At 67.8% G+C, this 56,008-nt stretch carries 53 protein-coding genes (2 of these 53 only partly in view); 31 read left to right on the forward strand and 22 right to left on the reverse strand.

What is annotated here, in order from left to right; translation table 11 throughout:
• The 5 genes in view from DZG09_RS06730 to DZG09_RS06750 are tightly spaced (at most 37 nt apart) and all read right to left on the reverse strand, a layout consistent with a single transcriptional unit that may run on beyond the window.
• On the reverse strand, positions 1-3 hold the start of the coding sequence (locus DZG09_RS06730; protein WP_119696845.1) for an ABC transporter substrate-binding protein. The gene continues 1,263 nt to the left of window position 1, outside the view; 3 of the gene's 1,266 nt are visible here — the first part of the coding sequence; the start codon lies at positions 1-3; the stop codon falls past the left edge of the window.
• A gap of 37 nt (positions 4-40) precedes the next feature.
• Complete coding sequence (locus DZG09_RS06735; RefSeq protein ID WP_119696846.1) at positions 41-1,078, reverse strand: branched-chain amino acid ABC transporter permease; 1,038 nt, start codon at positions 1,076-1,078, stop codon at positions 41-43.
• A gap of 8 nt (positions 1,079-1,086) precedes the next feature.
• Positions 1,087-1,968 (reverse strand): branched-chain amino acid ABC transporter permease, encoded by an 882-nt coding sequence (locus tag DZG09_RS06740; protein WP_119696847.1) that lies wholly within the window; start codon positions 1,966-1,968, stop codon positions 1,087-1,089.
• Between the two features lies 1 nt (position 1,969).
• Positions 1,970-2,680 (reverse strand): ABC transporter ATP-binding protein, encoded by a 711-nt coding sequence (locus DZG09_RS06745; RefSeq protein WP_119696848.1) that lies wholly within the window; start codon positions 2,678-2,680, stop codon positions 1,970-1,972.
• Positions 2,667-3,449 (reverse strand): ABC transporter ATP-binding protein, encoded by a 783-nt coding sequence (locus DZG09_RS06750; RefSeq protein WP_119696849.1) that lies wholly within the window; start codon positions 3,447-3,449, stop codon positions 2,667-2,669. The genes DZG09_RS06745 and DZG09_RS06750 overlap by 14 nt, the downstream gene beginning before the upstream one ends.
• A 282-nt stretch (positions 3,450-3,731) precedes the next feature.
• On the opposite strand from DZG09_RS06750, the gene DZG09_RS06755 reads away from it, so the two are divergent.
• From DZG09_RS06755 to DZG09_RS06765, 3 genes are all read left to right on the forward strand, one after another.
• Positions 3,732-4,586: an IclR family transcriptional regulator gene (locus DZG09_RS06755; protein WP_119696850.1), complete on the forward strand. Its 855-nt coding sequence runs from the start codon at positions 3,732-3,734 to the stop codon at positions 4,584-4,586.
• Positions 4,587-4,590: 4 nt separating this feature from the next.
• The gene (locus tag DZG09_RS06760) at positions 4,591-5,550 is read left to right on the forward strand and encodes a LysR family transcriptional regulator (protein ID WP_162893198.1); all 960 of its coding nucleotides are present in this window, start codon (positions 4,591-4,593) and stop codon (positions 5,548-5,550) included.
• 169 nt (positions 5,551-5,719) lie between these two features.
• Positions 5,720-6,766, forward strand: a complete 1,047-nt coding sequence (locus tag DZG09_RS06765) for a homocysteine S-methyltransferase family protein (protein ID WP_119696852.1) — start codon at positions 5,720-5,722, stop codon at positions 6,764-6,766.
• Positions 6,767-6,776: 10 nt separating this feature from the next.
• On the opposite strand, the gene DZG09_RS06770 is transcribed toward DZG09_RS06765, so the two are convergent.
• From DZG09_RS06770 to DZG09_RS06790, 5 genes are all read right to left on the reverse strand, one after another.
• Positions 6,777-8,126, reverse strand: coding sequence for an aminomethyltransferase family protein (locus tag DZG09_RS06770; protein ID WP_119696853.1), 1,350 nt, complete (start codon positions 8,124-8,126; stop codon positions 6,777-6,779).
• A 353-nt stretch (positions 8,127-8,479) separates the two neighbouring features.
• The gene (locus DZG09_RS06775; protein WP_119696854.1) at positions 8,480-9,814 is read right to left on the reverse strand and encodes a phenylacetate--CoA ligase family protein; all 1,335 of its coding nucleotides are present in this window, start codon (positions 9,812-9,814) and stop codon (positions 8,480-8,482) included.
• A 132-nt stretch (positions 9,815-9,946) separates the two neighbouring features.
• Positions 9,947-11,533 carry an AMP-binding protein gene (locus tag DZG09_RS06780; protein WP_119696855.1) on the reverse strand — a complete coding sequence of 529 codons (1,587 nt, stop codon included), beginning with the start codon at positions 11,531-11,533 and terminating at the stop codon, positions 9,947-9,949.
• An 11-nt stretch (positions 11,534-11,544) separates the two neighbouring features.
• Positions 11,545-12,441, reverse strand: a complete 897-nt coding sequence (locus tag DZG09_RS06785) for an SDR family NAD(P)-dependent oxidoreductase (RefSeq protein ID WP_119696856.1) — start codon at positions 12,439-12,441, stop codon at positions 11,545-11,547.
• Positions 12,438-12,914 carry a MaoC family dehydratase gene (locus DZG09_RS06790; RefSeq protein WP_119696857.1) on the reverse strand — a complete coding sequence of 159 codons (477 nt, stop codon included), beginning with the start codon at positions 12,912-12,914 and terminating at the stop codon, positions 12,438-12,440. Before DZG09_RS06790 ends, DZG09_RS06785 begins: the two co-directional genes overlap by 4 nt.
• 197 nt (positions 12,915-13,111) lie before the next feature.
• Between DZG09_RS06790 and DZG09_RS06795 the strand changes: the two genes are divergently transcribed.
• From DZG09_RS06795 to DZG09_RS06825, 7 genes are all read left to right on the forward strand, one after another.
• Positions 13,112-13,576, forward strand: a complete 465-nt coding sequence (locus tag DZG09_RS06795; protein ID WP_205529081.1) for a MarR family winged helix-turn-helix transcriptional regulator — start codon at positions 13,112-13,114, stop codon at positions 13,574-13,576.
• A 138-nt stretch (positions 13,577-13,714) separates the two neighbouring features.
• A complete protein-coding gene (locus tag DZG09_RS06800) occupies positions 13,715-14,500 on the forward strand; it encodes an ABC transporter ATP-binding protein (protein ID WP_119696858.1) in 786 nt (261 codons plus the stop codon).
• Positions 14,497-15,216 carry an ABC transporter ATP-binding protein gene (locus tag DZG09_RS06805; protein ID WP_119696859.1) on the forward strand — a complete coding sequence of 240 codons (720 nt, stop codon included), beginning with the start codon at positions 14,497-14,499 and terminating at the stop codon, positions 15,214-15,216. Before DZG09_RS06800 ends, DZG09_RS06805 begins: the two co-directional genes overlap by 4 nt.
• Entirely contained in the window at positions 15,213-16,094 is an 882-nt protein-coding gene (locus tag DZG09_RS06810; protein WP_119696860.1) for a branched-chain amino acid ABC transporter permease, read from the forward strand. The genes DZG09_RS06805 and DZG09_RS06810 overlap by 4 nt, the downstream gene beginning before the upstream one ends.
• Complete coding sequence (locus tag DZG09_RS06815; RefSeq protein WP_119696861.1) at positions 16,091-17,143, forward strand: branched-chain amino acid ABC transporter permease; 1,053 nt, start codon at positions 16,091-16,093, stop codon at positions 17,141-17,143. Before DZG09_RS06810 ends, DZG09_RS06815 begins: the two co-directional genes overlap by 4 nt.
• The gene (locus DZG09_RS06820) at positions 17,140-18,405 is read left to right on the forward strand and encodes an ABC transporter substrate-binding protein (RefSeq protein ID WP_119696862.1); all 1,266 of its coding nucleotides are present in this window, start codon (positions 17,140-17,142) and stop codon (positions 18,403-18,405) included. The genes DZG09_RS06815 and DZG09_RS06820 overlap by 4 nt, the downstream gene beginning before the upstream one ends.
• 105 nt (positions 18,406-18,510) lie before the next feature.
• Positions 18,511-19,974, forward strand: a complete 1,464-nt coding sequence (locus DZG09_RS06825) for an aldehyde dehydrogenase family protein (protein WP_119696863.1) — start codon at positions 18,511-18,513, stop codon at positions 19,972-19,974.
• Positions 19,975-20,076: 102 nt separating this feature from the next.
• Here DZG09_RS06825 and mmsB read toward each other — a convergent pair whose 3' ends face one another.
• The 3 genes from mmsB to chvE all read right to left on the reverse strand — a co-directional run bounded on the left by mmsB (position 20,077) and on the right by chvE (position 24,076).
• The gene (gene mmsB, locus DZG09_RS06830) at positions 20,077-21,300 is read right to left on the reverse strand and encodes a multiple monosaccharide ABC transporter permease (RefSeq protein WP_119696864.1); all 1,224 of its coding nucleotides are present in this window, start codon (positions 21,298-21,300) and stop codon (positions 20,077-20,079) included.
• A complete protein-coding gene (mmsA, locus tag DZG09_RS06835; RefSeq protein ID WP_119696865.1) occupies positions 21,297-22,850 on the reverse strand; it encodes a multiple monosaccharide ABC transporter ATP-binding protein in 1,554 nt (517 codons plus the stop codon). Before mmsA (DZG09_RS06835) ends, mmsB begins: the two co-directional genes overlap by 4 nt.
• A gap of 92 nt (positions 22,851-22,942) precedes the next feature.
• The gene (chvE, locus tag DZG09_RS06840; protein WP_205529082.1) at positions 22,943-24,076 is read right to left on the reverse strand and encodes a multiple monosaccharide ABC transporter substrate-binding protein; all 1,134 of its coding nucleotides are present in this window, start codon (positions 24,074-24,076) and stop codon (positions 22,943-22,945) included.
• Between the two features lie 208 nt (positions 24,077-24,284).
• Between chvE and mmsA (DZG09_RS06845) the strand changes: the two genes are divergently transcribed.
• Positions 24,285-25,811, forward strand: coding sequence for a multiple monosaccharide ABC transporter ATP-binding protein (mmsA, locus tag DZG09_RS06845; protein WP_119696867.1), 1,527 nt, complete (start codon positions 24,285-24,287; stop codon positions 25,809-25,811).
• Between the two features lie 18 nt (positions 25,812-25,829).
• Complete coding sequence (locus DZG09_RS06850) at positions 25,830-27,071, forward strand: ROK family protein (RefSeq protein WP_119696868.1); 1,242 nt, start codon at positions 25,830-25,832, stop codon at positions 27,069-27,071.
• A 35-nt stretch (positions 27,072-27,106) separates the two neighbouring features.
• On the opposite strand, the gene DZG09_RS06855 is transcribed toward DZG09_RS06850, so the two are convergent.
• A complete protein-coding gene (locus DZG09_RS06855) occupies positions 27,107-27,493 on the reverse strand; it encodes a winged helix-turn-helix transcriptional regulator (protein WP_119696869.1) in 387 nt (128 codons plus the stop codon).
• Positions 27,494-27,555: 62 nt separating this feature from the next.
• Between DZG09_RS06855 and DZG09_RS06860 the strand changes: the two genes are divergently transcribed.
• The 4 genes from DZG09_RS06860 (at position 27,556) to DZG09_RS17070 (ending at position 29,348) form a co-directional block, all read left to right on the forward strand.
• Positions 27,556-28,188, forward strand: coding sequence for an NAD(P)-dependent oxidoreductase (locus tag DZG09_RS06860; RefSeq protein ID WP_338039992.1), 633 nt, complete (start codon positions 27,556-27,558; stop codon positions 28,186-28,188).
• A 92-nt stretch (positions 28,189-28,280) separates the two neighbouring features.
• Positions 28,281-28,961 carry a DsbA family protein gene (locus tag DZG09_RS06865; protein ID WP_119696871.1) on the forward strand — a complete coding sequence of 227 codons (681 nt, stop codon included), beginning with the start codon at positions 28,281-28,283 and terminating at the stop codon, positions 28,959-28,961.
• Positions 28,870-29,133, forward strand: a complete 264-nt coding sequence (locus tag DZG09_RS17065) for a thymidylate synthase (RefSeq protein WP_119696872.1) — start codon at positions 28,870-28,872, stop codon at positions 29,131-29,133. The genes DZG09_RS06865 and DZG09_RS17065 overlap by 92 nt, the downstream gene beginning before the upstream one ends.
• Positions 29,070-29,348, forward strand: coding sequence for a thymidylate synthase (locus DZG09_RS17070; RefSeq protein WP_119696873.1), 279 nt, complete (start codon positions 29,070-29,072; stop codon positions 29,346-29,348). The genes DZG09_RS17065 and DZG09_RS17070 overlap by 64 nt, the downstream gene beginning before the upstream one ends.
• On the opposite strand, the gene ligM is transcribed toward DZG09_RS17070, so the two are convergent.
• A complete protein-coding gene (gene ligM, locus DZG09_RS06880) occupies positions 29,312-30,715 on the reverse strand; it encodes a vanillate/3-O-methylgallate O-demethylase (RefSeq protein ID WP_119696874.1) in 1,404 nt (467 codons plus the stop codon). The genes DZG09_RS17070 and ligM overlap by 37 nt on opposite strands.
• Positions 30,716-30,940: 225 nt before the next feature.
• On the opposite strand from ligM, the gene DZG09_RS06885 reads away from it, so the two are divergent.
• From DZG09_RS06885 to DZG09_RS06900, 4 genes are all read left to right on the forward strand, one after another.
• Positions 30,941-31,696: a PIG-L deacetylase family protein gene (locus tag DZG09_RS06885; RefSeq protein ID WP_119696875.1), complete on the forward strand. Its 756-nt coding sequence runs from the start codon at positions 30,941-30,943 to the stop codon at positions 31,694-31,696.
• Positions 31,693-32,400, forward strand: coding sequence for a 4-carboxy-4-hydroxy-2-oxoadipate aldolase/oxaloacetate decarboxylase (locus DZG09_RS06890; protein ID WP_119696876.1), 708 nt, complete (start codon positions 31,693-31,695; stop codon positions 32,398-32,400). Before DZG09_RS06885 ends, DZG09_RS06890 begins: the two co-directional genes overlap by 4 nt.
• Positions 32,397-33,497, forward strand: a complete 1,101-nt coding sequence (locus tag DZG09_RS06895; protein WP_119696877.1) for a 4-oxalomesaconate tautomerase — start codon at positions 32,397-32,399, stop codon at positions 33,495-33,497. Before DZG09_RS06890 ends, DZG09_RS06895 begins: the two co-directional genes overlap by 4 nt.
• A gap of 61 nt (positions 33,498-33,558) precedes the next feature.
• Entirely contained in the window at positions 33,559-34,509 is a 951-nt protein-coding gene (locus DZG09_RS06900) for a VOC family protein (RefSeq protein WP_119696878.1), read from the forward strand.
• 86 nt (positions 34,510-34,595) lie between these two features.
• Here DZG09_RS06900 and DZG09_RS06905 read toward each other — a convergent pair whose 3' ends face one another.
• From DZG09_RS06905 to xylA, 6 genes are all read right to left on the reverse strand, one after another.
• Complete coding sequence (locus DZG09_RS06905) at positions 34,596-34,952, reverse strand: Fe-S protein (protein WP_119696879.1); 357 nt, start codon at positions 34,950-34,952, stop codon at positions 34,596-34,598.
• A 64-nt stretch (positions 34,953-35,016) separates the two neighbouring features.
• A complete protein-coding gene (gene ribH, locus DZG09_RS06910) occupies positions 35,017-35,487 on the reverse strand; it encodes a 6,7-dimethyl-8-ribityllumazine synthase (protein ID WP_119696880.1) in 471 nt (156 codons plus the stop codon).
• Positions 35,484-36,800, reverse strand: coding sequence for a GTP cyclohydrolase II (ribA, locus tag DZG09_RS06915; protein ID WP_119696881.1), 1,317 nt, complete (start codon positions 36,798-36,800; stop codon positions 35,484-35,486). Before ribA ends, ribH begins: the two co-directional genes overlap by 4 nt.
• The gene (locus DZG09_RS06920; RefSeq protein ID WP_119696882.1) at positions 36,797-37,546 is read right to left on the reverse strand and encodes a riboflavin synthase; all 750 of its coding nucleotides are present in this window, start codon (positions 37,544-37,546) and stop codon (positions 36,797-36,799) included. Before DZG09_RS06920 ends, ribA begins: the two co-directional genes overlap by 4 nt.
• Positions 37,546-38,625, reverse strand: coding sequence for a bifunctional diaminohydroxyphosphoribosylaminopyrimidine deaminase/5-amino-6-(5-phosphoribosylamino)uracil reductase RibD (gene ribD / locus DZG09_RS06925; RefSeq protein WP_119696883.1), 1,080 nt, complete (start codon positions 38,623-38,625; stop codon positions 37,546-37,548). The genes DZG09_RS06920 and ribD overlap by 1 nt, the downstream gene beginning before the upstream one ends.
• Positions 38,626-38,986: 361 nt before the next feature.
• Positions 38,987-40,180, reverse strand: coding sequence for a xylose isomerase (xylA, locus tag DZG09_RS06930; RefSeq protein WP_119696884.1), 1,194 nt, complete (start codon positions 40,178-40,180; stop codon positions 38,987-38,989).
• 208 nt (positions 40,181-40,388) lie between these two features.
• Between xylA and DZG09_RS06935 the strand changes: the two genes are divergently transcribed.
• From DZG09_RS06935 to DZG09_RS06960, 6 genes are all read left to right on the forward strand, one after another.
• A complete protein-coding gene (locus DZG09_RS06935; RefSeq protein ID WP_119696885.1) occupies positions 40,389-41,399 on the forward strand; it encodes a LacI family DNA-binding transcriptional regulator in 1,011 nt (336 codons plus the stop codon).
• A gap of 133 nt (positions 41,400-41,532) precedes the next feature.
• The gene (locus DZG09_RS06940) at positions 41,533-42,819 is read left to right on the forward strand and encodes an ABC transporter substrate-binding protein (protein WP_162893200.1); all 1,287 of its coding nucleotides are present in this window, start codon (positions 41,533-41,535) and stop codon (positions 42,817-42,819) included.
• Positions 42,820-42,832: 13 nt separating this feature from the next.
• Complete coding sequence (locus DZG09_RS06945) at positions 42,833-43,762, forward strand: carbohydrate ABC transporter permease (RefSeq protein WP_119696886.1); 930 nt, start codon at positions 42,833-42,835, stop codon at positions 43,760-43,762.
• Positions 43,759-44,634: a carbohydrate ABC transporter permease gene (locus DZG09_RS06950; RefSeq protein WP_119696887.1), complete on the forward strand. Its 876-nt coding sequence runs from the start codon at positions 43,759-43,761 to the stop codon at positions 44,632-44,634. Before DZG09_RS06945 ends, DZG09_RS06950 begins: the two co-directional genes overlap by 4 nt.
• Positions 44,634-46,991: an alpha-xylosidase gene (gene yicI, locus DZG09_RS06955; protein WP_119696888.1), complete on the forward strand. Its 2,358-nt coding sequence runs from the start codon at positions 44,634-44,636 to the stop codon at positions 46,989-46,991. Before DZG09_RS06950 ends, yicI begins: the two co-directional genes overlap by 1 nt.
• Positions 46,991-48,430, forward strand: a complete 1,440-nt coding sequence (locus DZG09_RS06960; protein ID WP_205529133.1) for a GH1 family beta-glucosidase — start codon at positions 46,991-46,993, stop codon at positions 48,428-48,430. The genes yicI and DZG09_RS06960 overlap by 1 nt, the downstream gene beginning before the upstream one ends.
• Here the strand turns inward: DZG09_RS06960 and DZG09_RS06965 are convergent.
• Positions 48,405-49,436: a LacI family DNA-binding transcriptional regulator gene (locus DZG09_RS06965; RefSeq protein WP_119696890.1), complete on the reverse strand. Its 1,032-nt coding sequence runs from the start codon at positions 49,434-49,436 to the stop codon at positions 48,405-48,407. The genes DZG09_RS06960 and DZG09_RS06965 overlap by 26 nt on opposite strands.
• A 191-nt stretch (positions 49,437-49,627) precedes the next feature.
• Here DZG09_RS06965 and DZG09_RS06970 point away from each other — a divergent pair, with 191 nt between their 5' ends.
• From DZG09_RS06970 to DZG09_RS06990, 5 genes are all read left to right on the forward strand, one after another.
• Positions 49,628-50,908 carry an extracellular solute-binding protein gene (locus tag DZG09_RS06970; RefSeq protein WP_119696891.1) on the forward strand — a complete coding sequence of 427 codons (1,281 nt, stop codon included), beginning with the start codon at positions 49,628-49,630 and terminating at the stop codon, positions 50,906-50,908.
• A 7-nt stretch (positions 50,909-50,915) separates the two neighbouring features.
• Positions 50,916-51,926: a carbohydrate ABC transporter permease gene (locus DZG09_RS06975; protein WP_119696892.1), complete on the forward strand. Its 1,011-nt coding sequence runs from the start codon at positions 50,916-50,918 to the stop codon at positions 51,924-51,926.
• Positions 51,923-52,801: a carbohydrate ABC transporter permease gene (locus DZG09_RS06980; RefSeq protein ID WP_119696893.1), complete on the forward strand. Its 879-nt coding sequence runs from the start codon at positions 51,923-51,925 to the stop codon at positions 52,799-52,801. Before DZG09_RS06975 ends, DZG09_RS06980 begins: the two co-directional genes overlap by 4 nt.
• A gap of 77 nt (positions 52,802-52,878) precedes the next feature.
• The gene (locus tag DZG09_RS06985; RefSeq protein ID WP_240423860.1) at positions 52,879-55,251 is read left to right on the forward strand and encodes a beta-xylosidase/alpha-l-arabinosidase; all 2,373 of its coding nucleotides are present in this window, start codon (positions 52,879-52,881) and stop codon (positions 55,249-55,251) included.
• 74 nt (positions 55,252-55,325) lie between these two features.
• Positions 55,326-56,008, forward strand: partial view of an ROK family transcriptional regulator gene (locus DZG09_RS06990; protein WP_119696895.1) — the 5' portion only. It continues 478 nt past the right edge of the window; only the first 683 of its 1,161 coding nucleotides appear in the window; the start codon lies at positions 55,326-55,328; its stop codon lies off the right edge, out of view.

Below are 56,008 nucleotides of genomic sequence, written 5' to 3' on the forward strand. Positions count from 1 at the left end.
CATGACGGAACCTCTTTCGTTGGTGGTGTCTGAAGGGACGTTACGAACCGGTCCGATCATCCGGACGGTCGGCCGAGCGGCGCCCACGGAACAGGCGCCTGATGCGGTGAGGCACGCTGGCGAGGCCGCCCGGCAGGATGATCAGCACGGTAAGCAGGATGATGCCCTGGATGAGCGCGGTCAGCGTCGGTGCGATCTCGTTGGTGATGCTCGGAACGAACACGTAGTAGATGCCGCCGAGCAGCGATCCGAAGATGCTCGCGGCACCGCCGACGACCATCGAAGCGAGCAGGTTGATCGAGTGGTGGAATGCGAGCGTTTCGGGGCTCGTGTATTGGATGACGACCATGTAGAGGAAGCCGGCCACACCGCCGATCATCGCGGCGATCGTGAACGACATCACCTTGTAGCGGTAAGGGGAGATGCCCATCGACTTCGCGACGTTCTCGTTCTCCTTCACGATGGCCAGTGCGCGACCGAACTTTCCGCGCGTGAGGTTCGCCACCAGGATGAAGCAGATGCCGGCGATGAGCAGCACGGTGTAGTACTGCCACTGGTCGTCGGCGAGACCCGTCCAGTCCGGCGCATCGGAGAAGCGCGCCGATGTGCCCTGCGACCCTCCGGTGAGATCGGACAGCCGCTTGGCGAGCGGCACGCCGATGACGGGCAGCGCGATCGTGACCATGGCGATGGCGAGTCCGCCGAGGCGCGCCGCGGCGAAGGCCACGATGAGCCCTGCGACGCCGGGCAGCACGATCGCGGCGATGAAGGTGACGACGATCGGCCAGTCGTTGTTCACGCCGTATGCCGTGACGTAGGCGCCGAAGCCGACGAAGAAGATCTGGCCGAGCGAGACCTGGCCGGTGTAGCCCATGATCACGTTCAGGCCGAGCACGGCGACGGCGAAGACGCCGACGCGGGCCAGCTGCTGATTCGCCTCCACCTGCAGCACGAGCGGGGCGAGCAGCAGCGCGATCACGATGGCCGCGGCCACGGCGTACTTCCACCACGCGCGTCGGCCGGACGCCGGCGTGGTCAGGGGAGCGGTGAGGTCGGGGACAGAAGGTGAAGCGGACATCTCGTTCCTCACACTCGCACGACGGTCTTGCGGCCGAACAGGCCCTGCGGCCTGATCAGCAGCACGATGAACAGGAGCACGAACGGCACGGCGATCTTGAGGTCGTGCCCGATCAGTGGCACGTAGACCGCGGCCAGGTTCTCGAGCACGCCGATGATCCATGCGGCGACGACGACGCCGATCGGGCTGGACAGTCCGCCGAGGATGACGGCGGCCAGCGCGTACACGAGCACGGTGTCGAACATGCCGGGCGTCAGCGACAGGCGCGGTGCGATGAGCGCGCCCGCGATCGCGCCGAGGGCGGCGGCCAGACCCCAGCCGATCATCAGGTGGCGCCCGACCGGGATGCCGGCGAGGGCTGCGGACGACGGATTGTCGGCCACGGCGCGCAGCGCGAGGCCGAGCTTCGTGCCGCGGAAGAGCAGCTGGATCAGGCCCATCGCGGCGAGGATCACCAGGAAGGTGCCGAGCGACTTCCAGCTGATCGTCGCACCCAGGAACGAGAGGGTCGCTTCGGGGAACAGCCACGGCAGTCGCAGGTTGTTGTACGACCAGATCCAGCCCGCGAGCCCGGTGAGCAGTGTGAGCAGGCCGACCGTGACGACGATCGCAGTGTCGGGGTCGCCCTTCTCGAACCTCCGGATGAGCAGGCGCTCGATGAGCGCACCCAGGATGAATGCGGCGATGACCGCGAGCAGGATACCGACGATGAGCGGCATCCCCCAGCCTACGAAGGCGTAGACGAAGTACGCGGACAGCACGGCCATGCCGCCCTGAGCGAAGTTGATCATTCCCGTCGACTGGTTCACGAGCACGATGGCCAGGCCGAGGGCCGCGTAGATCGATCCGGTGCCGAGTCCGTCGACGACGAGTTGGATGAAGGTTCCCATGTCAGCCCCCGAGGTACGCCTTTCTGATCTCGTCGCGGCCCTTCAGCTCCGCTGCCGTGCCGCTGAGCACGCTGCGGCCGGTCTCGAGCACGGTCGCGGCCTCGACGATGCGGAAGGCGAGGGCGGCGTTCTGCTCCACCACGAGCATGGCGATGCCGGACTCGTCGCGCAGCCGCTGGATCGAGTCGTAGACGTCCTTCGACGTCGAGGGCGCCAGACCCAGCGACGGCTCGTCGAGGAGGAGCAGGCGGGGCTTCGCCATGAATGCGCGGGCGATCGCGAGCATCTGCTGCTCGCCGCCCGACAGCGTCGAGGCGTTCTGGGCGATGCGGCGGCTCAGGTTCGGGAACAGCTCGAGGATGAAATCGATGTCGCCGGATATGCCGCTTCGGTCCTTGCGCAGATAGGCACCGACCATCAGGTTCTCGCGCACCGAGAGGTTGGGCAGGGTGCCTCGTCCCTCCGGCACGTGCGCGATGCCGAGTGAGGCGACCTTCTCGGGGCCTGCATGCGTGATGTCGGTGCCGTCGAAGGTGATCAGTCCTCCGACGTTCACGGTGCCGGAGATGGCGCGCAGCGTGGTCGTCTTGCCTGCGCCGTTGGCGCCGAGGATGCCGACGGCGCCGCCATCCGGCACCCGGAGCGAGACGCCATCGAGCACCTGCACCTTTCCGTACGACGCCGTGACGTCGGTGAGCTCAAGCAGCGTCATCCGCGGCCTCCGTTCCGATGTACGCCTCGATCACGCGAGGGTCGGCCTGTGCCTCGGCCGCCGTGCCCTGCATGAGCTTCCTGCCGTAGTTGAGAATGACGACACGGTCCGTGAGCGCCGAGATGAGCCCCATATTGTGCTCGACGATGACGACCGTCAGCTCGCCGTTCTGCGTCAGGTGGCGCACCGTGGTCATCAGCTGCTCCACCTCGCCATGGGACAGGCCTGCTGCCGGCTCGTCGAGCAGCAGCAGCGACGGGTGCGACATGCGCGCACGGCAGAGCTCGACCGACTTGTGCAGCCCGTGAGACAGCTCGTCTGCACGGGAGTGCGCGGCCCACGCGAGCCCCTGATCCTCGAGCATGGTCATCGCCTCGTCGCGCACCTCCCGCTCCCGGCGGCCCGTGGGCGGAATGCGCAGCGACCACCTGAGCGGGCCGCCTGGCAGACGAGTGTGGCCGCCGAGCATCACGTTCTCGAGCACGGTGTGGTTCAGCTGCAGCGCCGGGTGCTGGAAGGTGCGTGCGAGTCCGCGCCTGTTCATCGTCGAAGGTGCGGAGCCCGCGACCTCCTCGCCGTCGATCAGGATCGATCCGGATGTCGGCTTGTAGTGCCCGCTGATGCAGTTGAACAGCGAGGTCTTGCCCGCACCGTTCGGGCCGACGAGGCCGAAGACCTCTCCAGGCTCGACCTCGAAGCCGACGTCGGTGAGCACCGTCACCCCTCCGAATCGGAGGTTGACGTCTGCAAGGGTCAATCGAGCGGCCATCGCTGATCTCTCTCTGTCGCGGCGGTGCGATCTGTGGGCGTGTCGGCGCGGGCGTCGGGTCGTCTGCGCCGCCTATCGTTGCACGTTACTACGGTTGTGTGCCAAAAGTGTTAACAATCTTGGTTCAGATTTCGTTACACTTTCAGTGTCGATCGGCTTCTTCGCCCTCACGTCATTGTGCGGCATCCGGGCTCTTCATATGATGCGCCGCGTGCGTCTGCGGCCGGTCGGTTATCCCATTGATGTGAAACTCGGCGTAGGATCGGCGCCACGGGAGGTGCGATGGCGCACAAGTCAGCGGGGCGCTCGGCGCTCGCCAGGCATCTGGCGGTGCTCGATGCGTTCGACCCCCTGCATCCGTTCCTGACGCTGACCGAGATCGCCGCCGCTTCGAGGCTGGCACCGTCGACCGCGCATCGCCTCGTCGGCGAACTCACCAGAGAAGGGCTGCTCGAGCGGCAGCCGGATCGCTCGTACCGCCTCGGCGTGCGGCTGTGGGAGTACGCCTCGCGCACGCCGGGCGCCGTCGGCCTGCGCGAGATCGCCCGGCCGTGGTGCGAGGCCGTGCACCGCAGAGTCAGGCAGCACACGCAGCTCGGCATCCTGCAGGGCACAGAGGCGCTGTACATCGAGCGGCTGTCGATGCCGGACGCCGTGATCAACGCGACGCTGGTCGGCGGCAGGATTCCCGCACACGCTTCGTCGGCCGGGCTCGTGCTGCTCGCGCATGCGGACGCGGGGACAGTCGATGCCGTATGCCGCGCGCCGATGCGCAGATACACCAGCGAGACGATCAGCGGCCCCGAGCAGCTGCGCCGCATGCTCACCAGGATCCGCGGCGACGGCTTCGTCGTCACCGACGGGCACATCCATCTCGAGGCGCGGGCGATCGGAGTGCCGGTGCGGGGAGCGGGAGGACGCGTGATCGCCGCACTGACGGTGGTCGTGCCGAACGATGACACACCGGCGCAGCCGATCGCCGACCTGCTCACAGCGGCGGCAGCCGGGGCCTCGCGCGACCTGGTCCGCGCATCCGGCGAGACGGGCGAGATCGCGCCGGAGACGATCGGACTGTCGAAGCGGTCGATCGAATTCATCGCCGAGCTCGAGGAGGACGGCGCGTCGGCGACGCGGTGATGGCATGGCATGGTCGTCGATGGATCTGAACCTGGTGCGCGTGTTCGTCGCCGTCTACGAGGCGCGCAGCCTCACCGTCGCCGCGTCGCGCCTGTACGTCACTCAGTCGGCCGTGAGCCAGTCGCTGGCGAGGCTGAGGGGCGAGGTCGACGACCGGCTGTTCGAGCGCCGCGGACGCACGATGGAGCCGACGGCGCTGGCGCAGTCGCTGTACCCGGGCTTCCGTGAGGCGCTCGCCGCCGTCGACCGCACGATCGAGCAGGTGCACGGCTTCGACCCGAGCACGAGCGATCGCACCTTCCGGATCGCGCTGAGCGAGCTGGGGGAGATCGGCTGGGCGTCGGCGCTGCTGAGCGCCGTGACGGCGCAGGCGCCGCAGATGCCGATCGAGATCGTGCCGATCGAACCGGACGCGCTGCCGGACTGGCTCGCGCGGGGCACGGTCGACCTGGCCGTGACGCCGCGCCACATCACGGGCGAGTTTCCCAGCACCGTGCTGAAGACGCAGAGCTACGGCCTCGCGATGGGCAGATCCCATCCGCTCGCCGAAGGCAGCCTCAGTCTCGACGACTACCTCGGGGCCACGCACATCTCCGTGGCGGAGGACTCGGGCGGCGACGAGGTCGCCGCAGCGCTGCAGCGGGCCGGTGGACGGGTGCGGCCCTTCATCCGGCTGAACCACTATGCGTCGCTTCCCCCGCTTCTGGCGCGCAGCGACCGGTTCGTGGCGACGGTTCCCGACACGATCGCGCTGGGTTGGGCCAGGCACTGGTCGCTGAGGGTGAGGCCGCTGCCGTTCGAGATGGCGCCGCTCGAACTGCGGCTGTACCGGCGCGTGACGACTCAGCATGCTGCGGCGCTCGACTGGCTCTACGACACCGTCGCCCATGCCATCCGAGGCTCGAAGGGGCAGTTCTCGGTCATCCACGGCGATGCAGTGCCGGGCGAGCGGGCCGCCGACTGAGGCAGTCGCTGCGTCTCGCGCTCGGTCATCCGGCGTCATCGTTCGTCTCCGGCGCGTAACGATGCGTCACGTGAAGTCACGGTGCGTCACGTGCGCACACGGCCGGTGCGCTGGCGCCTACGTTTGTTCCCGCGCGGCATGCCAGCCGCGAACGAGAAGGGTGCGAAACATGAGCAGTGATGTCCTGACCAGTCGGCTCGACGCCGGACCCGTCGTGTGCGCCGAGGGGTTCCTGTTCGAACTCGAGCGGCGCGGGTACCTGACCGCGGGCGAGTTCGTCCCGGAGGTGGCGCTCGAGGAGCCGGATGCCCTGCGCAGCCTGCACATCGATTTCCAGCGTGCGGGCAGTGACATCGTCGAGGCGTTCACCTACAACGGGCACCGCGAGAAGATGCGGGTGATCGGCAAGGAGGAACTGCTGGAGCCGCTGAATCGTCAGGCGCTGCGGATCGCCCGCGAGGTCGCCGACCGGGTGCCGGGCAACCTCGTCGCGGGCAACATCTCGAACACGAACATCTGGGACCCGAACGACAGCGGTGCGCAGCGCGATGTGCGCGGCATGTTCGAGGAGATGGTGGGCTGGGCCGTCGAGGAGGGCGCGGACATCATCATCGCCGAGACCTTCTACTACGCGGGCGAGGCGGAGCTCGCGCTCGAGGTGGCGAAGGCGAGCGGTCTGCCCGTCGTGTCGATGCTCGCGCCGATGGCGGCGAACGAGCTGATGGACGGCATCGGCATCGTCGAGACGGCCCAGCGGCTCGAGCAGGGCGGGGCCGACGTGGTCGGGCTGAACTGCTTCCGCGGGCCGGAGACGCTGCTGCCGTGGATCCGCCGCATCCGTGAGGCCGTGTCGGTGCACGTCGGCGCGCTGCCGGTGCCGTACCGCACGACCGAGGCGGAGCCGACGTTCTTCAACCTCTCGGACGTGGCGGCGTCGGTGCCGTCGCCGCACGGGCGCACCTTCCCCACGGCGCTGGACCCCCTGTACGCGAACCGCTACGAGATCCGCGACTTCGCCGAGAAGGCGCTGGCCGACGACATCCGGTTCATCGGTGTGTGCTGCGGTGCGTCGCCCGTGCACATCCGCGAGGTCGCCGAAGCCGCCGGCCGCACGCCCGCCGCGAGCAGGTACAGCGAGAACATGAGCAACCACTTCATGTACGGCAGCAACGAGCGTCTGCCTGAGCACATCAAGGGCCTCGGCGCGAGCGCCTGAGCCGGTCGAATCAGCGGCGGTAGTTCTCGCGGGCGAAGCGAGAGTAAGGAGCGGGTTCGACGGTGGCGCGGATCTGCACCTGGCGGTGGGGTTCGACGGCTGGCTTGCTCGAGACGGGGTCTTCGCCCCAGACGATGGTGACCTCGGTGCCCGGTTCCGCGTGCGCCGTCTCGAGGCTCGCGAGCGAGACGAAGGCCTGTTCGTTGGTGATGTAGCCGGCATCGTGCGAGATGCCGATGTCGGCGCCGTCGCGCAGCACGCGATCGACCTGGTACAGGCCGTAGCGGGCCTTGGGGAGATCGATGTACTTGGCCGGCGTTCCCTCCTCGAGCATCGACCGCTGAGCGGCGACCACGTCATCCGCATTCCACACCAGCGTCACCTTGCGGCGGGCGGGGTTCTCGGCGATCTTCTCGAGTGCTTCGCGGCCGATGAAGTCGTGGTCGAATGCGACGCTGCGGCCGTAATCGAGGTCGTACGGGGTGACGTAGTAGTCCTCGACGTTCTCCGATGACAGGCTGCCGGCGAGCGAGCCGGCCGATCGTGCCGGCAGCCACGCCCGGTACTCGTCGGTCTGCGCACCGGTGAAGATCGCGGGCAGGGGAGAGGGCACCCATGCCGACTCGAGGTTCGCCGACGAATAGGCTTTCGAGCCGACCAGCACGAGGCCGAACTCCTCACCAGCGTCGACGATCGCCTCGCGCACGGCATCGCCCTCACTCCATGGCCCGAACAGCTCGAAGCCCGGCTGACCAGCCATGCCGTGACGCAGTGAGCGCACGTGGTGACCGGCGATGGTGAAGTCGGCCATGCGGAAGAACCGCGTCTCGGGAACAGGAGCGCCGGTGACCTTCTCCATCAGCGCGAGGGCGTTCGGGCCCTGCAGCTCGTAGCGATACAGCTTCGGATCACCCTCGCGCACGATCGAATTGCCGTCGCGTTCGAAGCTGACGTCATATCCGCCCTTCTCGCCGTGGAACTGCACCCAGTCGATCACCATCGGGTGCCCGACCAAGTCGAACTCGCCATCGTCGAGGTGGAACAGGATGGCGTCGCCGATGAGGAAGCCCTCGTGGTTGACGGCGATGAACTGCTTGGCGCGGCCGGCGGAGAACCTCGCGAAGCTGTTCACACCGACACGGGTGAGCAGGCGCAGTGCGTCGGGGCCCGAGATGAAGAGGTCCGTCATATGGTGCGACTGGTCGAGCAGCGCGACGGACTCGCGCCACGCGCGCTGCTCCGAGCGCCAGTTGCTGAACTCCGATCGGACGGGGAACACGGTGGGCGCGGCCTGCGCGTTGCGCAGCAGTGCGACGGGCCCGCCTGCGGCGGCGATGGCGTCTGCGAGCGACTCGGTCATGGGAACTCCTTCGTTCAACGGATGAGATCCACGCTAGCCAGCAACGGACATCCGGTGGGGCGATCCGGATCAGCAGTGCTAATGGAGGCGTCTGCATTCCTCATTCGGTCCGGGCGCCCCGCACTCCGCTTCCCGAGGCGGGTTCCGAGCCGCGGCAAGATCTCCGAGATGCGGCAGAATCAGGCCGGTTCGCCCGCGTCTCAGGGCAGGGCTTCGTGGTTGCTGACGGGCAGCGGACAGCGGCGTCCGGACGACATTCCCCCGCGCGCTTCGCGCGCTCCCGCCGAACCCGATGCCAGCGTCCGGACGCCGCTGCCCTCCGCCTCCTCCGAGATGCGGCCCTGGCTCCTGGCTCAGCCTGCGACGTAGGTGAGAGCGTTCTTGTAGTCGCTGACGGGGATGACGCCGGGCGATCGCGGTTCGATGCTGATCCGCACGCGCAGCTGCTGGCGCACCTGCTCTGCGGCCTCGTCGAGGGCGCGCTGCGCCACGTCGTGCGCTGTGCCGGGGCGCAGCTCCACCTCCAGCGGAATCGGGTCGTCGAAGCGCACCTGGTCCGCCGTGTCCTTGCGGATGCGCATGGTGCCCGTCAGATGGGCGCTGGCGGTGGCGAGCACCACCTCGCGGATCGCTGAGGGGTACACATTCATCGCCTTGAAGATCAGCATGTCATCGGTGCGTCCGACGCAGCGCACGGTCGGTGAGGTGCGTCCGCATGCGCAGTCGACGGTCTGCACCTGCATCTGGTCGCGCGAGCGGAACCGCAGTACGGGGCTGGCCTCACGCGTCAGCGTCGTGTAGACGGCCTCGCCGGTCGCCCCGGGTTCCCACGGCACGTGCGCGCCGGTGGTCGGGTCGATCAGCTCGACGAGCACGTCAGGGGACGCGGTGAAGTGCATGCCGTCGCCCTGCTCGCACTCCGCCCACATCGCGGGCAGCACATCGCCGAGGCCCATGAACTCGCTCACGCGGGTCGCGCCCCACGCATCGAGAATGCCCTGCCGGATGTGCGGCACGCCGACGCCGGGCTCGCCGCCGGCGATCACCGTGTGCACCCCGAGCGCGGTCGCGGGCATGTTCAGCTCGTCCTCGCAGCGCTTCGCGAAGTGCGCGGAGAACGATGCCGTCGCCACCAGCACGTCGGCGTGGGTGCGCTGCATCGCGACCGCCATGCGCGGCACGGTCTGACCGCCGATCCACGCCAGCGCTCCTCCTGCTTCCCTGATGCCGTCCGCATAGGGGAGGCCGCCGGCGACGATCGCCATACCCGTCGTATGCGCCACCCGTGTGCCCGGCCGCACACCGGCGGTGCGATACGCGTTGCCGATCAGCCGACGCCAGCGCTCGAGGTCGTATTCGGTGAGGCCGAAGAACACGGGGGTTCCCGTCGTGCCGGACGAGCTCGTGATCTGGCGCAGGTCGACGGTGTCGGCGACCTGCAGCGTGCCCAGAGGCTGCTGCGCCGTGGTCTCCGCCTGGGCCCCGCGCAGGTCCGCCTTGGTGGTGAACGGAATCTCGAGCAGGTCGTTCTCGTGTGCCGCACGCTCCGGAGCCCCGGCGAGCTTCTCGCGCCACGCGTCCGCACCGCGCAGCCTGGCCAGCAGAGGCGCGATGTCGGCGAGCTGCTGCTCGCGGAGCCGACCCCACGGACGGGTGTCGACGTCGGGGTGGAACAGCGCGGTTGTCATCTCTTCTCGCTTCTCTTCAACACGGTGTGTGCGTTCACTATCCCCGCGACGGCAGCCGCCGCTCACGTCCGATTCCGTGTGACAGAAGGAACGCCGCCGGTGCGACGGTGCACCGGCGGCGTTCGGGAGCGATCAGGCTTCAGCCAGCTCCGCTTTCATGCGGCGCATGTCGACCTTGCCGCTCGGGCTGCGCTCGAGGGAGATGCGAATCGAGATCAGGCGCGGCTTCTTGTAGCCGGCGATCAGGGCGGCGCAGTGCTCCTGCAGCGCCTCCGACGTGAGATCGCTCGCACCCGTGGCGACGACGGCAGCCACCACCTCGCCGAACCGCTCGTCCGGCATACCGAACACCACGGCGTCGTCGACGTCCGGATGCGTCAGCAGTGCCTCTTCGACCTCGGCGGGGAACACCTTCTCGCCGCCGGTGTTGACCACAGCGCTGCCTCGGCCGAGCAGATCGATCGTGCCGTCGGCGTTGACCTCGACGAGGTCGCCGGCGACCACGTGGCGTCGGCCGCCGATGACCTTGAACGTCTCGGCGGTCTTGGCCTCGTCGCCGTGGTACCGCTTCGGAAGCGTGCCGCGGAAGGCCAGCACTCCGCGCGCGCCGGGCACGTCCTGCACCTCTCGGTCGTCGTCGTCGAGCACGACCGCACCGGGGAACAGATGCAGCCTCGCAGGCAGGTCGTCGGCGCTGCGCGAGACGGCGACGGCATACGGGCCGCCCTCGGTGGAGGCGAGCAGGTCGGTGATGGTCATGTTCGTCAGCGCGTGCAGACGGGACTTGACCTCGTCGGTGAACCGCATGCCGGAGCTGATCGCGGATTCGAGCGAATCGAGCCCGCCGCCCGCACGTTCAGCGGCATCGGCGATCGGCGCCGCGATCGCGTCGCCCGCCACGATCAGCCTGGTCACGCCGTGCTGCCGGATGAGCGCGACCGCCGCATCGACGTCGAGGCTCGCCTTCGGCAGCAGCACGATGGTGCCGCCGAGCACGAGGGCGTTCATCGACGTGAACAGCGCGGTGCCGTGCATCATCGGCGCCAGCGGCATCGTCACCGGAATCGGCGTGGCCGGGTCTGAGACGATCCGGATGATCTCATCGAGCGAGCTTGGATCGTCGACCCCGATCGTGCCGAAGATGGAGTACATCTGCACGTCGAATAGCTCGGCGACGCTCCACACGACAGCCTTCGGGCGCCCCGTCGTGCCTCCCGTGTACAGGAACAGCTCACCGGATTCGGGAGCGTGCTCAGGCAGATCCGGTTCGAAGTCCTCGAGCGCGTCGAACGGCAGCTCCCCCTCGAAGAGCTCGCCCGGCCTGTCCTCGTCGTCCACACGCAGCCGGAGCCGGATGCCCGGGGCATCGAGCCGGTCGACGACGGGAGCGAGCGAGGCGACGAACACCAGTGCGACCGCGTCGCAGTCGTCGATCAGTTCGCCCAGCTCCCGCTCGCGGTAGCGGAAGTTCACCGGCACGGGTGTGATGCCCGTCATATACGAGGCGAACAGTGCGACCAGGTGCTCGGCACGGTTGTGCATGAACAGCATCACGCGCTCGCCTGGCCGGATGTCGTGGGCACGGAACAGAGCTGCGAGCCGGCCGGCCCGGTCGAGCAGCTCGGCGTACGTCAGCGAGCCGTCGCTCGTGACGACGGCGGTGCGCTCGCCGAAGCGCTCGGCGACAGCCCGCCAGATCTCTGCGTAGTTGAGCTTCATCCGGCACCGCCCTACTGCGGTCCCGAAACCTGCGCCTGCGAGGCGAACTGCGCGCGCCACGCGTCGTCGATGCCGTCGGCCGTCCAGCCTCCGTCACTGTACGCGGCATCGAGCGCGGTCGGGTGCGCGTACAGGGTGAGGCGGTCGCCGCCGATCCCGATGGCCTGACCCGTGACGTCCTGCGACGCCTCCGACGCGAGCCACACGATCAGCGGGGCCACGTCATCCGGGGAGCCGAGGGCGTGGTCGTGGCGGAACTCCGACGGGATCTCCTCGCCGGCGACGAAGCGCTCGTACAGCTCGGCGTACGCGGGGATCGTCGCCGTCATCGGGCTCAGCGCCGTCGGCACCACCGCATTGGCGGTGATCCCCGCGCGCGCCAACTCGAGCGACCAGGTGCGCGCCATCGCCACCAAGCCGGCCTTGACGCTGGCGTAGTTGGTCTGCCCGAAGCTGCCGAACTGACCGGCGGGCGAGCCGATCAGGATGATCCGGCCTCCCTCGCCCTGCTCCTTCATCGCCGTCGCCGCGGCGCGGCCGCAGGTGAAGCTCCCGCGCAGGTGCGTGTTCACGACCAGGTCGAATTCGTCGTCCGACATCTTCCACAGCACACGATCGCGCAGCACACCGGCGTTGGCGACGAGTGCGTCGAGACGGCCGTAGGTCTCCATCGCGGCGGAGACCAGCTGATCGGCGGTCTCGGCAGGGCCGACCGGCGCGATCACGGCCGTCGCGCGACCGCCGGCCCGCTCGATCTCGGCGACGACGGCGCCCGCGGAGTCGGCGTCGACGTCGTTGACGACGACCGCGGCGCCTGCCTCGGCGAGAGCGAGTGCGTAGGAGCGGCCCAAGCTGCGGCCGGCTCCCGTGACGATGGCGACTCTGTCCTTCATCGTGACGGCGCTCATCGGTAGTACCTCAGCACGAGCTCGGCGACGCAGACCGGTTTGGAGCCGCCCTCGATCTCCCACGTGATCGGCGTGACGATCTGATAGCCGCCGGCGACCTCGTCGACGCTTGCGACCTCACCGGTCACGCGCAGGCGCGAACCCGTGGGAACGGGCGAGGGGAAGCGCAATCGGTTCAAGCCGTAGTTGACCCCCATCGATGCGCCGGTGACCTCGAACACCTCGGCCATCATCGGCACGACGAGCGACAGCGTCAGCAGTCCGTGCGCGATCGTGGTGCCGTACGGCGTCTTCGCGGCGGCAGCCGGGTCCACGTGAATCGGATTGTGGTCGCCCGTGACCTTCGCGAACAGGTCGACCTCCTCCTGCGTCACCTCCCGCCATCCGGATGGGCCGAACACCTTCCCGACGATGTCCGGCAGGTTCTCGACGGCGGTGGTCAGCGTGGGCGGGGCGTCTGAGGGCTCGGCCATTGGTGCCTCCGTGATCGGCCGCGCACCGATGCGCGGCGTGGTATCGACAGTGATCCGTGATTTCAGCGAAACTGAAATCGAAAGCCACGGTAGCGAAGATGCTGCCGGATGTCACGGGTCGGCATCCGGATGATCGGCTGTCGGATGCGAAGATGCGCAAGCGGGGCGAGCCGCGTCCTGGCGGATGAGGAGGCGTGATGGACGAGACGATGGGTGCACACGGGGCGATCACTGTGGAGAGGCCGGGGGAGTTCCGCGGCTTCTCCTACGTGATCAAGCAGCTGGAGCTCGCGCTGCGCCGCAGGCTCGTCGACGCCTGCAGGGCGAGCGGCCTCACATCGGCGCAGTACACGGCGCTCTCGGTGCTCGTGCGCCGCCCTGGGCTGACGAGCTCTGAGCTCGCCAGAAGGTCCTTCGTCCGCGCGCAGACGATGGCCGTGACGCTCGATCCGATGCTGGAGGCGGGGTTCGTGCGTCGCGAGACAGACCCGGCGCACGCCCGCCGCCGTCTGCTCTTCCTGACGGAAGCCGGGGCGCGCAAGCTCGAGGAGGTCGATCCGCACATCGCGGCGCTCGAAGAGCACATGGTCGCCGACCTCGACGATGCGGAGCGGGACCAGCTCGTGGAACTGCTGCGGCGATGCCGCCGCACGTTCGAGTAACGAACACGGGCGCATTCTGCTGCGGCGATTGACACGTCTCGGCGGAGGTGTCACAGTACCCAGTATCAGTTTAGCTGAAAGACATCCGGATCCAGCGTCGGACACCGGATGAGACGCACGTGAGCGAGGGAGCTCCAGATGTCGACTGAAGCCGGAACGGAGCCGTTGTTGCGCGTTCGCGACGTCGAACTGTCCTTCGGAGGGCTGCGAGTGCTCTCCGACGTCGCGCTCGACGTGCACGCCGGTACGATCCACGGGCTGCTCGGTCCCAACGGCGCGGGCAAGACGTCGCTGTTCAACTGCATCAGCGGGCTGTACCGCCCGCAGCGGGGGAGCATCGCGCTGTCCGGCGATGAGCTTCTCGCCCATCCGGCGCATCAGCTCTCGGGCCTCGGTCTCTCGCGCACGTTCCAGCACCCGACGCTCGACCAGCACCTGACCGTGCTGGAGAACGTGATGGTCGGGGCGCAGAGCCACATGGCGGGGGGATTCTTCAGCGGCGCGCTCCGCCTGCCGGGGGTGAGACGGGATGAGAAGCGCGTGCGCACCCAGGCGATGGACCTGCTGGCGTGGACCGGCCTCGCCGACCAGGCGGACGAGACGCCCGGATCGCTGCCCTACGGCAACCAGAAGCTCGTCGAGCTCGCGCGCGCCGTCGTGTCGCGACCGAAGCTGCTGCTCCTCGACGAACCGGCCGGCGGGCTCTCACATCAGGAGATCGACGAGCTGGCGCAGTGCATCCGGTCGCTCAGGGACGAATGGGGGATGACGATCCTGCTCGTCGAGCACCACCTCGGCTTCGTCGGCGACATCACCGACATGGTCGACATCCTCGTCGAGGGGAACAACATCATCACCGCGCCGGCCGCGGAGGCGCAGAGGGACCCCGCGGTGATCAAGGCGTACTTGGGGCAGGCCGTATGACGCTCCTGGAACTGGCCGACGTGCACGCCTCGTACGCGGGAGGGAACCGGGTGCTGCACGGCGTCTCCCTGCGGGTGGACGAGGGTGGCGTCACAACGCTGCTCGGCGCCAACGGTGCGGGGAAGACCACGACCCTGCGGGCCATCTGCGGCATGGTCGGGCGTCGAGGCACGATCCAGTTCGACGGCCGCGATCTCACTCACATGCGCGCCGACAGGGTCGCCCGCCTCGGCATCGCGCACGTGCCGCAGGGGCGAGGCACGCTGACCGGGCTCACCGTGCGCGAGAACCTCGACGCAGGCGCCGCTCTGCGCAGGGACCGCACCCAGGTCAGGAAGGACCTGGACTTCTACCTCGAGCTGTTTCCCCGCCTCGCCGAGCGGGGCAAGCAGAAGGGCGGCAGCCTCTCCGGCGGCGAGCAGCAGATGCTCGCCATCGCCAGGGCGCTGATGGGGGCGCCGCGGCTCGTGCTGCTCGACGAGCCGTCACTCGGCCTGGCGCCGAAGGTCACCGGCGAGGTGTTCGAGACGATCTCGACGCTGCGGCGCGAGACGGGCGTGGCGATGCTGATCGTCGAGCAGAACCCCGCGCTGGTCCTCGACATGGCCGACGACGTGATCGTTCTCGAGAACGGACGCGTCGCGGCGGCCGGAACTCCTGCAGAGCTCTCGGCGCAGGACGCCATCCGACGCGCATATCTGGGAGGCGGGGAATGACCGCGGCACTGCAGCAGGTGATGGACGGTCTCGCGACAGGGTCCATCTACGCGGCACTGGCGCTCGCGCTCGTGCTCGTTCACCAGTCGACGGGCGTTGTGAACTTCTCCCAGGGGACCATGGGCGCCTTCGGCGCGTACCTCGCATGGACGATGTGGAGCATCGGGGTGCCGGTGGGGGCTGCGGTCCTCATCGCGGTCGTCGTCTCCGTGCCGTTCGGCGCCGCCACAGAGAGGTTCGTGGTCCGTCGGCTGTACGGCAAGCATCCCCTCACGCTGATCGTCATCACTGTCGGCATGCTCATTGCGCTGACCGGCATCATCAGCCTCATCTGGGGCCACGGTGCGAAGCAGTTCCCCTCGATGTTCCCTGAGGGAGTCGTACGGATCGCCGGGGTGGCCGTCACGTTCGAGAGCATCGGGAACCTGGCGATCCTGGCCGTCGTCGTGCTGCTGATGCAGTACGTCTTCATGCGGACCCGGTTCGGCCTGGTGATGCGGTGCGTCGCCGACAACCGCGAGTCGAGCTCGCTTCTGGGCATCCCCACCGGTCAGCTTCTGATGGTCGGGTGGGGAATGGCCGCGGCGTTCGGGACCCTGGCCGCCTGCCTGATCGCGCCGCGCGTGTTCCTGAGCCCCACCATGATGGACACCGTCCTGATCTACGCACTCTCGGCCGCCATCCTCGGCGGACTGAACAGTCCGCTCGGCGCCGTGGTGGCGGCTCTGGCGATCGGCGTCGTGGAGAATCTCGCGGCGACGTACGTCCCGGTCGTCGGAACGGACCTGAAGATCGTCGTTCCGCTCGTGCTGATGGCGATCATCCTGGTCTTCCGGCCCCAGGGCCTGTTCGGAACGAAGGAACTGGTGCGCGTATGAATCGGTCAGTCGTGATCACCAAGTGGGCCGTCGGTGCCGTCGTCGCGGTTGGCCTGCTGCTCTTCCCGCTGAACGCCTCGCCGTATGCCACGCTGCAGCTCTCGCTCGCCGCCGCCTACGCCGTCGCCCTCCTCGGGCTGAGCATCGTGACAGGGCACGCGGGCCAGATCTCCCTCGCGCAGGCGGCCTTCTTCGGGCTCGGCGCCTACTCCGCCGCCATTTTCGCGAACCTCGGAGTGCCCGCGGCGGTCGCCTTCGTGGCGGCCTGCCTGATCCCCGGGCTCCTCGGCCTCATCGTCGCCTTCCCCGTTGTGAAGCTGCACGGTCACTCCCTGGCACTGATCACACTCGCCCTCTCTCTCATCGCCGTGCCGATCGCCATCCGGCTCAAGTCGCTCACCGGTGCTACGCGCGGCCTGCGCGCCGACATCGGCGAGGCGCCGGCGTGGTCGGGGCTTGCGCGCGACCAGTGGGGCTTCTACGTGACCGTCATCGTTGCGGCGCTGCTGTTCCTCGTGGCGCGCAACATGGTCAAGGGCAAGATGGGCAGGGCGCTCGCGCTGGTGCGCACGAATGAAGTGGTCGGTGCGTCCATGGGCGTGCCGATCCGCCGATACAAGATCCTCGCCTTCGCGATCTCCGCCTCGTTCGGCGGCGCAGGCGGGTTCCTGTTCGTGTACAACAGCCAGTACGTCTCGCCCGACACCTTGGGCTTCCTGCTGGGGATCACCCTGCTGGCATCGCTGGTCATCGGGGGGATGCGCAGCCTGGTGGGGCCCGTGATCGGCGCCCTGTTCTACGTGTACGTTCCGACGATCGCCGGTTCGGTCAGCCCCGAGCAGTCGGCGCTGATCTACGGCATCGTGCTCGTCCTGGTCGTGCTCTTCGTACCCGGCGGAATCGCCGGAGGGCTGGCACTGCTGCCGCGCCTCATCGCGCGACGACGACGCACCGGGGAGGCGACCGCAGCCGCCGAGCGCGTGCGGGCGCCGCTCCCGCCGAAGGAGTCACCCGAACCCGTCCATATGCACCATGGAGGACAACAATGAACACCGCGACCAGTCGCCTCATCACCGGGATCGCCGCAGTCGGCATCGCCGGTCTGGTCCTGTCGGCCTGCTCCCGGCCGCCGTCGACAGGAGAGGGCGAGGGCCAGGGAACGGTCACCGCCTCGCCCGGAATCACCGACGACACCATCAGGATCGGCTCCAGCCTTCCCCTTTCCGGACCGCTCTCGCGCAACGGCGAGACGCAGCTGGCGTCGATGCAGGCCTACGTCGACGCGCTCAACACCGACGGCGGCGTGACGATGGGTGACGGCAAGACGCGCGAGGTGGAGTTCGTCTACTACGACGACGCATACGACCCCTCCAGGCTCGTTCAGAACTTCCAGCGTCTGGTCGATCAGGACCAGGTGTTCGCCACCTACGGAATGTTCGGCACCGCGTCGAACCTCGCTGTGATGCCGACCGCCAATGATCTCGAGGTGCCGCAGGTCTTCCTCGGCACCGGCGCCGCCGCCTTCAGCGAGGACCGCGAGGCGAACCCGTACACCCTGGGATGGTGGCCCACCTATCAGAACGAGGCGGCCACCTTCGGCGAGTACCTCGTCTCGTTGGACGAGCCGATGACGGTCGCCTTCCTCGCGCAGAACGACGACCAGGGCGAGGCCTACCTGGAGGGGCTGACCTCGGCCATCGAGGGCTCGCAGGTCGAGCTCGTCGATCAGGCGTCATTCAGCTCGACGGACACGGTCTACGACAGCCAGGTATCGGCGCTGGCCGCCAGCGAGGCCGACGCCTTCTTCTCCGGCGTGAACGTGCCGTCGGCACAGACGGCCGTGCTCGAGAAGCTCGGCGACCTGCAGTGGTCGCCGGTCACCTACCTCCCGATCGTCTCCGCGGCGCCGGATGTCGTACGCGAGGCGAGCGCGGGCGACTACCTGCCCGACCTCTACTCCGGCGCCTTCACCAAGTGGCCGTGCTCGCCCGCCGATGAGGGCGACGAAGACGTGCAGAACTACCTGGACGCCATGGCGGAGTACTCACCGGACGTGGAGGCGTGCTACATCAACACGATCTTCGGATGGGCGATGGCCGACACTCTGACGAAGGCGCTGGAGGCCACCCAGGAGCCGACGCGTGAGTCGTTCATGGAGGCGATCGCGGGCCTGCAGACGGATGAGATCTCGCTGATGCACGACGACCTCACCTTCGACGGCGGCGACTTCGGCAGCCCGCCGATCGCCGACCTCGCCGTGCGCAAGTGGGAACCCGCCGACGACGACTGGACGACGGCCGACCTCGGCTGAGTCCGTGCCCCGCCGCTCACGTGCGGCGAACTGCCGCTTCGACGCAGCAATAGGGGCGATTCGTCGCACCTGAGCGGCGATGCACTGAGATGAACAAGGAGAATCATGGCAGGGATCGAGTTGCCCGAGATCACACCTCGACTGTGGATCGGAGGGCGATGGTGCGACGCGGTGAACGGCGGCCGGATGGACGTGATCGATCCGTCGACCGGAGAGGTCGTCATTCGGGTCGCCGACGGCGCAGCGGCGGATGTCGAGGCGGCAGTGGCCGCGGCGCGGAAGGCGTTCGACGATGGCGCGTGGTCGCGTATCCCCGCGCGTGAGCGCTCGCGGGTGCTGCTGCGGATCGCGGCAGGCATGCGCGAGCGCAGCGAGGAGCTCGCCGCAGCCGAGAGCATCGACGTCGGCAAGCCGATCTCCCTCGCCCGCGCTGTCGATGTGAACAATACGGCCGACTCGTTCGAGTACTACGCGGCACTCGCACAGCAGCTCGACGGCGCCACCCGCGACGTGCCGGCCCCCGCCTTCGCATACACGCGCACCGAACCGCGCGGTGTCGTCGGGGCGATCACGCCGTTCAACTTCCCGATCATCCTGTCGAGCTCGAAGATCGCGCCGGCGCTCGCCGCGGGGAACACGATCGTGCACAAACCAGCACCGCAGACCCCGCTGAGCGCCCTGCTGATGGCGGAGATCCTCCGCGATGCGGGAGTTCCCGACGGGGTGTACAACGTGGTCACCGGTGCGGGCCCCGAACTGGGCGACGCGCTGGTGACGCACTCGGATGTCGACATGGTCGTGTTCACGGGGTCGACGAAGGTGGGCCGGATCGTCGCCAGGAACGCGGGGGAGCACCTGAAGCCGGTTGTGGCGGAGCTCGGCGGCAACGCGGCGAACATCGTGTTCGCCGACGCGGATCTCGACAAGGCCATCGGCGCGGTGATCAACGCGTTCGTGTTCAACACCGGGCAGTTCTGCATGGCAGGGCCCCGCCTGCTCGTGGAGCGTTCGATCCATGACACGGTCGTGGGGATCCTTCGCGACGCGGTCGGGAACGTGCCGCTCGGCAGACCGAGCGACCCCGAGACGGTGATCGGACCGCTGGCGAGTGCCGACCAGCTCAGACGCGTCGAAGAGATGGTGCGGGATGCCGTCGCATCCGGCGGCGAGATCGTCACCGGTGGGGAGCGCATCGAGCTCGACGGCGGCTACTACTATCCTCCGACCGTGATCTCGGGCCTCGATCAGAACGCCCTCGCGGTGCGCGAGGAGGTGTTCGGTCCGGTGCTGACCGTGCAGCCCTTCGACACCGAGGAAGAGGCGATCGCACTCGCGAACGGAACGGCATACGGGCTCGCCTCCGGCGTGCAGACCACCGACATCAGCCGCGCCCACCGTGTCTCAGCGCGGCTCGAGGCCGGCATCGTATGGGTGAACGGCTGGGCGATGCTCGACGCATCGATGCCGTTCGGCGGAGTGAAGGACTCCGGATGGGGCCGCGAGAACGGCCCGGAGGCCCTCGCCTCCTACACCCGCACGAAGTCGGTCCTGATCGGGCTGGAGGAGTAGCTCCACCCAGCCCGCCTCGACGCTGCTCAGGTGCGGGAACGTGCCGCTGAAACGGCGTTCAAGCGGCAATTCACCGTACCTGAGCAGCGAGGCGGGCACACGTCAGCGCGTGGCGCCGGCGCGACGCTTGTTGTAGATGTCGAAGGCCACCGCGAGCAGCAGCACGAGGCCCTTGATGATCTGCTGGGCCGACTGGGGCACGCCCATCAGCTGCATACCGTTGGTCATGACAGCCATGACCAGACCGCCGACGAGAGCACCGCCGACACGGCCCACGCCGCCCATGGTGGACGCACCGCCGATGAAGCAGGCCGCGATCACATCGAGCTCGAACATGTTGCCCATACCGGGCTGCGCACCGTTGGATCGCGACGAGAACACCGCCGCGGCGATGCCGGTGAGCATCCCCATGTTCACGAAGATCCAGAAGTTGACGCTCTTGACGTTCACACCCGACAGGCGCGCCGCAGACAGATTGCCGCCGACGGAGTAGACGTGGCGCCCGAACACCGTGCGGTTCGTGACCACCTGGTACACCAGGATGAGCACGGCCACGATGATCAGCACGAGCGGGAATCCGCGGTTGTAGGCGAGCGCCCACGCGAAGGCGAGCAGCACGACCGAGACCGACACGATCTTCAGGATGAACAGGGTCATCGACTCGACGGGCTGGTTGTAGCCGAGACGGGTGCGGCGACTGCGCCACGCGCTGACGATCACACCCGTGACCGCGAACACGCCGATCAGCAGCGTGAACACGTCGACGGTCTGCGCAACGGATTTCAGACCCTCGCCCTGGCCGACCACGATCTCGCCGAAGACCGGATCGACGAACCCGCTCGCGACCTCTCGATAGGCGTGCGGGAACGGCGACAGCGACACGTTGTCGAGCACGAGCCAGGTCAGGCCGCGGAACAGCAGCATGCCGGCGAGGGTCACGATGAACGCCGGGATCCCGACGAAGGCGACCCAGAACCCCTGCCACACCCCGACGACGATGCCCGTGATGATCGCGGCGATGACGCCGACCCACCACGGCAGGCCCATCCGGATGACGAGCACGGCTGACACAGCCGACGCGAACGCGAGCACAGAGCCGACCGACAGGTCGATGTGACCGCCCACGATCACGAGGATCATGCCGAGCGCCATGATCAGGATGTGCGCGTTCTGCAGCACGATGTTGGTCACGTTCTCCGGGCTGAGCAGCGTGCCGTTCGTCAGCACAGTGAACAGCACGATGATCGCGACGAACGCGATGTAGATGCCGGACGTACGTAGGTTGTGAGTGAGGAGGTTCTTGGCCTCAGTCAGCACGTTGTTCATGCTGCGGTCTCCTTCGCGGAAGTGCTTTCGATTGTCATGAGGCCCATCAGCTTCTCCTGCGTCGCCTCGGTGGCGGGAAGCTGGCCCGTGATGCGCCCGTAGGCGAGAGAGTAGATGCGGTCGGACAGCCCGAGCAGCTCTGGCAGCTCGCTCGAGACGACGATGACCGCCTTGCCTGCGGCCGCGAGCGCGCCGATGATCTCGTAGATCTCGTACTTCGCCCCCACGTCGATGCCGCGGGTGGGCTCGTCGAGGATGAGCACGTCGGGGTCGGTGTACAGCCACTTCGACAGCACGACCTTCTGCTGGTTCCCGCCGGAGAGGTTGCCCACCACCTGCGCGACCGTCGGAGACTTGATGTTCAGATCGCGGCGGTACTGCTCCGCGATCTTGATCTCCTCGTTGCCGTTGACGAAGACCGATGCGGTCGAGAGCTTGCCGAGCGCCGACGATGAGACGTTCGTCTTGATGTCGCTGATCAGGTTCAGCCCGTACGTCTTACGGTCCTCCGAAACGTACGCGATCCTGTTCGCGATCGCGTCCTTTACCGTGCGCGTCGAGATCTCCTTGCCGTGCAGGAACACCTTCCCTGACGTGTCGCGTCCGTAGCTGCGGCCGAAGACGCTCATCATGAACTCGGTGCGTCCGGCGCCCATCAGACCGGCGATGCCGACGATCTCGCCTGCACGCACCGAGATCGAGGCGTCGTCGACGACGATGCGCCCCGGTTGGGTGGGATGCGAGACGTGCCAGTTCTCGACGCGGAAGATCTCCTCGCCGATCTTCGGGGTGCGCTCGGGGAAGCGGCTCTCGAGCGCGCGCCCGACCATGCCCTGGATGATCCGGTCCTGCGTCGCATCCGGACCGTGCATATCGATCGTCTCGATCGTCTCGCCGTCGCGGATGATCGTCGTCGAGTCGGCGATGTCGACGATCTCACCGAGCTTGTGACTGATGATGATGCACGTGATGCCCTGCTCGCGCAGGTCGCGCAGCAGGCCGAGCAGATGCTCGGAGTCGTTGTCGTTGAGTGCGGCCGTCGGCTCGTCGAGGATCAGCAGCTTCACGTCCTTCGTGAGCGCCTTCGCGATCTCGACGAGCTGCTGCTTGCCGACGCCGAGCTGACCGATCGGGGTCGTCGGGTTCTCGTGCAGGCCGACCCGCTCCAGCAGCTTCGCCGCCTCGGCGTTGGCCTCGTGCCAGTCGATGAGCCCGCCGCGCACGATCTCGTTGCCGAGGAACAGGTTCTCCGTCACCGACAGGGCCGGCACGAGTGCGAGCTCCTGATGGATGATGACGATGCCAGCGCGCTCGGAGTCCTTGATGGCGCCGAACCTCTGCGCGCCGCCGTCGAAGACGATCTGGCCGTCGAACGTGCCGTGCGGGTACACACCCGAGAGCACCTTCATGAGGGTTGATTTTCCCGCGCCGTTCTCGCCGCAGATCGCGTGGATCTCGCCTCGTTCGACGCTGAGGCTCACGTCCTTGAGAACCTTGACGCCGGGAAAGTTCTTGGTGATGTTGCGCATCTCGAGGATCGCGTCAGACATCGCTGCTCCTGTCATTCGTTGGCAGAATCGATTCGGGCCGCACTGGCGGGGTCGCCGCGTGCGACGACCCCGCCAGTGCTCAGCGCGCGTAATTACTCAGCGACGCCCGCCTCGATCTCTTCCTCGGACCAGTAGCCGGAGTCGACCAGCAGTTCGCCGATGTTGTCGGCGACGACGATGTCCGACTCGAGCAGGAAGGACGGCACGACCTTGACGCCGTTGTCGTACGACTCGGTGTCGTTGGCCTCAGGCTCCTCGCCCTCGGCGAACGCCGTGGCGGCATCGACGGCCTGCGATGCGAGCTTGCGCGTGTCCTTGAAGATCGTCGCGTACTGCACGCCGTCGTCGATCAGCTTGACCGATGCGATCTCGGCGTCCTGGCCGGACAGGACCGGCAGACCCTCTTCGATCGTGGAGCCGTAGCCGGCGTTCTCGAGCGCCGTGATGATGCCACGCGAGATGCCGTCGTAGGGCGAGAGCACACCGTCGAGCGGGTCGGAGCCGCCGTTGTAGGTGCTCGTGAGCAGATCCTCCATGCGCTTCTGCGCCGTGGCCTGGTCCCAACGCAGGGTGGAGATGGTGTCCATGTCGATCTGGCCGGACGGCACCGTCAGTCGTCCGTCGTCGAGGAACGGCTGCAGCGTGTCCATCGCTCCCTGATAGAAGAAGCCGGTGTTGTTGTCGTCGGGCGAACCGGCGAACAGCTCGATGATCTTCTCCTCGTCGAGCCCGGTCTCCTCGTTGTTCTCGTCGAGGTAGCCGAGGCCGCGCAGCAGCGACTGGGCCTGCTGAACGCCGACCGTGTAGTTGTCGAAGGTGACGTAGAAGTCGACGTTCTCGGTGCCGTTGATGAGGCGGTCATAGGCGACCACGGGGATGCCCTTGCTCGCGGCGTTCTCGAGCTGGGTCGCCAGCGCCGTGCCGTCGATCGAGGCGACGATCAGGATGTCCGCGCCGTTCGTGATCATCTGGTCGATCTGCTGCTGCTGACGCGGGATGTCGTCGTTTGCGAACTGGAGGTCGACCTCGTAGCCGGCGTCCTCCAGCTGCGACTCGACGGCCTCGCCGTCGGCGATCCAACGCTCGCTCGTCTCCGTCGGCATCGCCACGCCGACGGTGATGTCCTCTGCCGCGCCGTCTCCGTCGCCGGAGCCCGAGTCGTCGCTCGCGCACCCGGCCAGGCCGATGCCCAGGGCGACGGCGCCGGTGATGGCGATCAAACGCATGCCAGTTCGCTTCATTGCTGTGTCTCTCTTCGTCGAAAGTGGGAGCGCTCCTATCCGTGGATCGGAGCGCTTCATGCTCAGTGGTCATGCAGCCGTGCTGCGGAACCGCTGCATGGCACATTACATATTGATGACCCTATGGACAAATTACTTTCGCGTAACATACGGTGACGTCAGGCGGCTCAGAGAGGAACGCGGCTCAGCACATATGGTGGATCCCATCCTGCGCATGTCGGGGATCACGAAGCGCTTCCACGGCGTCACGGCGCTGTCGGACGTGTCGATCGACGTGATGCCCGGCGAGGTGCACGCCATCTGCGGCGAGAACGGCGCGGGCAAGTCGACTCTGATGAATGTGCTCTCCGGTGTGCACGCGACGGGGTCCTTCGATGGGAGCATCCGGCTGGACGGCCGCGACGTCGCGTTCCGCTCTGTCAGCGACAGCGAGAGCCACGGCATCGCCATCATCCACCAGGAGCTCGCCCTGGTCCCGAACCTCACGATCGCCGAGAACATCCATCTCGGCAACGAGATCTCCCGCCGTGGCCTGATCGACTGGCGCCGTACGAACGCGCGAGCCGCCGAGGTCATGGAACGCGTCGGCCTCGACGAGAACACGTCGAGCAGGGTCGGCGATCTGGGCGTCGGCAAGCAGCAGCTCGTGGAGATCGCCAAGGCGCTCGCGAAGGATGTGAAGCTGCTCATCCTCGATGAGCCGACCGCCGCGCTGAACGACTCGGACTCCGAACGGCTGCTGGGCCTGATCGAGCAGCTGCGAGCGCAGGGCATCACCTGCATCGTCATCTCGCACAAGCTGCGCGAGGTGCTCCGCGTCGCCGACCGGATCACGGTGATCCGCGACGGCAGGACGATCGAGACGATGCGGCGCGACGATCCGGCCACGGACGAGGGCAGGATCATCCGGGCCATGGTGGGGCGCGACCTCGACAGTCTCTTCCCTCCCCGCGATCCGGATATCGGAGAGGAGATGTTCCGCGTCGAGAACTGGAGCGTTCGCCATCCGGCAGATCGAGAGCGGGTCATCGTCGATGAGGTGAGCCTCTCCGTGCGGGCGGGGGAGATCATCGGGCTCGCCGGCCTGATGGGGGCGGGGCGCACCGAACTCGCCATGAGCATCTTCGGGCGCTCGTACGGCTCGCACATCACCGGATCGGCGTTCAAACGCGGGCGACGGATCGAGCTGCGCACCGTGGAGCAGGCCATCGGGCACGGGATCGCGTATGCGACGGAGGACCGCAAGCAGTACGGGCTCAACCTGATCGGCGACATCAGGGCGAACGTCTCCTCCGCCGCGCTGTCGCGCCTCGCCAGGGCCGGCATCGTCGACCGCTTCCGTGAGCACAAGGTGGCGGACGCGTATCGGTACAAGCTGAACATCAAGGCGCCCAGCGTCGCGTCTGTGACGGGCGGCCTCTCCGGCGGCAACCAGCAGAAGGTCGTGCTGTCGAAGTGGATGTTCACGAACCCGGATGTGCTCATCCTCGATGAACCGACGCGCGGCATCGACGTGGGTGCGAAGTACGAGATCTACGGCATCATCAACGAGCTCGCAGCGCAGGGGAAGGCGGTCATCGTCATCTCCTCCGAGCTGCCGGAGGTCATCGGACTCTCGGATCGCATCTATACGATCGCGGAAGGACGCATCACGGCAGAGGTCGCCAGGGAGGATGCGACCCAGGAACTGCTCATGCGCTGCATGACCGCCGGATTGTGATGGGTAGCGTTGACGACGATGGATGAGGTGGAATCGGCGCGCGATCGCGGGACGGCATCGTGGGCCGGGGCTCCGCCGCGCACCACGGGCACGCGCACGACGAACGAGGAAGTCAGACAGCAGAACCTCTCGGCCGTGCTCCGCCTGGTGCACGTGCGGGGCGCGCTCTCACGCTCGCACATCGGGGCCGCGACAGGGCTGAACCGATCGACGATCACGGCACTGGTGACCGAGCTGCTCGATCTCGGCGTGACCCGCGAGGCGGAGACGGCGCCGACGGGTCGTGTCGGTCGGCCGTCTCTCGGCGTCGCGGCCGACGACGCGGTGGTCGCGCTCGGCATCCGTGTCGAGCCCGACGCCGTCTCGGTCGCCCTCGTGGGGCTGGGCGGCGCCGTGCACTCCCGCGTGCGGCACGACCTGTCGAGCCCGCCGACTCCCCGCCGCTTCGTTCAGATCGCCCGCTCCCTCGTCGACGGCATGCGGGCAGACATCGACCGACATTACCGACTGGTGGGTGCAGGGCTCGCCGTGCCGGGGCTCGTCGACGAGACGGGCACCGTGGTGGTCGCCCCGCCGCTCGGGTGGCGACGGGAGGCGATCGCGACCCGGCTCGAGCGTGCACTGGGCATTCACGTGACCGCGGGGAACGACGCCAGCGTCGGCGCCATGGCTGAGGCGCGCTTCGGGGTGGGACGCGATGCCGATAACCTGCTGTATCTGGGAGGCGGCGTGCACGGGATCGGGGGCGGCCTCGTCTTCGACCGCACGCTGCTGCGGGGCACGTCGGGTTTTGCGGGCGAACTGGGGCACACGGTCGTCGACCCGCGCGGGGCGCGATGCGCCTGCGGGCGCCGCGGATGCCTGTCGGCCGAGGTGAACCCCGCACCGCTGCTCGAGCTGCTCGGGCGCCGCAAGCTCGACGAGGACGAGCTCGACATCGAGCTCGGCGTCGCGCGCGACCCCGCGATCACGGCGGAGCTCGAGCGCCAGGTCGACGTGCTGTCGTTGGCGCTGACGAACTTCGTCAACGCATTCGCCCCGGAGGCCGTCATCCTGTCCGGCTACCTCGGTGTGCTGCTGGCGGCCAGCCGCGAACGGCTCTCCCGTGCGGTGCACGTCGACCCGGTCGGCGCCGAGGGACGTCATGTCCGCCTCGAACGCGCGCACATGCGCTCCCGCCTGATGCAGCTGGCTCCCGCTGAGATGGCCTTCGCTCCGCTGCTCGCCGACCCGGCCGGCCTCGCACCGCGGCGCGCCTGAAAAGCAGTGTCTGCATCTTGTTCAGCACTCTCCGCTCAAGTCGGGTCGTCCGTGCCGGTGTCATAGTCTTCACGAGCGGAGAGGATCGACGCCGCATTGCGCTCTGCCCACGTCCGCACAGTTTCCAGCGGACCGAGAAGACTGACACCCAGGTCGGTAAGGGAGTACTCGACGCGCGGCGGCACCTCGGCATAGATCTGCCTGTTGACGAGACCGTCTCGTTCCAGGGCGCGGAGCGTCTGCGTGAGAACCTTGGGCGTCACCCCCTGGACAGATGACCGGATGACGGAGAACCGCCGCGGGCCTTCCTTGAGGATCATGAACACCAGCGTCGTCCACTTGTCGCCGATGCGCTGCAGGACAGGTCGTGAGGGGCAGTCCAAGCTCAGAACATCGAACCGCACTCCGTCGATAGTTTCCATAGGGATACTATGGCACGTTGAGGTGCTCAGTACCTACTGGATACTATCGTGATGCTGTGGAGATGCCGCAGCGAATGAACAGAGGATGCAGCATGAAGATCGCAGTGTACGGAGCAACGGGAATGGTCGGCTCGGAAGTGACCGCGGAAGCGCTTCGCAGAGGACACCAGGTGATCGCGGTGACACGTCGCGGCGACGAAGTTCCGGGAGCCGTGTCCCTGGCCGGCAACCTCTTCGATCTCGAAGGCCTGCGGATCGTCGCAGAACAGGCTGACGCCATCGTGCTCTCGGTGGCCCCCGACCGCAGTGGGAACTCGCACGATGAGTACATCCGGGCCCACCAGAACATCGCGGCTGCCGAGATCGCCGCCAGGGTGCTGATCGTTGGTGGAGCCGGAGCGTTGGAAGTCGACGGGGTGCAGCTGAAAGACCTTCCAGACTTCCCGGAGGCCTACAAAACCGAAGCCGAGACAATGTCGGCCATCCTCGACTTCTACCGGGCTGCTTCGAGCCTCGAGTGGACCATGTTGGCTCCCGCGCCAGCAATCGGCCCGGGCGAGCGGACCGGCAAGTACATCCTCGGCTCGGACTCACCCGCCGGGGCGCAGATCTCGGCGGCAGACTTTGCGATCGCGGCACTCGACGAACTCGAGGAGCCTCAGCACCAGAACGCGCGTTTCAACGCCGCCAGCTAGCAGCACGCCGGCCGGGGCGGTGGACAACGGACCACGGTCGTGCCAGAGCACCTCGAACCGCCTGCGCCGAGGGATCATAGGAGGGACTTGTCATGCAATCGGTCAAACTCACCTACGCTTTCGACGCCTTGTGCGGCTGGTGCTACGGCTTCGGGCCGGCGCTTCACGAGTTCGCCGATTCCAACGCCGATCGAATCGAGCTGGACGTTCGCTCCGGCGGTCTGTTCTCCGGCGAGGCAACGGGCCCCATTTCGGCGTGTCCCCACATTCCAGCGGCCAACGAACGGATCGCTCGGCTCACCGGGGTCCCCTTCGGCGCTCCCTACCAACGACTGCTCGCTGAGGGCACCGCTGTGATGGATTCCACAGCCGCGGCCACGGGCCTGGTTGCGCTTCGCAGCCAGGCACCGGGGCGGGCGCTCGAGTTCGCCGCCGCGATTCAAGCCGCCTGGTATCAACAGGGCCAGGATCTGCGAGATCAGGCCGTCTATCAAGAGATCGCTGCTCGTTGCGGACTTGATGTTCCCGCGGTCACCGAGGCCTATGCGAGCCCATCGACTCGTATCGCGGCGGAGAGGGACTTCCAATATGTGCGTTCCTTGGGTGTGACACGCTATCCGACGCTGCTGGTGCACACCGCCTCCGGCGTTCAACCTCTGGGTGGCCCCGTCTCCCGTGCAGATGCCCTCACTTCGGTTTTGGATTCGTACCTCAACCGGAACACGGAGCCTGTCCGGGCGTCAGAGTCGATTCGACCCGACGGCTTTCCATAGGTGTGACGATCCGGGACGAGTGGTCGATTCCCTCCGGAAAGAGCCGGATCCGCGACGACACATCGTCTCGGCGCGGAATGCGGCCGCTCTGACGGGCAAGGCACTACCGTGCTGCCATGCGCTCTTCCGGGTCTACCTGCCCCGCCGGAAGCACACAGCGCCGGAAAGCTGAGTTGTCAGCTCTGCCGACGCGGCGCGGAACTGGTCTTCGGCACACCTTTCGACATCGGCACATACTCGTTGCTCACCGAGATGGTCGCCCACCAGCTGAGTCTTCCCGCGGGGAGCTCACCCGATGACGCTGGGTGCTCCGAAACCGGAATCTTGGAGCACCCAGCGTCATTCTGGGGCTACAGTGCGCCTGTCGAGCGCCAGCCGCCCTGGTAGGTTTCGCGGGCGACCGCGGCGTAGGGGACGGGACTGACGATTGCACGCACCTTCAGCTGCTGGTGCGGTTCGACCGTGGTCTTCTCGCTGCCGCCGTCGGGCTCGCCCCAGACCACCGTGACCTCGGCGCCCTCCGGCACCTCGCGGTCGACGGTCGCCAGCGACAAGCCGCGCTTCTCGTTCGCGGTGACGCCCGTGAACAGCGACAGGCCGATGTCGGTGCCGTCGGCGTCGAGCACGGCGTCGAAATTGCTGGAGCCGTAGTTCGCGTTCGGCAGGTCGAAGAACTGGTAGCCGTCGCCGTCGCGGTCGAGCACCGTGGTGAGAGCCTTCGACAGGTCCTCGTCGTTCCACGCCAGCGTCACCTTGCGGCGCTGCTTCTCCGGCTCGACCTTCTCCAGGGCGTCGCGGCCGATGAAATCGTGGTCGAACTTCACGAACGACCCGTAGCCGAGCTCCCACGGGTTGAGGTAGTAGTCCTCGATGTTGTCCGAGACGAAGGAGCCTGCGACGGCGTTGATCGCCTCGTAGCTGTTCGTCGGCAGCCACTCGCGGTAGGCGCGCTCGGCCTCGCTCGAGTAGATCGCAGGCAGCGGCGAGGGGATCCATCCGGACTCGAGCGTGTTCGACGAGTACGCGCGCGAACCGCACGGCTCGATGCCGAACTCCGCACCGGCGGAGAGGATCGCGTTGCGGATCTTCTCGTGCTGCTCGTACGGGCCCCACAGCTCCAGCCCAGGCGCGCCGGCCATGCCATGGCGGAGTGTGCGCACCTGCACGCCCGCGACCTCGAGGTAGCCCATGTGGAAGAACTTGACCTTCTCGAGCGTGCCGCCGTTGAGCTTCTCGATGATCGACCACGCGGCAGGGCCCTGGACCTGGAAGCGGTAGTACTCGCGCGTCACGGCGTGCCCGTACGGGCGTGAGGGGGACCGGTCGTCATAGCGCCACTCGACGTCGTACCCGCCGGTCTCGGCGTGGAACTGCAGCCAGTTCGCGCCAGGCGCGCGGCCGACGTATACGTACTCACCCTGCGACTCATGGAACAGGATGCCGTCGCCGATGACACCGCCGTTCGACGCGGTGGGCACGAACTGCTTCGCCGTGTTCACAGGGAAGTTCGCGAAGCTGTTGATGCCGGTGTCGCTGAGCAGCTTCAGCGCGTCGGGGCCCTTCACGAAGAAGTTCACCATGTGGTGCGTCTGGTCGTAGAGCACAGCCGTGTTCCGCCACGCCTTCTGCTCGCGGCGCCAGTTCGAGAACTCGGTCGGCACGACCGGGTAGATGTAGGTGCCCAGCTTCGAGTTGCGCAGCAGCTCGACTGTGCTGCCCGACTCGTCGAGCAGTTCCTGCAGGTTGTTGGCCATCGTGGCTCCTTCGACCGTGAGTGACGTCCTCGTCTGATCTTCCCCGTGAGACGGCCCGCGGGGAACCCGGATGTCTCCTGACGGAAGACCCGGATGAGAGATACCCATGTTCATAGGTATCTCGTAACCAGAATTGTAGACAAAATGTTGATCATTTCGCCAGGGGGTGATTCACTGTTTCTGCGCGCCGACCATCACGATGCGCGCAGAACGGAGAGCTCTTCCATGGCAGAGCAGACCCCGGCGCTCCTCGTGGTGAGCGCCCACGCCGGTGATTTCGTGTGGCGCGCGGGCGGCGCGATTGCGGCCGCGGCGATGCGCGGTGAGAAGGCGACCGTCGTCTGCGTGTCCTATGGCGAGCGGGGGGAATCGGCCAGCCAGTGGCTCGCGGGGAAGTCGCTCGACGAGATCAAGGACGTGCGTCGCGAAGAGGCGACGGCGGCCGCCGAAGCGCTCGGCGCGGAGATCGAGTTCCTCGACATGGGCGACTATCCGCTGGTGGAATCGCAGGAGGCCGTCGCGAAGCTCATCGACGTGTACCGCCGTGTGCAGCCGACGGTGGTGCTCACCCATCCCCTCGACGACCCGTACAACGGCGATCATCCGGCGGCCGCGCGGATGGCGCTGCAGGCGCGCGTGCTGGCCCAGGCGATCGGTGTGGCGAACTCCGACGGCACGTTTCCGAGCAAGGAGGACATCATCGGCGCGCCGCCGGTGTTCTTCTTCGAGCCGCACCAGCCTGAGCAGTGCGGCTTCAAGCCGAACGTGCTGCTCGACATCACCGATGCGTTCCCGCGCAAGCAGGCGGCGATGGAGTGCCTGCCGGCGCAGAAGCACATGTGGAAGTACTACACCGATCTCGCCGAGCGCCGCGGTGTGCAGGTCAAGCGCAACGCCGGCCCGAATCTCGGCCTGCCGCACGAGACGATGGGTGAAGCATACGAACGGTACTACCCGCAGGTGACGGGGGAGCTGAGATGAGCTCACCGCTCGGCGTCGTCGTCACCGACATCCGGCGCGGTGACCCGGCCGTGATAGCTCGCTTGGCCGAGCACGGCGTGGCGACCGTGCACGAGGCGCAGGGGCGCGTGGGTCTGGTCGGGCCTGGCATCCGACCTATCCAGCAGGGCGCGCGGATCGGAGGAACCGCGGTCACGGTGCTGAGCTGGCCCGGCGACAATCTGATGATCCACGCGGCGATCGAGCAGTGCGAGCCGGGCGACGTGCTCGTCGTGGCCACGACATCCGGCTCCACCGACGGCGCATTCGGCGACCTGTTCGCCACGGCGCTTAAGGCGCGCGGGGTGCTCGGCCTCGTCACCGAGACGGGCGTGCGCGACACCGCCGACCTGCGCGAGATGGTCTTTCCGGTCTGGTCGAACGGCGTGCACTCGCAGGGCACAGTCAAGGCGACAGCGGGCTCGGTCAACGTCTCCGTCACGGTGGGCGGGCAGCTCATCCGCCCTGGTGACGTCGTGGTCGCCGACGACGACGGCATCGTGTGCGTGCCCCGCGAGGAAGCTGCCGTCGCTCTCGAGAAGTCCGACGCCAGGGTGGCGAAGGAGGACGCCGACCGCGAGGCGTACGGTTCCGGGGCGGAACTGAGCCTCGACCGCAAGGGCCTGCGAACGACGCTCGAGGGTCTCGGGGTGCGGTATATGTCGCAGGAGGAATACGGCCGATGAGCGGCATCCCGTGCATCCAGATGCGGGGAGGCACGTCCAAGGGGGCGTACTTCCTGGCCTCGGATCTGCCGGCCGACGCCGCCGAACGCGACGAGCTGCTGCTGCGCATCATGGGCACACCGGATGAACGGCAGATCGACGGCATCGGCGGCGCGCACCCGCTCACCTCGAAGGTCGCGGTCATCTCGCCGAGCGACGGAGCCGACACCGATGTCGACTACCTGTTCCTGCAGACCGGCGTCGACGAGGTGTTCGTCTCCGACCGGCAGAACTGCGGCAACATCATCGCGGGAGTAGGTCCGTTCGCCGTCGAGCGCGGGCTCGTGGCGGCGACGGCCGGCCTGACGCGAGTGCGCATCCGAATGCTGAACACGGGGAGCGTCTCGACGGCCACCTTCCGCACCGAGGTCGACGCGTTCGGCGCGGTCTCGGTCGACTATGACGGCGACCAGGCGATCGACGGCGTGCCGGGAACGGCGGGTGCGATCGCGCTCGACTTCGAGGGCACGGCAGGCTCGACCGCCGGAGCGCTGTTCCCGACCGGGAGCGTCAGCGACGAGATCGATTCCGTCGCCGTCACCTGCGTCGACAACGGCATGCCGTCGGTGCTGCTGCGGTCGCAGGACCTCGGCATCGATCCGGATGCCGCGCCCGCAGATCTCGAAGCGGACGCCGCCCTCATCGAGAGATTGGAGCGCATCCGGATCTCCGCAGCCGACCGGATGGGACTGGGCGACGTCGCGCGGGCCACGATCCCGAAGGTGGTCGCCATCGCCGCTCCGCGCGGTGGGACCGGTATGACGACGCGCACCTTCCTGCCGCAGGGCGGCGACGGCTTCCGCGTGCACACCTCCGTCGGTGTGCTCGGCGCACTCACCGCGGCCGCGGGCGCCGTGGCGCCCGGCTCCGTCGGTGAGGGCGTGATCGTGCCGCCGGCAGAAGGCGGCGCGTTCGTCGTCGAGCACCCCACGGGGCGCTTCGAAGTCGAAGTCGACGTCGCCGAACGGGGCGGCACGTTAGACGTGACGCGGTCCGTCGCCATCCGGACTGCCCGCAAGCTGTTCGAGGGAACCGTGTTCCCCCGCCCGCGACTGTGATCCACCCGAGCGCGCCCCGAACATCCGGGGTATCACCCAGCACCTGTCAGAGAGGACAACGATGACCGACTACACATCGTTCGACATCGCACACCTGGCGAACGTCGAGCTGTACACGCCGAAGTACGACGAGAGCCTATTCTTCTTCCGCGACCTGCTCGCGATGAGAGTCGTCGCCGAAGACGGCGACTCGGTGTACCTGCGCACGTGGGACGAATACGAGCTGTACACGATCAAGCTCACGAAGAAGGACGCCGCCGGCGTCGGTCGCACGTCACTGCGCGCATCGAGCCGGGAAGCGCTGGAGCGGCGCGTGAAGGAGATCGAAGCAACGGGCCTCGGGATCGGCTGGGTCGACGGCGAGGTCGGAACGGGCAAGACATACCTGTTCAACGACCCGGACGGTCACGAGCTCGGGATCTACTACGAGACCGAGCGCTACGTCGCGAGTGACGAGGACCGGCCCGCGCTGAAGAACCAGGCATCGAAGTTCCCCGGCATCGGAGTGAACGCGCGCCGTCTCGACCACATCAACTTCCTGGGCAAGGACGTCGAGGCCAACGGCGAGTTCATGCGCGATGCCCTCGGCATGCGCGAGAGCGAGCGCATCAGGCTCAACAACGGAAAGTTCGCCGCCTGGTGGTTCCACTTCGGGCTGAAGTCGTATGACATGGTCTACAGCGATGACTGGACCAAGCACGGCAATCGTCTGCACCACATCGCTTTCGCACCCGACACGCGCGAGGACATCCTGAAGGCCGCCGACATCTTCCTCGAGAACGGCATCCACATCGAGTCGGGCCCCCACAAGCACGCGATCAATCAGACCTTCTTCCTGTACGTGTGGGAGCCGGGCGGCAACCGCATCGAGTTCGCGAACGCCGGCGCACGCCTGCTGCTCGACCCGGATCAGCCGGTGGTCGAGTGGACGGAGGAGGAGCGCAAGAAGGGCCAGGCCTGGGGTATGAAGACGATCGAGACCTTCCACACCCACGGCACCCCGATCGTGTGAGGTGCGTCTGTGGGTGATGTCTGTCGTTATCCACACTGGCATAACGACAGACATCACCCACACACGGGTCTGACGGAGTTATCGAGTCAGCGCCACATCACGGCGAGACCTGCGTTGACGAGCACGAGTGCGCCGATCAGCCAGAACGTCCATACCGGAAGCGGTTCGTCCTTCTTCGCGCGTGCGCCGGAGATCCCCATCAGGGCGCCGATGACGATGAGCACGATGAGCTTCGTGCCGATCTTCGCGTAGTTCATCTCACCGTCGCCCATGCCCCACGGGGCGGCGAGCGCGAGCCCCGCGACCAGGGCGATGACCAAGCCGAGGTTCATCACCTTGTTCACTTTGAAGGTGCGCTGCGCGGCCTCGACGAACCAGCTGCCGAACAGGAGCGCGAACCCGATCAAGTGGATGAAAAGGGTGGCGTGCCGCAGTATCTCCATGTTTCTACCCTACGTAGAAATCTCGGCGATTCAAGTCTCGACTGGGTAACGCACTCTCTCGGAATCAGCGCAGTCCGCGCAGCACCACGGCGGTCATCATCGCCGCGTCGGCCGCTTCGGCACCCTTGTCCTCGTGGGAATCGGCGAGCCCTGCGCGGTCGAGCCCCTGCTGCTCGTCGTCCGTCGTCAGCACGCCGAAGCCGACGGGCTTGCCTGTGTCGAGCGCGACCCTGGTGAGGCCGTCGGTGGCCGCCGACGACACGTACTCGAAGTGCGGAGTGCCTCCCCGGATGATCACGCCGAGCGCCACGACCGCGTCCGCGCCGCCGTCGAGGGCGGCCTTGGCCACGACGGGCAGCTCGAACGAACCGGGAACCCGCACGAGTGTGTGGGCTGCGCCAGCGGTGTCGAGCGCTCTCTGCGCTCCCGCGATGAGCCCTTCCGTGATCGTCTCGTGCCATGTGCCGGCCACGACGACCACGTCCAGGCCGGTGCCGTCGATCCGGTCGGCCTTCGGTGCTCCCTCAACGCTCATGCGCTCTGGTTCCCTTCGATCTGCTCGCCCTGGTGGGGCTCGTCGTGCATCAGCGCGACGGCGGCGGCGAGCTCATCCTCGCCGATGATGTGACCCATCCGGTCGCGCTTGGTGGTGAGGTACTGGTGGTTGTTCGGACCGACGCCCACGATCAGCGGAACCTGCTCGGCGACGTCGATGCCGAAACCGCGCAGCTGGGTGACCTTGTCGGTGTTGTTCGTGAGCAGGCGCACGCTCTTCACACCGAGGTCGGCGAGGATCCCGGCTGCCGCGGCGTAGTCGCGGGCATCGGCCGGCAGGCCGAGCGCTGTGTTGGCGTCGAGCGTGTCGAGCCCCTCCTCCTGCAGCGCGTACGCGCGCAGCTTGTTGATGAGGCCGATGCCTCGCCCCTCGTGCCCTCGCATGTAGATCACGGCGCCGCCGTCGGCGTCGATCCGCTCCAGCGCCGCGTCGAGCTGGGATCCGCATTCGCACTTCTGCGAGTGGAAGGCCTCGCCCGTCAGGCACTCCGAGTGCACGCGCACCAGCGGGGCGTCGACCGCGGACAGATCGCCCGAGACGATCGCCAGATGATCGGTGCCGGTCATCCTGTCCTTATACGCCAGGAATCGGAAGGTGCCGTGCGCGGTGGGCACTACGGCGTTCGCCCGCAGGCTCACGGCGCGCCTGGTCGGTGCGGGCTCCTCGCCGCTGTCGTCGTGCGCGGCGAGGTGCGCGGCGAGTCTCTCGATCGTGGTAACCGGTACGTCTTCTCGCCGCCCCATCTCGATCAGGCCCGGCAGTCGCATCATGCTGCCGTCGTCAGCGACGATCTCCCCGATCACTCCGACCGGGGAGAGACCCGCGAGCCGCATCAGGTCCACGGCGGCCTCCGTGTGCCCAGCGCGCTCGCGCACGCCGCCGGCTACTGCACGCAGCGGCAGGATGTGGCCGGGCCGGATGAGATCGGTCGGCCCGGCGCTCGGGTCGGCCAGCACGTTCAGTGTGCGCGCGCGATCGTGCGCGCTGATGCCCGTCGTCACGCCGGAGGCGGCGTCGACGCTCACGGTGTAGGCGGTGCCGCGGGCGTCCTCGTTGTGCGTAACCATCGGCGGCAGTTCGAGCCTGTCCGCCCACTCCGACGGCATCGGCGCGCACAGGTAGCCGGAGGTGTACCGCACCGTCCACGCCAGCCACTCCTGCGAGGCGAGCTCGGCCGACAGGATGACGTCGCCCTCGTTCTCGCGGTCCTCGTCATCGGCGACGATCACAGGGCGGCCCTCGCGCAGCGCTGCCAGGGCCTCCTCGATCGAGGCGAGATCGTTCGTGCTCATCGCATGGCTCCAGGGTCGGGAAGGTCGGGGTCCGTCAGCACGGTGTAGTCGGCGGCGGGGACTTCGGTCGTCGTGAAAGAGACCGCTCCCGGTCGCGGCTCCTCGTCGTCAGGTGCCGCGGGTTCGGCGTCGGGCTCGCCGCGGTCGAAGGCCAGCAGCCGCTCGACGTGCCGGGCGAGGATGTCGGTCTCGAGGTTGACACGGTCGCCCGGAACGCGCTCGCCGAGGGTCGTCGCCTGCAGCGTCTCGGGGATGAGCGAGACCTCGAACCACGCGGACAGAGCTCCTGGCCCGCTCACGGCGCTCACGGTGAGGGAGACGCCGTCGACCGCGATCGAGCCCTTGTCGACCACCAGCGGCGCGAAGCGCGCGGGGAACCCGATCCGGATGACGCTCCACTGCTCGCCGGGGGTGACGTTCAGGACGTGGCCCATGCCATCGATGTGACCCTGCACGATGTGGCCGCCCAGTCGGCCGCCCGCCGTCATCGCCCGCTCGACGTTGACCCTGGTTCCCGGCTGCAGCCAGCCGAGCGTCGACATGTCGAGCGTCTGGCGCATCACGTCCGCGGTGAAGCCGTGCTCGTTGTGCGCCACGACTGTCAGGCACACGCCGCTGATCGAGATCGAATCGCCGTGACCGGCGTCGCTGACGGCCTTCGGTGCCCGGACGGACAGGCGAACGCCGTCGCCGTATGGTGCGATCTGCGCGACCTCGCCGAGCTCCTCGATGATTCCCGTGAACATCAGCGTTCTCCCTTTTCTTGTGCGGTGTGCGCGGCCGGTGCCGCTGAGCTGTCGGGCCATGCGCGGCGCTCGCGGAAGCGGGCGTCGAACAGGATGTCTTCGCCGAGCGTCATGACCGAGTCGATCCGCAGTCGGCGAGCGTCGCCGATCGTGCCGACGCCGATGTCGGTGACCGAGAGACGGTCGCCGCCGAGCAGCACTGGGGCGACATAGGCGAGCAGGCGATCGGCCAGGCCGGCCTCGAGGAACGCACTCGCCAGCGCGGGGCCGCCCTCGACGAAGACGCGGTGCAGCCCGCGGTCGCGCAGGTCGGCGAGCACGGACTGCAGATCGCGGGTGCCGTACACGATCGGCTCGTGCGGATGGTCGTGCAGCTTGGCGCGGCGGGGCAGCGTGCGTGTGCCGATCACGACGGGCACCGGCTGGTGCTCGGCGAGTTCGCCGTCGATGCGGGCTGTGAGTGCTGGGTCGTCGAAAAGTGCCGTGCCCGTGCCGACGACGATCGCGTCGGCGGCTGCTCGGTGGCGGTGCACATCGGCGCGGGCCTCGGGCCCGGTGATCCACTGGCTGGTGCCGTCCGCGGCAGCTCCCCGCCCATCGAGGCTCTGCGCCCACTTCACCGTGACGTGCGGCCGGCCGAGGCGGAAGCTGGTGATCCATGAGTCGAGGAAGGCCGCTGCCTCATCGCGGAGCAGGTGCGGTGCGACGTCGACGCCGGATGCGGCGAGGCGCTCCGCGCCGCCGCCCGAGGCGACGCCCGGATCGTCGACCGCGTACACGACGCGGGTGATGCCAGCCTCGAGCAGCGCCTCGGCGCACGGACCGGTGAGACCGGTGTGGTTGCACGGCTCGAGCGTGACGACGGCCGTCGCGCCGCGGGCTGCGCCGTCCGGAAGATGCGAGAGCGCGTCGACTTCTGCGTGCGCCGTGCCGGCACCGCGGTGCCAGCCCTCGGCGAGCACAACGCCTGTGGGGGAGAGGATGACGGCGCCGACCTGAGGGTTGCGCCCGCGCGGTCCGCGCGCGGCGAGCTCCAGGGCGCGCGCCATCGCCAGGCGCTCCGCCTCGGTGAATGCCATCCGGACCTCCGGTCGTCGATGCGCACCGGGGTCTCGGGCGCGGCCACTCCCGCGGGAGGGACGAACGCCCGTGCTGCCTTCCATCCGGACTACACAGGCTGCGCCTGCATCACCGTCGGTCCCGGAATTCCACCGGGTCAGCCCCGCCTGCTCGGAGCCCGAGTGGGCCCTTCGCCGCGGAGGTCGCGGACTGTCACCGCCGGTTCGGATTCTCACCGACCCCGGAGCACGTATTGCTCTGTCAGTCTACCCAACGCGCCGCCGGCCGGCGTATTCCCGTGAATCGGCGTCGGATGGCAGAGTGCAGACGAAACGGCCCCCGCCGCGAGATCGCGACGGGGGCCATCCGGATGCTTCGCTGCTACGAGCGCGCGCCGAGCAGGTGCTCGGTGGCGAGCTGCTGCAGTCGCACGAAGCCGAAGCCCTTGCCGTCGAGGTAGGCGTTCGCGTCGAAGTCCTCGTACGCGCTGCGGTCGGCGAGCAGGTCGTCGTAGCTCTCGCCCTCGTTCAGCGTCGGGGTGCGCAGTTCGGCGACCTTCGCAGCGGCCAGCGCCTCCTGCACCTCGGGGTCGGCGCGGAACGCCTGCGCGCGCTCCTTCAGCAGCAGGTAGGTCCGCATGTTCGCCGAGACGGAGTCCCACACGCCCTGCTCGGTCTCGGTGCGGCTCGGCTTGTAGTCGAAGTGGCGGGGACCGGTGTAGGCCTGGCCGCCCTCGGGCGCACCGTGCTCGAGCAGGTCGACGAGCGAGAAGGCGTTGTGCAGGTCGCCGTGGCCGAACACGAGGTCCTGGTCGTACTTGATGCTGCGCTGGCCGTTCAGATCGATATGGAACAGCTTGCCGTGGTACAGCGCCTGCGCGATTCCCGCCGTGAAGTTCAAGCCGGCCATCTGCTCGTGCCCGACCTCGGGGTTCACACCGACGAGCTCCGGCCGCTCGAGCGACTCGATGAACGCCAGCGCGTGGCCGAGGGTCGGCAGCAGGATGTCGCCTCGGGGCTCGTTCGGCTTCGGCTCGATGGCGAACCGGATGTCGTAGCCCTTGTCGGTGACGTAGTCGCCGAGCAGGTTCACGGCCTCGCGGTAGCGGGAGAGTGCCGCCTGCACGTCCTTGGCGGTGTCGTACTCAGCACCCTCGCGGCCGCCCCACATCACGAAGGTCTTCGCACCGAGCTCGGCTGCGAGGTCGATGTTGCGGAGCACCTTGCGCAGTGCGAAGCGGCGCACGTCGCGGTCGTTGGAGGTGAAGCCGCCGTCCTTGAACACCGGGGCGCTGAACAGGTTGGTCGTCACCATCGGCACGACGATGCCGGTGTCGGTCATCGCCTGCTTCAGGCGGTCGATCTGCTTCTGACGCTCCGCGTCGGTGGAGCCGAAGGCGAACAGGTCGTCGTCGTGGAACGTCAGGCCGTATGCACCAGCTTCGGCGAGCTTCTCGACCCCGTGCACGACGTCGAGCGCGCTGCGAGTCGGGCCGCCGAACGGGTCGGCGCCGTTGTAGCCGATGGTCCACAGACCGAACGAGAACTGGTCGGCCTTGGTGGGAGTGAGTGTCATGGGGATGTGCCCTTCAGCGTCGTCGATGAATTGTTGTGAACAAGAACTTATCATGCTGCGGAGGGATGGTGCAACGTGTTCGAGTGCGCAGGAGGCAGGCGCGGCGAACGATTTGTTGTCACTCAAGCGAAAAAGGTTGTGGTCCGACGCGACTCGCGCTACGCTCACCGAGACGATCGTCGAAGCGCTTAGACAACCAGGGTGAGACATGGTGACCATCAATGACGTGGCCAAGGCCGCAGGCGTCTCCATCAGCACCGTGTCGTACGCGCTGTCGGGGAAGCGCACCATCTCGGGTGAGACGAAGCGGCGCATCGATACGGCGATCAACGAGCTCGGATACCGCGCGCACGCCGGGGCGCGCATGCTCGCCGGGGCGAAGACGAACATCCTCGCCCTCAGCGCACCCCTGCACGACGACGGTCACCTCCCGACGCATATGCGTTTCGTGAGCGCCGTCGTCCAGACCGCTCGCGAGCACGACTACGACGTGCTCCTGCTCGCGACCGACGACGAGATCAGCGGCATCCAGCGGGTGGCCGCCAGCTCGCTTGTCGACGGCGTCGTGGCGATGGGGGTCTCGGAGCAAGATGACCGCGTGGGCCTCGTGCGCGAACTCGGAGTGCCGTCGTCGTTCATCGGAGTCCCCGACGGTGCCGAGGGGCTCGCGTGCGTCGACCTCGATTTCGCGGCCACGGCATCCGTCGTCGTCGATCGCCTCGCCGACGACGGTCACCGCACAATCGGCGTGATCGGACATCCGCACGGCTATATGGAACGTCGGCAGGGCTTCATGACGCGTTTCGAAGAGGGGCTCGGCGAGGCGGCCGATGCTCGCGGAGTGCGCATCGTGCGCACGTGGGCGGAGCTGGGGCGCGGATCCGGCGCTCGTGCTGTCGACGTGCTGCTCGACGGCGGTGAAGACGTGTCGGCCGTCATCTTCCACTGCAACGAACCCGTCGTCGAAGACGCCATGCGGCGGCTGACGGAGCGCGGCATCGACGTGCCGAAGGACATGTCACTCGTTGCGGCCGCGGCCAGCTACGACCCGGGCGGGTTCGACGTGCCGCTGAGCGGGGTGACGCTTCCGCTCGAGCGGGTCTGCCGCGTCGCCGTCGAATCGGCGCTGGCCGCAGATCGGGGCGTGGTCGCGGGCGACCCGCTCCTGATCGAGCCCGAGTACGTCGATCGGGGGTCCGTGAATCGCATGACCAGGTGAGTGCGGAACAGCAGTCGCACGTGCTTCATCGAAGCGCTTCGACTTAATCGCGAACACTCAATCGTCTTCCATCGCATCAGCGGTCGACAGGCCGCACCATCTCGGGGCAGCGCCCCGCTACAAGGAGGTAGAGATGAACATCCGACGCATCATCGCTGTGACGGGGGCCGCGGCTCTCGGGACCGCGATGCTCGCCAGCTGCGGCCCGGCGGAGCAGGAGTCCGACAACACGCTCACGCTGTGGCACTACGAGGGATCCAACTCCGCGATGGGCATCGCGTGGGACCGCGCCATCGAGGTCTTCGAGGAGGAGACCGGAGCCGCTGTCGAGTTCGAGGAGCGCAGCTTCGAGCAGATCCGCCAGACTGCCAGCCAGGTGCTGAACTCCGACGAGGCGCCCGACCTGCTGGAGTACAACAAGGGCAACGCGACGGCGGGGCTTCTCGCGAGCCAGGGGCTCCTCGCGCCCCTCGACGATGCCGTCAGCGAGTACGGGTGGGACGACCTGCTCGCGCCGTCGCTGCAGACCACAGCGCGCTACGACGACGACGGGGTCATGGGCTCCGGCAGCTGGTACGGCGTTCCGACCTACGGAGAGTACGTGCAGTTCTACTACAACGAGGAGATGTTCGACCAGTACGGGCTCGAGGTGCCGACCACTTTCGACGAGCTCGAGCAGGTGATGCAGGCTTTCGTCGATGAGGGCGTCACACCGCTCGCGGAGGCCGCGGGAGAGTACCCGCTCGGCCAGCTCTGGTACCAGCTCGCGCTGGCGCAGGCTGACAGGCAGTGGGTCGATGACTACCAGGTCTACGACAACCCCGTCGACTTCTCGGGCCCCGAAGTGACGAACGCGACCGAGACCGTCGCCGATTGGGTCGATGAGGGCTACATCTCCTCCGACGCGACGGGCCTGGCCGCGGAGGACGCCGGAACGGGCTTCATCTCCGGCACCTACCCGATGTTCTTCTCCGGCAGCTGGTGGTTCGGTCGCTTCCTCGACGAAGCCCAGCACGACTGGTCGACCTTCCTGTTCCCCGGCGCGGAGATGTCGCCGGGTTCGTCGGGCAACCTCTGGGTCATCCCGACGACCGCTGGCGATCCGGAGCTCGCCGAGCAGTTCATCGACATCACGCTGCGCCCCGAGATCCAGGCGATCATGGGGGAGAACGGCGGCGTGCCCGTCGCTGCAGACGCCTCGGACGTCGATGACGAGGCGAACGCGCGGCTGATCGAGAACTTCAACACCCTGCTCGACAGGGACGGGCTCGCGTTCTACCCCGACTGGCCGACTCCGACGTTCTACGACGAGCTCAACGCCGGCCTGCAGGGGCTGCTCAACGGCACGCTCTCGACCGATGAGATGAACGCGCAGATCGGCGCCGACTACGAGGCGGGCCTGCCCGCCGTCGCGAACTGAACGGGCACGGAACATGAGCACCTCCCACAGCGGGTCGCTCGTTCCGTTCCTGTCGGGGCGCAGCTACTGGTGGTATCTGCTCCCTGGCGCGGCACTGCTGACGCTGATCGTCCTCGTGCCGCTCGGGTGGAACGTGTACCTGAGCTTCACCGACTACCGCGGCATCGTCGCGCCGACTTGGACGGGGCTGGACAACTGGATCACGCTGATCGGCGACGAACGGTTCTGGCTGTCGTTCCGTAACAGTGTGGCGATGATCCTCGCGATGGTGATCGCGCCGACGCTGATCGGTCTCGTCATCGCGGCAGCCCTGTTCGACGTCATCGGGCGCAAGTTCGGCGGAAGGCTCGCGTCGTTCCTGCGAGCGACGTACTATCTGCCGCAGATCCTCCCGTCCGTCATCGCCGCGATCGTGATCGGATGGATCCTGCGACCGGAGAACGGGGCTCTCAACACGATCCTCGAATCGATCGGACTCGGGCACCTGGCGAGCAACTGGCTGGGATCGCCCGACACAGCGCTCGTCAGCATCATGGCAGTGCTCGTGTGGATCCAGGTCGGCTACCCGGTCGTCATCTTCATGGCGGCGCTGCAGCGCGTCGATCCCGAGCTGTACGAGGCGGCCGAGATCGACGGAGCCGGATGGTTCAGGCGGTTCGCGGCGATCACCATGCCGATGATCCGTCCTGAGATGTTCGTCGTCGCGCTCACCTGCACGATCGCGGCGCTGAAGGTGTTCGGCCCTGTCTACGCCCTCACGGGCGGCGGGCCCAACTTCGCCACGATCGTGCCGAGCTACTACTCGTACAGCCAGTTCTTCCAGAGCCAGCAGGTCGGATACGGCGCGGCGATCGCAACCGCCCTGACGATCGTCATCCTGCTCGTGTCGATCGTGTTCGTGTGGGCACAGAATCGCGCGGAGCGGAAGGAGGCAGCGCGATGAGCGCCACCACCGCGATCATCACCGGATCGCCCAAGCGCCGCAACCGTCGGCGCCGCACCCCGACGGACTGGATCGTGCTCGCGTGCGTCGTCATCGTCGCCGCCGTCGTGCTGTTCCCGTTCGTCGTCATCCTGATCAACGCCTTCAAGTCGCCGGAGGACTACGCCACGGGCGGCCCGCTGCAGCTGCCCACGTCGTTCTACGTCGACGGGATCGCCGCGTTCTGGGATCGGGTGAACTTCCCCCAGAAGCTGTGGAACAGCTTCTTCATCTCCGGAGTCGTCGCCGTGGTCGCCGTCGTGGTGTCCGTCCTGAACGCATACGCGATCGGCATCGGAAGGGTGAGGGGGCGCGTGCCGCTGATCCTCGTCTTCCTGCTGGCGAACATGCTGCCTCAGGAGGTGCTCCTGTACCCGCTGTACACGATCTTCCGAGCGGTGGGGCTATACGACAACGTCTGGTCCGTGATCATCACATTCGTCGTGATCCAGAGCGCGTTCGGCACCTACCTGCTCGCGAGCGTCTTCGGCACCTTCCCGAAGGAGATCATCGAAGCGGCCGCACTCGACGGAGCGGGGCGCTGGCGCACGCTGTGGCGAGTCATCGTGCCGATCAGCAGGCCGACCCTCGGCGTGCTGATGGTGTTCTTCTTCATCTGGACGTGGAACGAGTTCCTCATCCCGCTCACCTTCCTCATCTCAGGGGAGAACCAGACGGTCCCTGTCGCGATCAGCGTGCTGCAGGGCGACCGGCTGATGGACGTCACCACGACGAGCGCCTCAGCACTGCTGGGGCTGCTCCCGACGCTCATCTTCTTCCTCATCTTCCAGCGCACGCTTTCTCGCGGCATCACGGCAGGAGCAGTCAAGTAATGAAGTTCACCGACGGATTCTGGCAGGTCAGGCCCGGAGTCGACCCGCTCTACGGACGCGAGGTCTACGACCTCGCCGTCTCAGGACGCGGCCTCGTGGCGACGGTTCCGACCAAGGTCATCGCCGACAGGGGCGACACACTCAACCGTCCGACGCTCACGGTCTCGCTGCACTCACCGCACGACGGTGTGATCGGCGTGCGCATCGCCCACCACACCGGAGGGCGAGCGCCGCAGGGCTTCGAACTCGTCGGTGCCTCCGCATGCGGTGAGGCGATGCTCGACGGTGACGAGGGGCGTCTCGTCAGCGGCCCGATCACCGCGGTCGTGCGACGCGGGCACGAATGGTCGCTGGAGTTCCGCGACACCGAGACGGGGCGGGTGCTCACCTCGAGCGGCGAGCGCTCGCTCGGGTTCATGCGCCTCGCGGAGGATGCGGCCGTCGACCGCGGCATCGTGGGGAACGCGAGGGGCGGCACCCCTACGCCGAGGCACGGCACGTACATCCACGAGCAGCTCTCGCTCGGCGTCGGCGAGGTCGTCTACGGGCTCGGCGAGAGGTTCGGTCCGTTCGTCAAGAACGGCCAGACCGTCGAGATCTGGAACGCCGACGGCGGCACGTCGAGCGAGCAGGCGTACAAGAACATCCCCTTCCATCTCAGCAATCGCGGCTACGGCGTGCTCGTCAACGACACGGGGCACGTCTCGTACGAGGTCGGCTCGGAGGCGGTCGAGCGGGTGCAGTTCTCCGTCGCGGGCGAGCAGCTGGAGTACTTCGTCATCGCAGGGCCGACTCCGGCCGACGTGCTCGACCGGTACACCTCGCTCACCGGTCGCCCGCCGGAGGTGCCGGCGTGGTCGTACGGGCTCTGGCTGTCGACGAGCTTCACAACCGACTACGACGAGCAGACCGTGAACGCGTTCCTCGACGGCATGCGCGATCGCGACATCCCGCTCGACGTGTTCCACTTCGACTGCTTCTGGATGCGCGAGTTCAACTGGTGCGACTTCGAGTGGGATCCGCGCGTCTTCCCCGATCCGGACGGAATGCTCGCGCGCCTGCACGGGCGCGGCCTGCGCGTGAGCGCATGGATCAACCCGTACATCGCGCAGCGTTCGCCGCTGTTCGCGGAGGGGGTCGCGAACGGCTACCTGGTCAAGAGGGCGGACGGATCCGTCTGGCAGTGGGACATGTGGCAGGCGGGAATGGCGCTCGTCGACTTCACGAATCCCGACGCGACCCGGTGGTACCAGGGGCACCTGCGTCGCCTCACCCGGCAGGGGGTCGACTGCTTCAAGACCGACTTCGGCGAGCGGATCCCTACCGACGTCGTCTACTCCGACGGCAGCGACCCCGCCGCGATGCACAATCGCTACACGCACCTGTACAACCAGGCGGTGTTCGAGGTGCTCGAGCAGGAGCGAGGCGAGGGCGACGCGGTGCTGTTCGCACGGTCGGCGACGGCCGGCGGGCAACGGATGCCCGTGCACTGGGGCGGCGACAACACATCGACCTTCGAGTCGATGGCGGAGACTCTGCGCGGCGGGCTGTCGCTCGCGATGAGCGGGTTCGCCTTCTGGAGCCACGACATCGGCGGGTTCGAGGGGATGCCGGATGCCGGTGTCTTCAAGCGCTGGCTCGCCTTCGGCCTGCTGTCGAGCCACAGCAGGCTGCACGCATCGGGCAGCTACCGCGTGCCGTGGCTGTTCGACGAGGCGGAGGGGCGTGACGAGAGCGATCCGCAGAGCGCCGTGTCGGTGGCACGCCGCTTCGCGCGGCTCAAGGCATCGCTGATGCCGTACCTCTTCGCCGCTGGCAGGGAAGCGCACGTCACCGGTGCGCCCGTGATGCGTCCGATGGCGCTCGCGTTTCCCGACGACCCGGCCGTCTCGCATCTCGATCGCCAGTACATGCTCGGCCCCGACCTGCTGGTCGCCCCCGTGTTCTCAGCGGACGGAGAGGCGGAGTTCTACCTGCCGGACGGAGAGTGGACGAGCCTGCTCACCGGGGAGACCGTGGCGGGCGGGCGCTGGCGCCGTGAGACACACGATTTCGACAGCATTCCGCTGTACGTGCGATCCGGGGCAGTCGTGCCCCTCGGCGGGCACGACGAGTCGGCCGACTACGACTACCTCGATGGGCTGCGTCTGTTCGTGGCGCCCGGAGATGGCGCGACCGAGATCGATGTGACGGCTCCGGATGGCCGGACGGCGCGGTTCCGCATCGAGAGCGGCGGCGGGAGGGTCGTAGCGTTCAGCGACGACCTCGAACGGTTCCGGATCGAGGAAGCCGGTGGGCAGAGCGCAGAGGCGACGGCGGGGCGCGCCGAACTCGGGTTCGAGAGGAAGCAGGCATGATGAGAACTGTGACAGCTGAGCAGACCGCACACATGACCGACTACCGAAGCGTGCCGCTCGAGTTCCCGCCGGGATTCGTGATCGGGTCGGCGACCGCGTCGTACCAGGTGGAGGGAGCCGCGGCCGAGGGAGGGCGCACTCCGTCGATCTGGGACACCTTCAGCCACACGCCCGGCAATATCTGGAACGACGACAACGGTGACGTCGCGTGTGATCACTACCACCTGCTCGAGCCCGACCTGGATATGATGGCCGGTCTCGGGCTCGAGGCCTATCGATTCTCGATCTCGTGGTCGCGCATCCTGCCGCACGGCGGCTCGGTGGTGAATCCGGAGGGCGTCGACTTCTACTCCCGCCTGGTCGACGGACTGCTCGCCCGCGGCATCCGGCCCATCGCCACCCTCTACCACTGGGACCTGCCGCAGGAGCTCGAGGACGCGGGCGGCTGGCCCGTACGGGAGACGGCCGAACGCTTCGCCGAGTACGCGGCTCGCACCGTCGAGGCACTCGGTGACCGGGTGCACACCTGGACCACGCTGAACGAGCCGTGGTGCTCCGCGTACCTCGGCTACGGCTCCGGAGCGCATGCCCCCGGCCGCACCGACGGCGCCGACTCGCTCGCCGCCGTGCACCATCTCAATCTCGCGCACGGCCTCGCGGTGCCCGAGATCCGGCGTGCGGCGACGAATGATCCGGATGTCTCGGTGACGCTGAACTTCCACGTCCCGCGCGGCGAGGCCGACGCAGCCCGCCGCGTCGACGCGCTCGCGAACCGTGCGTTCACGAGCCCGATGCTGCTCGGTCGGTACGACGACGATCTGCTCGCCGATACGTCGGCGGTGACCGACTGGTCGTTCGTGCGCGACGGCGACCTCGAGACGATCCATCAGCCGATCGACGTGCTCGGTGTCAACTACTACTCCACGGTGACGGTGCGCACATGGGACGGCGTCGGCGAACGCGTGCGCAACGACGGTCACAAGGACGTCGGCGGATCGCCGTGGCCAGGAGGCGAGAGCATCGAGTTCCTGCCGCAGGACGGGCCGTACACCGACATGGGCTGGAACATCGCGCCGGACGGGCTCGAAGACCTGCTGGTGAGCCTGTCGGAGCAGTTCCCCGAGCAGCCGCTGATGGTCACCGAGAACGGGGCGGCCTTCGCGGACGAAGTGATCGAGACGGCCGACGGCAAGCGGGTGCACGACGCTGACCGCACCGACTACCTCGTACGGCACTTCGGAGCGGCCAGGCGCGCGATGGATCGCGGCGTGGACCTGCGCGGGTACCTGGTGTGGTCGCTGCTGGACAACTTCGAGTGGGGCTACGGCTTCTCGAAGCGGTTCGGGATCGTGCGCGTCGACTACGACACGCGCGAGCGCACAGTGAAGGACTCAGCCCGCTGGCTGTCTGGCCTCATCGCGAGCCGACGGAGCGGCTGAGAGTCGAGCCCCGCACGACGAGATCCGCAGGCATCCGGATGTGCGTCGGTTCGGCCGCGTCGTCGATCATGCGCACGAGCAGGTCGACGGCCGAGCGGCCCATCGCCGCCAGCGGCTGGTGCACGGTGGTGAGCGGGGGAGTCGCGCCCGCGGCCTCCGGCACGTCGTCGAAGCCCACGATCGACACGTCTTCCGGCACGCGCAGTCCGCGATCGGCCGCGACGCGCATCGTCTCGATCGCCGAGAGGTCGTTCGCGGCGAAGATCGCGGTGGGCGGATCATCGGCGTCGAACAGCGCGGCCGCGCCGTCGGCGGCTTCGGCCGGTCGGTAGCCGCCCTCGGCGATCAGCGTCTGATCGACATCGATGCCCGCGGAGCGAAGCGCCTCCCGGTAGCCCTGTTCGCGCAGGCGTGCGGACTCGAGATCGCCGCGGCCGCGCAGATGCGCGATGCGGCGATGCCCCAGGGAGATGAGGTGCTCCGTGGCCTCGCGGCCGCCGCGCAGGTTGTCGGTGTCGACCGTGGCGGGCCCCGCAGGGCCCCTGTGCGGGTCGATCGCGACGATCGGCATGCTCGTCTCCGGCAGATGCACGGTAGGGGTGACGACGATCGCCCCGTCGATGAGCGTGCCGCCGAGGCGCGAGAGCGAACGGTTCTCCCACCCGAGATGGGAGCCGCTCGAGACGGCGCCTGCGTATGCGAGCACGTCGTAGGTGGTCTCGGACAGCGCCTCTGAGACGCCCTGCAGCAGCTGAAGGGCGAACGGCTCGAACTCCGCGACGAGCACGCCGATGACGTGGGTGCGACTGCCGCGCATCGATGTCGCGACAAGGGAACTGGCGTAGCCGAGCTCCGTGACGATCTGCATGACGCGCTCGCTCGTCGTCGCCGCGACGCCGTCGCGCCCGTTGATGACCTTCGACACGGTCGCGACGGAGACGCCTGCGACGCGTGCGACGTCTGTGATGGTCGTGCGTCCGCGACCTGCGGTGTGCGTGGCGCTCATGGTCTCCCTACGGTACGTCGCGATGCCGCACCGGGCGGACCGGCGGGCCCGGAAGTCGTTTCGACGTGTTTAGAAAACGTTATCGATAACGTTTGACATCCTTCATCCATCCTGCCAGAGTCAGTGTCACGCCGGGCGCGGCACGTCGCTCGGGACCAAGGCGAAACAGCACTCAATGAGGAGAGAACGCCATGAAGTTGCGTAAGATTTGGGTCGCCGCTGCGGCGACCGCGGCTGCCGCGACCCTCGCACTGTCCGGCTGTGCGGGCGGACCCGGCGAGGTCGACGAGAACACGCTCGAGCTCTGGCACAACTCGACGACGGGTGACGGCAAGGCGTTCTGGGAGGAGGCCGCCGCTGCGTTCGAAGAGGAATCCGGCGTTCGCATCGACATCACGTCGATTCAGAACGAGGACATGGACGGCAAGCTGCAGACGGCGGTGAACTCGGGCGATATGCCCGATCTGTTCATGGCGCGCGGCGGCGGCAAGCTCGCCGACATCGTCGATGCGGGCGCGGTCAAGGACCTGTCCGACCTGATCTCGGACGACACGAAGGCCGCATACGGCGACGCGCCCTTCAGCGCGTTCACGATCGAGGGCGCCGTGTACGGAGTGCCGGTCGCAGTGCTTCCCGAGGGAGTGTTCTACAGCCAGGACCTCTTCGCAGAAGCGGGAATCGAGGCGACTCCGACCACCTTCGAGGAGCTGGACGACGTCGTCGCCGAGCTCAAGGATGCCGGCACGGAACCGATCGCGCTCGGTGCGAAGGACGCGTGGCCGGCCGCGCACTGGTACTACTCGTTCGCGCTCCGCGCGTGCAGTCAGGAGACGATCGAGAACATCGCCGTCGATCTCGACTTCAGCGACAGCTGCTGGCTGCAGGCGGCGGAAGACCTGGAGGAGTTCGTGGCAACCGAGCCGTTCAACGAGGGGTTCCTCACCACCTCGGCTCAGCAGGGAGCCGGTTCGTCGGCCGGCCTGCTCGCGAACCACAAGGCGGCCATGGAGCTCATGGGCGGATGGAACGTCGGCGTCATCGGCGGCCTCACGCCGGACGGCGAGCCGCTGCCCGACCTCGGCTGGTTCCCCCTGCCGGCCACCAGCGGTGGCGAGGGCGACCCGACCGCGATGATGGGCGGCGTCGACGGGTACTCCTGCGCCGCGGACTCGCCGTCGTCCTGCGAGGAGTTCCTCAACTTCCTCGCCCAGAAGGACTGGCAGGAGAACTATGCCGTCGCGTTCAACGCCGTCCCCGCCTCGGGCGACGCGCAGTCCGCGGTGTCCGATCCTTCGCTGCTGCCGATGATGGAGGCGTACAACGAAGCGTCCTACATCGTGCTGTACCTCGACACACTGCTCGGGCAGAACGTCGGCAATGCGCTGAACACGGCCGTCGTCGAACTGCTCGCCGGTGATGGGACGCCGGAACTGCTGCTCGATACCGTCGAGCAGGCCGCGGCCCGCGGCTGAGGCAGTCATGACCTCTCCCGAGACGTACGCCGTGCGCACATCGGAGGGGCCCGCCGCAGGGGCCGGCACCGCGTCGGCCCCGACGGCGGTGCGACGGCCCCGCGCCGACTGGCGCAAGCGCGGCGAGATCGCTCTGCTCGCAGGCCCAGGAGTCGTCTTCTTCGTCTTCTTCGTCATCCTGCCGGTGCTGATGGCGGCCTTCTACGGCTTCTTCCGCTGGAAGGGGTTCGGCTTCCCCGACGACTTCGTCGGCTTCGAGAACTACGTGCTGATCCTGCAGGACGCCACGTTCCGCGAGGCCGTGTTCCACAACTTCTTCATCGTGGTCGCCTCGCTCATCCTGCAGGGACCGCTGGCGATCCTGTTCGCGCTGCTGATGAACCAGAAGATGCGCGGGCGCACACTCATCCGGGTGCTCATCTTCGTGCCGTATGTGATCAGCGAGGTCGTCGTCGGCACGGGCTGGAGCCTGATGATGCAGGACACCGGCGCAGTGAACTCGATGCTGGCAGGGCTCGGACTCGAGTGGATGCAGCAGTCGTGGCTGAGCGACCCGAGCGTCGCGATGGGCACGCTGATGCTCATCATCAGCTGGAAGTACATCGGCTTCGCCGTGATCCTGATGCTCGCAGGTCTTCAGTCGATCCCGTCTGAGCTGTACGAGGCCGCCGCGATCGACGGCGCCGGCTTCTGGCAGATGCAGCGGCGGATCACGCTTCCGCTGCTGGGCCCCACCATCCGGATCTGGGCGTTCCTGTCGATGATCGGTTCGCTGCAGCTGTTCGACCTGGTCAACATCATCTGGGGCCAGTACATCGCGGCCACGGCCGGCACGTCGACGATGGCGACGTACATGTACCAGAACGGCCACCTCGCGGGGAACTACGGCTTCGGGAACGCCGTCGCCGTGCTGCTGTTCCTCATCTCTCTCGTGATCGCCCTGGTCTACCAGCGCTTCGTGCTTCGGCGCGACACGGCCGGCGCGGTCACCGGGCCGAGCGGAAGGAAAGCGAAATGACCGCCACATCCGTCGCCATTCGCGCGGTGAGGCCCGACGGCACCCCGCACAGGCCGAAGCAGTCGTGGGGGAACCCATGGACCTACCTGCTCGCGACGATTCTGGTCGCGATCTGCATCGGTCCGGTGCTCTACATCATCATCGGCGGCTTCCGCTCGAATGCGCAGATCACTGAGGACCCATCGGGGTTCCCGTCGCCGTGGGTCTTCTCGAACTATGCCGGCGTGCTCGTCTCCGGCGAGTTCTGGGTCGCGATGGGCAACTCGACGATCTCAGCGGTCGGCACCACGGTGGGCGTCGTGCTCCTGGGCGTGATGGCGAGCTACGTCATCGCCCGGTACGACTTCTTCGGCAAGGGAGCGATGTACTCGCTCTTCGCCGCCGGTCTGATGTTCCCCATCACGGTCGCCATCACACCGCTGTACCTGCTCGTGCGCAGCCTCGGCCTGGTGAACAGTCTCGCCGGCGTCATCCTGCCGCAGATCGCGTTCGCGCTGCCGACCACGATCATCATCCTGGTGCCGTTCCTCAGGGCCATACCGAAAGAGCTCGAGGAGGCCGCATCGATCGACGGGGCCGGCAGGCTCGGCTTCTTCTGGCGCATGGTCGTGCCGCTGAGCCTCCCGGGCGTCGTGACCGTCGGCATCCTCGCCTTCGTCACCACATGGAACGGATACATGCTGCCGCTGTTCATCCTGAACGACGCCAGCCTGTTCACACTGCCGCTCGGCGTGCAGAACTTCGCCTCGCAGTACTCCGTCGACACGGCGCGCGTGCTGGCGTACACGTCGCTGTCGATGGTGCCGGCGCTGATCTTCTTCAGCCTGTTCGAGAAGCGGATCGTCGGCGGGCTGCAGGGAGCGGTGAAGGGATGACGCTCGCGCGGGACGAGACCAGACACAATGAGAGGATTCGGAACGTGACGACAGTGCAGGAGACCGAGGTGCAGGCGATGCCGGAGGCCTCGGAGCGTGTGCGGGGAATCCTCGCTTCGATGACCCTCGAGGAGAAGGCCGCGCAGATCGTCGGCTACTGGCTCGATCAGGGCGGCGAGGTCGTCGCACCGATGGCCGACGAGATGGCCACGAGCGATGAGAGCCGTTCCATCGCGGCGATCACCGAGCACGGCATCGGCCACTACACCAGGGTGTTCGGTACGCGGCCCGTCGAACCGGCCGCTCGCGCCGCATGGCTGCGCGAAGAGCAGCGGCGCCTCGTGCGCGAGACCAGACTCGGCATCCCAGCGCTCGTGCACGAGGAGTGTCTGACGGGCCTTGCCGCGTGGAAGGCTGCGACCTTCCCCACACCGCTGGCATGGGGCGCGTCGTTCGATCCGGATCTCGTCGAGGAGATGGCCTCGGCGATCGGCGACTCCATGCGCGAGCTCGGGGTGCATCAGGGGCTCGCGCCCGTGCTCGACGTGATCCGCGACCCGCGGTGGGGGCGCGTCGACGAGTGCATCGCCGAGGATCCGTATGTCGTCGGCACGATCGGCACCGCGTTCGTGCGCGGTATGCAGTCGGCCGGCGTGCACGCGACGCTCAAACACTTCCTCGGCTATTCGGGTTCCGCGTCCGGTCGCAATCACGCGCCGGTGCACGCCGGGCCCCGCGAGGTCGCCGACGTGTTCGTGCCGCCGTTCGAGATGGCGATCCGTGACGGCGGAGCCAAGAGCGTGATGAACAGCTACGCCGAGATCGACGGTGTGCCGGTGGCGTCCCAGCCGGAGATCCTCACGACGCTGCTGCGCGACCGGCTCGGTTTCGACGGCGTCGTCGTCGCCGACTACTTCGCGGTGGCCTTCCTCGAGGTGATGCACGCCGTTGCGGCCGACCGCGGCGAGGCGGCGCAGCTGGCGCTCGAGGCGGGGATCGATGTGGAGCTGCCGTCGGGCGACGCCTACCTCGAGCCGCTCGTCGCCCGCGTCGCGTCGGGCGAGCTCGACGAGCACTACGTCGACAGGGCCGTGCTGCGCGTGCTGAGTCAGAAGGAGGAGCTCGGTCTGCTCGAACCGGACGCGTTCGACGCCGATGCGCCGACCGAGATCGATCTCGACACGCCCCGCCATCGCGACATCGCGCGTCGGCTGGCGAGCGAATCGGTCGTGATGCTCTCGAACGACGGCGCGCTGCCGCTGGCCGGCTCGGTCGAGCGCATCGCGCTGATCGGGCCGAACGCCGACCGGACGGAGGCGCTGCAGGGATGCTATTCGTTCGCCAACCACGTGCTCGCGCATCATCCGGGCTATGAGATCGGCTTCGAGATCCCCACAGTCGCCGAGGCGCTCGCAGCCGCGGCACCGGAAGCAGAGTTCGAGGTCGTGGCCGGATGCGACGTCGAGGGGGACGACCGGTCGGGCATCGACGAGGCGACGCGCGCCGCGGAGGGCGCGGACGTCGCCGTGGTCGTGGTCGGGGATCAGGCGGGCCTGTTCGGCCGCGGCTCGGTCGGGGAGGGCAACGACGTGGAGTCGCTCGACCTGCCGGGTGTGCAGCGAGAGCTGGTCGAGCGCGTCACGGCGACGGGAACCCCCGTGATCCTGGTGATGCTCACCGGCAGGCCGTATGCGATCGAGTGGGCGCTCGACGGACCGGGCATGAAGCCGGCGGCCGTGCTGCAGGCGTTCTTCCCCGGCGAGGAGGGCGGCACCGCGATCGCTGACATCCTCGTGGGGCGGGCCGCGCCATCCGGCCGTCTGCCCGTGAGCCTGCCCCGTTCAGCAGGGGCCCAGCCGTACTCGTACCTGCGCCCCGTGCTGGGCGGGCCGAGCGACGTCACCTCGACGGACCCGACGCCGGTGCGTCCCTTCGGCTTCGGCTTGGGATACGCGTCGTTCGCGTACTCCGAGCTCGTCGTCGACGGCGAGGTCGCCTCCGGAGGCGTGTTCACCGCCTCGGTGACGGTTGAGAACACATCGGGCGTCGACGGGGTCGAAGTCGTGCAGCTCTACGGCCGCGACGTCGTCGGGTCCGTCACACGGCCCGTGGCGCAGCTGCTCGGCTACACGCGCATCGCCGTTGCGGCCGGAGCAGCGCGCCGCGTCACGTTCGAGGTGCCGACGCAGCGGCTGGCGTTCTCCGATCGGCGCATGGTGCGCATCGTGGAGCCTGGTGAGGTCGAGGTGTGGATCGGCTCGCACGCCGAGGCGGCCCCCGCGGGCGTCGACGCCGATGAGGCGACCGGCGGTGTCATCCGGAACGAGCGGGCGAGGCGAGCGCGGAGCCTGCCAGGCACGGCTACGCCGCGTGCGCATCTGTCGATCACAGGAGGGGTGCACGAGGTGAGCGCGGACGACGCGCGCCTCGTCTCCGTCCGCGTGTCGTGAAGGCGGGCGCCGCTCCCGGCTCCGGCTCCCGCGCCCCGGTAGGGTGGGGCGAACGGCTGGGCGTGAGGAGCGGCATGACGGGGCGCGGATCGAACGTCGAAGGCGTGCGTCGTGCGAACCTCGGTGCGATCCTTCGCCTGGTGCATCATGAGGGTTCGATCTCCCGAGCGGCGCTCACCCAGCGCACGGGGCTGAACCGGTCGACGGTGGGGGATCTCGTGGCGACGCTCGCCGACGGCGGCCTCGTCGAGGAGCGCGACCCCGACCCCACCCGTCGCGTCGGGCGGCCGTCGCCGACCGTGGTGCCCTCGGGCGGTGTCATCGGCATCGCCGTCAATCCGGAGGTCGACGCGCTCGAAGTCGGCGCCGTCGCGCTCGGCGGGACGGTGCGACTGCGGGTGCGTCAGGAGGTCGACCACGTGCTGTCGCCGGATGAGACGGTCTCTCGCGTTGCCGCCGTGGTCGAGGAGTGGCAGAAGGGCGCGCTGCGTGAGGCGCGGATTCTCAGCGTCGGCGTCGCCGTCCCCGGCCTCGTGCGAGCGTCCGACGGCATCGTGCGGAACGCACCGCACCTCGGCTGGCGGGACGTCGATCTCACCGGCGCGGTGCAACGGGAAACGGGCCTCGTCACCGACGTGGGCAACGACGCCTCGCTCGGCGCCGTCGCCGAATGGCTCTTCGGTGCGGCTCGCGATCACTCCGACGTGGTCTATCTCAACGGCGGTGCAAGCGGTATCGGCGGCGGCGTGATCCTGCG

This window comes from Microbacterium halotolerans (assembly GCF_003569805.1).
Taxonomy (GTDB): domain Bacteria; phylum Actinomycetota; class Actinomycetes; order Actinomycetales; family Microbacteriaceae; genus Microbacterium; species Microbacterium halotolerans.

Bases quoted from the DNA above. Each gene is read 5' to 3' on its own strand.
- DZG09_RS06735 (WP_119696846.1), bottom strand. From the start codon at position 1,078: ATGTCCGCTTCACCTTCTGTCCCCGACCTCACCGCTCCCCTGACCACG.
- DZG09_RS06740 (WP_119696847.1), bottom strand. From the start codon at position 1,968: ATGGGAACCTTCATCCAACTCGTCGTCGACGGACTCGGCACCGGATCG.
- DZG09_RS06745 (WP_119696848.1), bottom strand. From the start codon at position 2,680: ATGACGCTGCTTGAGCTCACCGACGTCACGGCGTCGTACGGAAAGGTG.
- DZG09_RS06750 (WP_119696849.1), bottom strand. From the start codon at position 3,449: ATGGCCGCTCGATTGACCCTTGCAGACGTCAACCTCCGATTCGGAGGG.
- DZG09_RS06755 (WP_119696850.1), top strand. From the start codon at position 3,732: ATGGCGCACAAGTCAGCGGGGCGCTCGGCGCTCGCCAGGCATCTGGCG.
- DZG09_RS06760 (WP_162893198.1), top strand. From the start codon at position 4,591: ATGGCATGGTCGTCGATGGATCTGAACCTGGTGCGCGTGTTCGTCGCC.
- DZG09_RS06765 (WP_119696852.1), top strand. From the start codon at position 5,720: ATGAGCAGTGATGTCCTGACCAGTCGGCTCGACGCCGGACCCGTCGTG.
- DZG09_RS06770 (WP_119696853.1), bottom strand. From the start codon at position 8,126: ATGACCGAGTCGCTCGCAGACGCCATCGCCGCCGCAGGCGGGCCCGTC.
- DZG09_RS06775 (WP_119696854.1), bottom strand. From the start codon at position 9,814: ATGACAACCGCGCTGTTCCACCCCGACGTCGACACCCGTCCGTGGGGT.
- DZG09_RS06780 (WP_119696855.1), bottom strand. From the start codon at position 11,533: ATGAAGCTCAACTACGCAGAGATCTGGCGGGCTGTCGCCGAGCGCTTC.
- DZG09_RS06785 (WP_119696856.1), bottom strand. From the start codon at position 12,441: ATGAGCGCCGTCACGATGAAGGACAGAGTCGCCATCGTCACGGGAGCC.
- DZG09_RS06790 (WP_119696857.1), bottom strand. From the start codon at position 12,914: ATGGCCGAGCCCTCAGACGCCCCGCCCACGCTGACCACCGCCGTCGAG.
- DZG09_RS06795 (WP_205529081.1), top strand. From the start codon at position 13,112: ATGGACGAGACGATGGGTGCACACGGGGCGATCACTGTGGAGAGGCCG.
- DZG09_RS06800 (WP_119696858.1), top strand. From the start codon at position 13,715: ATGTCGACTGAAGCCGGAACGGAGCCGTTGTTGCGCGTTCGCGACGTC.
- DZG09_RS06805 (WP_119696859.1), top strand. From the start codon at position 14,497: ATGACGCTCCTGGAACTGGCCGACGTGCACGCCTCGTACGCGGGAGGG.
- DZG09_RS06810 (WP_119696860.1), top strand. From the start codon at position 15,213: ATGACCGCGGCACTGCAGCAGGTGATGGACGGTCTCGCGACAGGGTCC.
- DZG09_RS06815 (WP_119696861.1), top strand. From the start codon at position 16,091: ATGAATCGGTCAGTCGTGATCACCAAGTGGGCCGTCGGTGCCGTCGTC.
- DZG09_RS06820 (WP_119696862.1), top strand. From the start codon at position 17,140: ATGAACACCGCGACCAGTCGCCTCATCACCGGGATCGCCGCAGTCGGC.
- DZG09_RS06825 (WP_119696863.1), top strand. From the start codon at position 18,511: ATGGCAGGGATCGAGTTGCCCGAGATCACACCTCGACTGTGGATCGGA.
- mmsB (WP_119696864.1), bottom strand. From the start codon at position 21,300: ATGAACAACGTGCTGACTGAGGCCAAGAACCTCCTCACTCACAACCTA.
- mmsA (WP_119696865.1), bottom strand. From the start codon at position 22,850: ATGTCTGACGCGATCCTCGAGATGCGCAACATCACCAAGAACTTTCCC.
- chvE (WP_205529082.1), bottom strand. From the start codon at position 24,076: ATGCGTTTGATCGCCATCACCGGCGCCGTCGCCCTGGGCATCGGCCTG.
- mmsA (WP_119696867.1), top strand. From the start codon at position 24,285: ATGGTGGATCCCATCCTGCGCATGTCGGGGATCACGAAGCGCTTCCAC.
- DZG09_RS06850 (WP_119696868.1), top strand. From the start codon at position 25,830: ATGGATGAGGTGGAATCGGCGCGCGATCGCGGGACGGCATCGTGGGCC.
- DZG09_RS06855 (WP_119696869.1), bottom strand. From the start codon at position 27,493: ATGGAAACTATCGACGGAGTGCGGTTCGATGTTCTGAGCTTGGACTGC.
- DZG09_RS06860 (WP_338039992.1), top strand. From the start codon at position 27,556: ATGCCGCAGCGAATGAACAGAGGATGCAGCATGAAGATCGCAGTGTAC.
- DZG09_RS06865 (WP_119696871.1), top strand. From the start codon at position 28,281: ATGCAATCGGTCAAACTCACCTACGCTTTCGACGCCTTGTGCGGCTGG.
- DZG09_RS17065 (WP_119696872.1), top strand. From the start codon at position 28,870: ATGCCCTCACTTCGGTTTTGGATTCGTACCTCAACCGGAACACGGAGC.
- ligM (WP_119696874.1), bottom strand. From the start codon at position 30,715: ATGGCCAACAACCTGCAGGAACTGCTCGACGAGTCGGGCAGCACAGTC.
- DZG09_RS06885 (WP_119696875.1), top strand. From the start codon at position 30,941: ATGGCAGAGCAGACCCCGGCGCTCCTCGTGGTGAGCGCCCACGCCGGT.
- DZG09_RS06890 (WP_119696876.1), top strand. From the start codon at position 31,693: ATGAGCTCACCGCTCGGCGTCGTCGTCACCGACATCCGGCGCGGTGAC.
- DZG09_RS06895 (WP_119696877.1), top strand. From the start codon at position 32,397: ATGAGCGGCATCCCGTGCATCCAGATGCGGGGAGGCACGTCCAAGGGG.
- DZG09_RS06900 (WP_119696878.1), top strand. From the start codon at position 33,559: ATGACCGACTACACATCGTTCGACATCGCACACCTGGCGAACGTCGAG.
- DZG09_RS06905 (WP_119696879.1), bottom strand. From the start codon at position 34,952: ATGGAGATACTGCGGCACGCCACCCTTTTCATCCACTTGATCGGGTTC.
- ribH (WP_119696880.1), bottom strand. From the start codon at position 35,487: ATGAGCGTTGAGGGAGCACCGAAGGCCGACCGGATCGACGGCACCGGC.
- ribA (WP_119696881.1), bottom strand. From the start codon at position 36,800: ATGAGCACGAACGATCTCGCCTCGATCGAGGAGGCCCTGGCAGCGCTG.
- DZG09_RS06920 (WP_119696882.1), bottom strand. From the start codon at position 37,546: ATGTTCACGGGAATCATCGAGGAGCTCGGCGAGGTCGCGCAGATCGCA.
- ribD (WP_119696883.1), bottom strand. From the start codon at position 38,625: ATGGCATTCACCGAGGCGGAGCGCCTGGCGATGGCGCGCGCCCTGGAG.
- xylA (WP_119696884.1), bottom strand. From the start codon at position 40,180: ATGACACTCACTCCCACCAAGGCCGACCAGTTCTCGTTCGGTCTGTGG.
- DZG09_RS06935 (WP_119696885.1), top strand. From the start codon at position 40,389: ATGGTGACCATCAATGACGTGGCCAAGGCCGCAGGCGTCTCCATCAGC.
- DZG09_RS06940 (WP_162893200.1), top strand. From the start codon at position 41,533: ATGAACATCCGACGCATCATCGCTGTGACGGGGGCCGCGGCTCTCGGG.
- DZG09_RS06945 (WP_119696886.1), top strand. From the start codon at position 42,833: ATGAGCACCTCCCACAGCGGGTCGCTCGTTCCGTTCCTGTCGGGGCGC.
- DZG09_RS06950 (WP_119696887.1), top strand. From the start codon at position 43,759: ATGAGCGCCACCACCGCGATCATCACCGGATCGCCCAAGCGCCGCAAC.
- yicI (WP_119696888.1), top strand. From the start codon at position 44,634: ATGAAGTTCACCGACGGATTCTGGCAGGTCAGGCCCGGAGTCGACCCG.
- DZG09_RS06960 (WP_205529133.1), top strand. From the start codon at position 46,991: ATGAGAACTGTGACAGCTGAGCAGACCGCACACATGACCGACTACCGA.
- DZG09_RS06965 (WP_119696890.1), bottom strand. From the start codon at position 49,436: ATGAGCGCCACGCACACCGCAGGTCGCGGACGCACGACCATCACAGAC.
- DZG09_RS06970 (WP_119696891.1), top strand. From the start codon at position 49,628: ATGAAGTTGCGTAAGATTTGGGTCGCCGCTGCGGCGACCGCGGCTGCC.
- DZG09_RS06975 (WP_119696892.1), top strand. From the start codon at position 50,916: ATGACCTCTCCCGAGACGTACGCCGTGCGCACATCGGAGGGGCCCGCC.
- DZG09_RS06980 (WP_119696893.1), top strand. From the start codon at position 51,923: ATGACCGCCACATCCGTCGCCATTCGCGCGGTGAGGCCCGACGGCACC.
- DZG09_RS06985 (WP_240423860.1), top strand. From the start codon at position 52,879: ATGCCGGAGGCCTCGGAGCGTGTGCGGGGAATCCTCGCTTCGATGACC.